This is a genomic window from Arthrobacter sp. AD-310, from assembly GCF_054656615.1.
Genome location: NZ_BAAHNO010000008.1, coordinates 56,467 through 112,654, shown reverse-complemented (window position 1 = coordinate 112,654; position 56,188 = coordinate 56,467). Strand labels below are relative to the sequence as shown.

General features: G+C 66.6%; 50 protein-coding genes, 1 tRNA gene and 1 pseudogene (2 of these 52 running past the window's edge). 18 read left to right on the top strand and 34 right to left on the bottom strand.

Annotation, left to right across the window (positions count from 1 at the left end; translation table 11 throughout):
- The 6 genes from ACYQ1Z_RS05375 to ACYQ1Z_RS05350 all read right to left on the bottom strand — a co-directional run.
- Window positions 1-1,595, bottom strand: partial view of an ABC transporter ATP-binding protein gene (locus ACYQ1Z_RS05375; protein WP_459791469.1) — the 5' portion only. 139 nt of this gene lie to the left of the window's left edge; the window shows 1,595 of its 1,734 coding nt (coding positions 1-1,595); it begins with the start codon at window positions 1,593-1,595; its stop codon lies off the left edge, out of view.
- 151 nt (window positions 1,596-1,746) lie between these two features.
- Window positions 1,747-3,390 carry an MFS transporter gene (locus tag ACYQ1Z_RS05370; RefSeq protein WP_459791468.1) on the bottom strand — a complete coding sequence of 548 codons (1,644 nt, stop codon included), beginning with the start codon at window positions 3,388-3,390 and terminating at the stop codon, window positions 1,747-1,749.
- Between the two features lie 11 nt (window positions 3,391-3,401).
- On the bottom strand, window positions 3,402-3,875 hold the full coding sequence (locus tag ACYQ1Z_RS05365) for a MarR family winged helix-turn-helix transcriptional regulator (RefSeq protein WP_459791467.1): 474 nt from the start codon (window positions 3,873-3,875) through the stop codon (window positions 3,402-3,404).
- A gap of 153 nt (window positions 3,876-4,028) precedes the next feature.
- Window positions 4,029-5,747, bottom strand: coding sequence for a thiamine pyrophosphate-binding protein (locus tag ACYQ1Z_RS05360; RefSeq protein ID WP_459791466.1), 1,719 nt, complete (start codon window positions 5,745-5,747; stop codon window positions 4,029-4,031).
- A gap of 4 nt (window positions 5,748-5,751) precedes the next feature.
- Window positions 5,752-6,816, bottom strand: a complete 1,065-nt coding sequence (gene speB / locus ACYQ1Z_RS05355) for an agmatinase (protein WP_459791465.1) — start codon at window positions 6,814-6,816, stop codon at window positions 5,752-5,754.
- 167 nt (window positions 6,817-6,983) lie between these two features.
- Window positions 6,984-7,559 carry a helix-turn-helix domain-containing protein gene (locus ACYQ1Z_RS05350; protein ID WP_459791464.1) on the bottom strand — a complete coding sequence of 192 codons (576 nt, stop codon included), beginning with the start codon at window positions 7,557-7,559 and terminating at the stop codon, window positions 6,984-6,986.
- 267 nt (window positions 7,560-7,826) lie between these two features.
- Between ACYQ1Z_RS05350 and ACYQ1Z_RS05345 the strand changes: the two genes are divergently transcribed.
- Complete coding sequence (locus ACYQ1Z_RS05345; protein WP_459791463.1) at window positions 7,827-9,347, top strand: sodium:solute symporter family protein; 1,521 nt, start codon at window positions 7,827-7,829, stop codon at window positions 9,345-9,347.
- A gap of 97 nt (window positions 9,348-9,444) precedes the next feature.
- Here the strand turns inward: ACYQ1Z_RS05345 and ACYQ1Z_RS05340 are convergent, their stop codons facing one another.
- On the bottom strand, window positions 9,445-9,672 hold the full coding sequence (locus ACYQ1Z_RS05340; protein ID WP_459791462.1) for a hypothetical protein: 228 nt from the start codon (window positions 9,670-9,672) through the stop codon (window positions 9,445-9,447).
- Window positions 9,673-9,926: 254 nt separating this feature from the next.
- Between ACYQ1Z_RS05340 and ACYQ1Z_RS05335 the strand changes: the two genes are divergently transcribed.
- Window positions 9,927-11,078: a VIT1/CCC1 transporter family protein gene (locus ACYQ1Z_RS05335; protein WP_459791461.1), complete on the top strand. Its 1,152-nt coding sequence runs from the start codon at window positions 9,927-9,929 to the stop codon at window positions 11,076-11,078.
- 12 nt (window positions 11,079-11,090) lie between these two features.
- Window positions 11,091-12,017 carry a matrixin family metalloprotease gene (locus ACYQ1Z_RS05330; protein WP_459791460.1) on the top strand — a complete coding sequence of 309 codons (927 nt, stop codon included), beginning with the start codon at window positions 11,091-11,093 and terminating at the stop codon, window positions 12,015-12,017.
- A gap of 37 nt (window positions 12,018-12,054) precedes the next feature.
- Here ACYQ1Z_RS05330 and ACYQ1Z_RS05325 read toward each other — a convergent pair whose 3' ends face one another.
- Both ACYQ1Z_RS05325 and ACYQ1Z_RS05320 read right to left on the bottom strand, forming a co-directional pair.
- The gene (locus ACYQ1Z_RS05325; RefSeq protein WP_459791459.1) at window positions 12,055-13,176 is read right to left on the bottom strand and encodes an LOG family protein; all 1,122 of its coding nucleotides are present in this window, start codon (window positions 13,174-13,176) and stop codon (window positions 12,055-12,057) included.
- A 137-nt stretch (window positions 13,177-13,313) separates the two neighbouring features.
- Window positions 13,314-14,726, bottom strand: a complete 1,413-nt coding sequence (locus ACYQ1Z_RS05320) for a sugar porter family MFS transporter (RefSeq protein WP_459791458.1) — start codon at window positions 14,724-14,726, stop codon at window positions 13,314-13,316.
- Between the two features lie 281 nt (window positions 14,727-15,007).
- Here ACYQ1Z_RS05320 and ACYQ1Z_RS05315 point away from each other — a divergent pair, with 281 nt between their 5' ends.
- From ACYQ1Z_RS05315 to ACYQ1Z_RS05305, 3 genes are all read left to right on the top strand, one after another.
- Entirely contained in the window at window positions 15,008-15,748 is a 741-nt protein-coding gene (locus ACYQ1Z_RS05315; protein WP_459791457.1) for a GntR family transcriptional regulator, read from the top strand.
- Window positions 15,749-15,765: 17 nt separating this feature from the next.
- Window positions 15,766-16,659, top strand: coding sequence for a 5-deoxy-glucuronate isomerase (gene iolB, locus ACYQ1Z_RS05310; protein WP_459791456.1), 894 nt, complete (start codon window positions 15,766-15,768; stop codon window positions 16,657-16,659).
- A gap of 66 nt (window positions 16,660-16,725) precedes the next feature.
- Complete coding sequence (locus tag ACYQ1Z_RS05305; protein WP_459791455.1) at window positions 16,726-17,745, top strand: LacI family DNA-binding transcriptional regulator; 1,020 nt, start codon at window positions 16,726-16,728, stop codon at window positions 17,743-17,745.
- Here ACYQ1Z_RS05305 and ACYQ1Z_RS05300 read toward each other — a convergent pair.
- Window positions 17,742-18,938: an MFS transporter gene (locus tag ACYQ1Z_RS05300; RefSeq protein ID WP_459791454.1), complete on the bottom strand. Its 1,197-nt coding sequence runs from the start codon at window positions 18,936-18,938 to the stop codon at window positions 17,742-17,744. The two genes, ACYQ1Z_RS05305 and ACYQ1Z_RS05300, sit on opposite strands and share 4 nt — an antisense overlap.
- A 194-nt stretch (window positions 18,939-19,132) precedes the next feature.
- Here ACYQ1Z_RS05300 and ACYQ1Z_RS05295 point away from each other — a divergent pair, with 194 nt between their 5' ends.
- The gene (locus tag ACYQ1Z_RS05295; protein ID WP_459791453.1) at window positions 19,133-19,582 is read left to right on the top strand and encodes a MarR family winged helix-turn-helix transcriptional regulator; all 450 of its coding nucleotides are present in this window, start codon (window positions 19,133-19,135) and stop codon (window positions 19,580-19,582) included.
- A gap of 64 nt (window positions 19,583-19,646) precedes the next feature.
- On the opposite strand, the gene ACYQ1Z_RS05290 is transcribed toward ACYQ1Z_RS05295, so the two are convergent.
- The 9 genes and pseudogenes from ACYQ1Z_RS05290 to ACYQ1Z_RS05250 form a co-directional block, all read right to left on the bottom strand.
- Entirely contained in the window at window positions 19,647-21,086 is a 1,440-nt protein-coding gene (locus tag ACYQ1Z_RS05290; RefSeq protein WP_459791452.1) for a sugar porter family MFS transporter, read from the bottom strand.
- Window positions 21,083-21,958 (bottom strand): sugar phosphate isomerase/epimerase family protein, encoded by an 876-nt coding sequence (locus tag ACYQ1Z_RS05285; protein ID WP_459791451.1) that lies wholly within the window; start codon window positions 21,956-21,958, stop codon window positions 21,083-21,085. Before ACYQ1Z_RS05285 ends, ACYQ1Z_RS05290 begins: the two co-directional genes overlap by 4 nt.
- A gap of 41 nt (window positions 21,959-21,999) precedes the next feature.
- Window positions 22,000-23,012 (bottom strand): annotated as a pseudogene (locus ACYQ1Z_RS05280) (Gfo/Idh/MocA family protein).
- A gap of 27 nt (window positions 23,013-23,039) precedes the next feature.
- Window positions 23,040-23,951 carry a sugar phosphate isomerase/epimerase family protein gene (locus tag ACYQ1Z_RS05275; protein WP_459791450.1) on the bottom strand — a complete coding sequence of 304 codons (912 nt, stop codon included), beginning with the start codon at window positions 23,949-23,951 and terminating at the stop codon, window positions 23,040-23,042.
- A 33-nt stretch (window positions 23,952-23,984) separates the two neighbouring features.
- Window positions 23,985-25,499, bottom strand: coding sequence for a CoA-acylating methylmalonate-semialdehyde dehydrogenase (locus ACYQ1Z_RS05270; RefSeq protein WP_459791449.1), 1,515 nt, complete (start codon window positions 25,497-25,499; stop codon window positions 23,985-23,987).
- A 32-nt stretch (window positions 25,500-25,531) separates the two neighbouring features.
- Entirely contained in the window at window positions 25,532-27,502 is a 1,971-nt protein-coding gene (gene iolD / locus ACYQ1Z_RS05265) for a 3D-(3,5/4)-trihydroxycyclohexane-1,2-dione acylhydrolase (decyclizing) (protein ID WP_459791448.1), read from the bottom strand.
- Between the two features lie 6 nt (window positions 27,503-27,508).
- Complete coding sequence (locus ACYQ1Z_RS05260; RefSeq protein WP_459791447.1) at window positions 27,509-28,444, bottom strand: Cgl0159 family (beta/alpha)8-fold protein; 936 nt, start codon at window positions 28,442-28,444, stop codon at window positions 27,509-27,511.
- Entirely contained in the window at window positions 28,441-29,478 is a 1,038-nt protein-coding gene (gene iolC / locus ACYQ1Z_RS05255; protein WP_459791446.1) for a 5-dehydro-2-deoxygluconokinase, read from the bottom strand. Before iolC ends, ACYQ1Z_RS05260 begins: the two co-directional genes overlap by 4 nt.
- Window positions 29,479-29,658: 180 nt before the next feature.
- A complete protein-coding gene (locus tag ACYQ1Z_RS05250) occupies window positions 29,659-30,063 on the bottom strand; it encodes a tautomerase family protein (protein WP_459791445.1) in 405 nt (134 codons plus the stop codon).
- Window positions 30,064-30,241: 178 nt separating this feature from the next.
- On the opposite strand from ACYQ1Z_RS05250, the gene ACYQ1Z_RS05245 reads away from it, so the two are divergent.
- Together ACYQ1Z_RS05245 and ACYQ1Z_RS05240 are read left to right on the top strand one after the other, a co-directional pair.
- A complete protein-coding gene (locus ACYQ1Z_RS05245; protein WP_459791540.1) occupies window positions 30,242-30,562 on the top strand; it encodes an ArsR/SmtB family transcription factor in 321 nt (106 codons plus the stop codon).
- A 2-nt stretch (window positions 30,563-30,564) separates the two neighbouring features.
- A complete protein-coding gene (locus ACYQ1Z_RS05240; RefSeq protein WP_459791444.1) occupies window positions 30,565-31,047 on the top strand; it encodes an SRPBCC family protein in 483 nt (160 codons plus the stop codon).
- 146 nt (window positions 31,048-31,193) lie between these two features.
- Here the strand turns inward: ACYQ1Z_RS05240 and sucD are convergent, their stop codons facing one another.
- The 5 genes from sucD to ACYQ1Z_RS05215 all read right to left on the bottom strand — a co-directional run bounded on the left by sucD (window position 31,194) and on the right by ACYQ1Z_RS05215 (window position 37,701).
- Window positions 31,194-32,096 (bottom strand): succinate--CoA ligase subunit alpha, encoded by a 903-nt coding sequence (gene sucD, locus ACYQ1Z_RS05235; protein WP_459791443.1) that lies wholly within the window; start codon window positions 32,094-32,096, stop codon window positions 31,194-31,196.
- A gap of 11 nt (window positions 32,097-32,107) precedes the next feature.
- Complete coding sequence (sucC, locus tag ACYQ1Z_RS05230) at window positions 32,108-33,277, bottom strand: ADP-forming succinate--CoA ligase subunit beta (RefSeq protein ID WP_459791442.1); 1,170 nt, start codon at window positions 33,275-33,277, stop codon at window positions 32,108-32,110.
- Between the two features lie 224 nt (window positions 33,278-33,501).
- Window positions 33,502-34,209 carry a hypothetical protein gene (locus ACYQ1Z_RS05225; RefSeq protein ID WP_459791441.1) on the bottom strand — a complete coding sequence of 236 codons (708 nt, stop codon included), beginning with the start codon at window positions 34,207-34,209 and terminating at the stop codon, window positions 33,502-33,504.
- 48 nt (window positions 34,210-34,257) lie between these two features.
- Complete coding sequence (gene pcrA, locus ACYQ1Z_RS05220; RefSeq protein ID WP_459791440.1) at window positions 34,258-36,735, bottom strand: DNA helicase PcrA; 2,478 nt, start codon at window positions 36,733-36,735, stop codon at window positions 34,258-34,260.
- Between the two features lie 135 nt (window positions 36,736-36,870).
- Entirely contained in the window at window positions 36,871-37,701 is an 831-nt protein-coding gene (locus ACYQ1Z_RS05215) for an inositol monophosphatase family protein (RefSeq protein WP_459791439.1), read from the bottom strand.
- Window positions 37,702-37,733: 32 nt separating this feature from the next.
- On the opposite strand from ACYQ1Z_RS05215, the gene ACYQ1Z_RS05210 reads away from it, so the two are divergent.
- From ACYQ1Z_RS05210 to ACYQ1Z_RS05195, 4 genes are all read left to right on the top strand, one after another.
- Entirely contained in the window at window positions 37,734-38,366 is a 633-nt protein-coding gene (locus ACYQ1Z_RS05210) for a hypothetical protein (RefSeq protein WP_459791438.1), read from the top strand.
- 80 nt (window positions 38,367-38,446) lie between these two features.
- A complete protein-coding gene (locus ACYQ1Z_RS05205; protein WP_459791437.1) occupies window positions 38,447-39,286 on the top strand; it encodes a hypothetical protein in 840 nt (279 codons plus the stop codon).
- Window positions 39,287-39,288: 2 nt separating this feature from the next.
- The gene (locus ACYQ1Z_RS05200; protein ID WP_459791436.1) at window positions 39,289-40,755 is read left to right on the top strand and encodes a PGAP1-like alpha/beta domain-containing protein; all 1,467 of its coding nucleotides are present in this window, start codon (window positions 39,289-39,291) and stop codon (window positions 40,753-40,755) included.
- Window position 40,756: 1 nt separating this feature from the next.
- Window positions 40,757-41,167, top strand: a complete 411-nt coding sequence (locus ACYQ1Z_RS05195) for a hypothetical protein (protein WP_459791435.1) — start codon at window positions 40,757-40,759, stop codon at window positions 41,165-41,167.
- Window positions 41,168-41,193: 26 nt separating this feature from the next.
- On the opposite strand, the gene ACYQ1Z_RS05190 is transcribed toward ACYQ1Z_RS05195, so the two are convergent.
- Window positions 41,194-41,958, bottom strand: coding sequence for a DUF998 domain-containing protein (locus ACYQ1Z_RS05190; protein WP_459791434.1), 765 nt, complete (start codon window positions 41,956-41,958; stop codon window positions 41,194-41,196).
- 84 nt (window positions 41,959-42,042) lie between these two features.
- Between ACYQ1Z_RS05190 and ACYQ1Z_RS05185 the strand changes: the two genes are divergently transcribed.
- The 3 genes from ACYQ1Z_RS05185 to ACYQ1Z_RS05175 all read left to right on the top strand — a co-directional run bounded on the left by ACYQ1Z_RS05185 (window position 42,043) and on the right by ACYQ1Z_RS05175 (window position 43,060).
- Window positions 42,043-42,115: transfer RNA gene (locus ACYQ1Z_RS05185), tRNA-Arg, on the top strand.
- Window position 42,116: 1 nt separating this feature from the next.
- Complete coding sequence (locus ACYQ1Z_RS05180; RefSeq protein WP_459791433.1) at window positions 42,117-42,599, top strand: DUF6314 family protein; 483 nt, start codon at window positions 42,117-42,119, stop codon at window positions 42,597-42,599.
- Window positions 42,596-43,060: an NUDIX hydrolase gene (locus tag ACYQ1Z_RS05175; protein ID WP_459791432.1), complete on the top strand. Its 465-nt coding sequence runs from the start codon at window positions 42,596-42,598 to the stop codon at window positions 43,058-43,060. Before ACYQ1Z_RS05180 ends, ACYQ1Z_RS05175 begins: the two co-directional genes overlap by 4 nt.
- Here the strand turns inward: ACYQ1Z_RS05175 and ACYQ1Z_RS05170 are convergent.
- Window positions 43,057-44,970: an ABC transporter ATP-binding protein gene (locus ACYQ1Z_RS05170; RefSeq protein ID WP_459791431.1), complete on the bottom strand. Its 1,914-nt coding sequence runs from the start codon at window positions 44,968-44,970 to the stop codon at window positions 43,057-43,059. The genes ACYQ1Z_RS05175 and ACYQ1Z_RS05170 overlap by 4 nt on opposite strands.
- 45 nt (window positions 44,971-45,015) lie before the next feature.
- Entirely contained in the window at window positions 45,016-46,671 is a 1,656-nt protein-coding gene (locus ACYQ1Z_RS05165) for an ABC-F family ATP-binding cassette domain-containing protein (RefSeq protein ID WP_459791430.1), read from the bottom strand.
- Window positions 46,672-46,913: 242 nt separating this feature from the next.
- Here ACYQ1Z_RS05165 and ACYQ1Z_RS05160 point away from each other — a divergent pair, with 242 nt between their 5' ends.
- Window positions 46,914-47,651, top strand: coding sequence for a hypothetical protein (locus ACYQ1Z_RS05160; protein ID WP_459791429.1), 738 nt, complete (start codon window positions 46,914-46,916; stop codon window positions 47,649-47,651).
- Window positions 47,648-48,385 carry a hypothetical protein gene (locus ACYQ1Z_RS05155; RefSeq protein WP_459791428.1) on the top strand — a complete coding sequence of 246 codons (738 nt, stop codon included), beginning with the start codon at window positions 47,648-47,650 and terminating at the stop codon, window positions 48,383-48,385. The genes ACYQ1Z_RS05160 and ACYQ1Z_RS05155 overlap by 4 nt, the downstream gene beginning before the upstream one ends.
- Window positions 48,386-48,572: 187 nt before the next feature.
- Here the strand turns inward: ACYQ1Z_RS05155 and ACYQ1Z_RS05150 are convergent, their stop codons facing one another.
- The 7 genes from ACYQ1Z_RS05150 to ACYQ1Z_RS05120 form a co-directional block, all read right to left on the bottom strand.
- Window positions 48,573-51,605, bottom strand: coding sequence for an alpha-mannosidase (locus ACYQ1Z_RS05150; RefSeq protein WP_459791427.1), 3,033 nt, complete (start codon window positions 51,603-51,605; stop codon window positions 48,573-48,575).
- A gap of 121 nt (window positions 51,606-51,726) precedes the next feature.
- Entirely contained in the window at window positions 51,727-52,605 is an 879-nt protein-coding gene (fdhD, locus tag ACYQ1Z_RS05145) for a formate dehydrogenase accessory sulfurtransferase FdhD (protein WP_459791426.1), read from the bottom strand.
- A gap of 88 nt (window positions 52,606-52,693) precedes the next feature.
- Window positions 52,694-54,070, bottom strand: coding sequence for a molybdopterin molybdotransferase MoeA (locus ACYQ1Z_RS05140; RefSeq protein WP_459791425.1), 1,377 nt, complete (start codon window positions 54,068-54,070; stop codon window positions 52,694-52,696).
- On the bottom strand, window positions 54,067-54,360 hold the full coding sequence (locus ACYQ1Z_RS05135; protein WP_459791424.1) for a DUF6457 domain-containing protein: 294 nt from the start codon (window positions 54,358-54,360) through the stop codon (window positions 54,067-54,069). Before ACYQ1Z_RS05135 ends, ACYQ1Z_RS05140 begins: the two co-directional genes overlap by 4 nt.
- A 15-nt stretch (window positions 54,361-54,375) precedes the next feature.
- Window positions 54,376-55,035: a molybdenum cofactor guanylyltransferase gene (mobA, locus tag ACYQ1Z_RS05130; protein ID WP_459791423.1), complete on the bottom strand. Its 660-nt coding sequence runs from the start codon at window positions 55,033-55,035 to the stop codon at window positions 54,376-54,378.
- A gap of 62 nt (window positions 55,036-55,097) precedes the next feature.
- Window positions 55,098-55,598, bottom strand: a complete 501-nt coding sequence (locus tag ACYQ1Z_RS05125) for an HNH endonuclease (RefSeq protein WP_459791422.1) — start codon at window positions 55,596-55,598, stop codon at window positions 55,098-55,100.
- A 224-nt stretch (window positions 55,599-55,822) separates the two neighbouring features.
- On the bottom strand, window positions 55,823-56,188 hold the final stretch of the coding sequence (locus tag ACYQ1Z_RS05120; protein ID WP_459791421.1) for an NlpC/P60 family protein. Its footprint extends 396 nt past the window's final position; 366 of the gene's 762 nt are visible here — the last part of the coding sequence; its start codon lies off the right edge, out of view — the gene reads right to left on this strand; the stop codon is at window positions 55,823-55,825.

The following is a 56,188-nucleotide window of genomic DNA, read 5'->3' as shown; positions in this document are numbered from 1 at the left end:
GTGGAGACGCGCTGGGCGACGATGATGACGGTGGCGTCGGCTGTGGTCTGCTTCAATGCAGCGCGCAGCCGGGCATCCGTGGCAACGTCAAGGGCAGAGAAGGAGTCGTCGAAGAGGTATACGCGGGGTTTGGTCACCAGTGCGCGAGCGATGCAGAGACGTTGCCGCTGGCCGCCCGAGACGTTGGTTCCGCCCTGGGCGATCCGGGCGTCCAGGCCGTTCTTTTTGTCCCGGACGAATTCCTCGCCCTGGGCAACCCGCAGGGCTTCCCAGAGTTCCTGGTCCGTGGCTTCGGTCTTGCCGAAGCGCAGGTTGTGCCCGATGGTGCCGGAGAAGAGGTAGGGCCGCTGCGGCACCAGGGCAACGCGCCTGGTGGTCTCGGCGCGGTCGAGCTTGCTGACCGGGACCCCGTCCAGGAGCACCTCCCCCTCGGCGGGGTCGTAGAGCCGCGGCAGGAGGGACAGCAGCGAGGTCTTGCCGGCACCGGTGGACCCGATGATGGCCACGGTCTGGCCGGGCCGGGCGGTGAAACTGATGTTGCTCAGAACGGGTGACTCGGCGCCCGGGTAGGCGAAGGTGACGTTCCGGTACTCGACGAGGCCCGTGAGGGATGCCGGCGCCTGGGGCTGTTCGGGGTCATGGATGGACGGTTCGACGCCGAGCACCTCGCCGATGCGGTCCGCGCAGACCGATGCCCTGGGGATCATCATGGCCATGAAGGTGCCCATCATGACGGCAACGAGGATCTGTAACAGGTATTGCAGGAACGCAGTCAGTGCGCCCACCTGCATCTCGCCCGAGTCCACCCGCTGGCCGCCGAACCACAGTACCGCGGCCGTGGACAGGTGCAGGATCATGCCGATGGCCGGGAACATCAGGACGAACAGGGCGCCGATCTTCAGTGAGACGTCGGTCAGTTCCTGGTTTGCGGCACCGAACCTGCCCGTCTCATACGGTTCCCGGACGAAGGCGCGCACCACCCTGATGCCGATGATCTGTTCCCGCAGGACAGCGTTGATCCGGTCGATCTTCTTCTGCATGCTGCGGAAGAGCGGGAGCAACCGGACCACCAGGTACCCCACCACCACGGTGAGCAGAGGCACGGACACCCACACCAGCCAGGAAAGGTTGAGATCCTCCCGGAGGGCCATGATGATGCCGCCGATGCACATGATGGGTGTGGCCACCATGAAGTTCAGTGCCATCAGCACCAGCATCTGGACCTGCTGGACGTCATTGGTTCCGCGGGTGATCAGGGTAGGGGCACCGAAGCCGTTGACGTCCTTGGCCGAGAAGCTGGTGACCTTGCGGAACACGGCCCGCCGCAGGTCGCGGCCCAGGGCCATGGCGGTCCTGGAACCGAAGTAGACCCCGGCGATTGCCGTTCCGACCTGGACGAAAGCCACCAGCAGCATCACCATGCCGGTGCGCCAGATGAAATCGGTGTCCCCGCGGGAGACACCTTCGTCGATGATCTGCGCGTTCAGGCTGGGCAGGTACAGCGCGGCGATGGTGGACGCCAGCTGGAAAACGACGACCGCCACGAGATACGGCGTGTACGGCCTGGAAAACCTCCGTATGAGGGTGAGGAGCATGCCCGCGGATCCTTAGCAATGAGTTCGTGTTGCGGAAGGCTTAAGTAGTAGCAGCCGGGGCTGACAGCCTTAGCCTTCCTACTCTACGAAACTCCCCACCGGGGACAAACAGCGCCCGGGAAAGATCATCCGGGGGGAGTACTGCGGCACGTCACTTGCCTGCCGTGGCAAGCGCCGTCGTCGTGCTTTCTTCCTTTGCCTGGGGCTGGATGTCCACGGTGCTCTGGATGTCCACGGTACGGCGGAGCGGCTTTTCCTTGATACAGAGCACCGATACCAGTGCCACTACTGCCACGGCGGCGGAAATCAGGAAAACTTCAGCCGTGGCGTCACCGTAGGCGGCCCGCATGATGTCGCGGACGGGCTCCGGCATGTGGGCCAGGTCCATGCTGCTTCCGGCACTGCCGCCCTGGACCGGGATGCCTGCGGCTGCCAGGGCTTGGGTGGCGAGATCGCTGACCCGGTTGGCGAGGACGGCGCCGAGGACTGAGACGCCGACCGCGCCGCCCACCGAGCGGAAGAACGCGACGGAGGCGCTGGCGGTGCCAATGTCCGAGGCACGGACGGTGTTCTGGACGGCAAGGACGAGGTTCTGCATCAGCATGCCCAGGCCCAGGCCCAGGACGGCGGTGAAGATACCGGCGTGCCAGAGTTCGGTGGTGTGGTCCATGGTGCCGGCCAGGCCCAGCCCGCCGATCAGCAGGATGCTGCCGGCGATCAGGTAGCCCTTCCATTTGCCCGTACGGGTAATCAACAGGCCCGAGGCGACCGACCCGGCCAGGTTGCCGGCGATCATCGGCAGGGTGAGGAGGCCCGCCTCCGTGGGCGTGGCGCCGCGGGCAACCTGGAAGTACTGGCCCAGGAAGGTGGAGGACCCGAACATCGCGATGCCCACGGCCACGGAAGCCAGGATGGCGAGCGCCGTGGTGCGCTCGGAGATGATCTTGAGCGGGATGATGGGCTGTTCCACTTTGGACTCCACCAGCACCAGGAGGGCGAGCAGGAGGACTCCCCCGCCCACCATCAGTGCGGACTGCCAGGAGATCCAGTCGTAGTAGGCGGGATTGCCGGCGAACGAAACCCAGATCAGGAGCAGGCTCACGCCCGAGGTCAGCAGGATGGAACCGAGCCAGTCGATCTTCGCCGGCCGGCGGACGTGCTGGATCTTGAGCGTCACCTGGAGCAGGACCAGCGCGACGACGGCGAGCGGCACGCACACGAAGAACGTCCAGCGCCAGCCGAGCGGGCTGTCCACGATGAATCCGCCGAGCAGGGGGCCGCCGGCCGTTCCGACAGCCATGACGGCGCCCATGTAGCCGGAGTACTTGCCGCGGTTCCGGGGCGGGATCATGGTGCCGATGATGGCCTGGGCCAGGGCGGTGAGGCCGCCCATGGCGATGCCCTGGATGACGCGTGCCACCATCAGCAGCGGGATGGTTTCCGACAGCCCTGCCATGACGGACCCGGCCACGAAGACGATGATGCTGAGCTGGACCAAGACCTTTTTGTTGAAGAGGTCGGCCAGCTTGCCCCAGATGGGCGTGGTGGCGGCGTTGGCCAGGAGGGCAGCGGTGATGACCCAGGCGAAGTCGGTCTGGGTGCCGTGCAGGTCGGACATGATTGTGGGCAGGGCGTTGGCCACGATGGTGCTGCTGAGGATCGCGGTGAAGAAGGCGGCCAGCAGTCCGGTGAGGGCCTCCATGATCTGGCGGTGCGACATCTCCGAAGGCGAAGCCTGGGACGCGGCGGTCCGGGCTGCGGCTTCCTCGACAGGCGCGGCGGTTTGGCTTGCCATTAAGTCTGCTCCTACGGGGTGGTTGTTGGGTGTCCGGCCGCCGTTGCCCGGGCTGAGTTCTTCAGTGATTCGGTGAGCCTGCGCAGGGTCGTCGCCGTGTTGCCGGCGTCCTCCTCGCTCCAGTCGCGCAGGTAGTCCTGCAGTACCGCCGTCCGCTGCTCCTCGATGTGGCGGAGCTTTTCCAGACCTGACGGGGTGAGTGCCACCAGCTGGGCCCGCCCGTCGTCGGGGTCCTGCCGGCGGACCACATAGCCCTGTTCCTCAAGCTCGGCAATGTGCCGGCTGAGGACCGGGGCGCTGACGCCCAGCCTTTCGGCAAGCTTGGTGGCGCGGGACTCCCCCTCCCCCACAAACCGGAGGACACCCTGCAGGGCCACCCCGGTGTCCTGGCCGCGCACGTTGGCGGTGGCTATACACCGCACCGCGCGCTGGAGGTCGAAGATCTGGTACACGAGATCGGCTGCCGTGTCCGGCTTTACTGCCATGGCTCCAGGCACTCCTTACTTGTTTGCCTGAAGCAACTATATCGCAATTTGGTTGCTTTGGGAAACTATTGCTGGCCGGGTACGCGAAAGGACCCCAACTCCTTCATGGAGCGGGGGTCCTTTGGGGCCGAGCGGCTGCGATAAGGGGTTCTGTCAGACGTCCAGATGCGTTGGGGCGAACATCTTCAGGAGGGTTTCCACCACGACGACGTTCGGGCCGTCGGCTGCGAATCCCGCCTTGAGCGCGTCCCCCACATTCTCGGGGGCCACTTTGACGGCCGGGACACCGAATGCCTCAGCCAGCTTCACGAAGTCCGGCCGGGCAAGTTCGGTGGCCGTTGCCTTGCCGAAGGCACCCACCATATATTCGCGCAGGATGCCGTAGCCGCCGTCGTCCACGATCAGCCAGGTGACCGGGACGTTGTGCTGCTTGGCGGTGGCAAGCTCAGAGATGGAATACATCGAGGAGCCGTCGCCGGACACAGCGAGTACTCGAGCGGAACCAGCGGGTTTGCCCTGCGTTTCCAAGCCTACGGCGGCGCCGATGGCGGCCGGGAAGCCGAAGCCCAGGCCGCCGGCGCCCTGGGCGGAGTGGAATTGGCCCTCGCGCGCGTCCCAGCAGGACCAGCCCCAGTAGGCGGCGATGGTCATGTCCCAGAAGGTCTGCATGTCCGCGGGCACGGCGTCACGAATATCGGCCATGAACTTCAGTTCCTTGGCCAGATCCTGTGATTCCAGCCGGGCGCGGACCTTTGCCAGGGATTCTTTGACCAGCTGCTCCGGGGACCGGCCGTGCCAATCTGCCGCAGCCTCCCGCCGCTCACCCGACAACGCCTCGTCCAGCGCTGCCAGCGCCTGGCCGGCGTCGGCACGGATGCCCAGGCCGGGACGGTTGGACTCAAGGACGCGGGGCTCGGCGTCCACCTGGATGATCCGGCCGCGGGGCTCGAAGGTGAAGTAGTTGGACGTCACTTCCCCCAGGGATGAGCCGATCACCACCAGCACGTCGGCGTCCTCGAGGAGCTCGGTCATGTACCGGTCCTCGATCCAGGACTGCAGGGACAGCTCGTGGTTCCAGGGGAACGCTCCGTTGCCTCCCGGCGTGCAGATCACCGGGGCCCGCAACTTCTCCGCGATGGAGAGCAGGGACTTCTCTGCATGGCCGCGGCGGGTGCCGCCGCCGGCGATAATGGCCGGGCGCTCGGCGGCTTCGAGCCACTTCACTGCCTCGCGGACCAGTTCCACGCGGGGCGGGTTGTCCGCCGCCTCGGCCAGGGCGTCCTCGACCGGCGGAACCATGATCGGGTCCAGCAGCACGTTCTGCGGGATCTCGATCCACACCGGGCCCTGCGGCGAGGAGATCGCCTCGGTCCATGCGTCCTGGATGGCCGAGGGAATGCCGGACGCGTGCTGGATCAGCCGCTGGCTTTTGGTGACGTTCGCCGCCGACGCCTTTTGGTCATCGAGCTGGTGCAGCATGCCTTTGCGCCGGGCGCCGAGCCCCTCGAGCGGAATCTGGCTGGCCACCACCACCATGGGAACGCCCGTGGCGTACGCCTCCTGCAGGCCGGCCAGCGAGGTCAGCGCTCCCGGACCGGTGGAAAGGAAGAGGACACCGACTTCGCCGGTGGCGCGGGAGTAGCCGTCGGCGGCGAAGGCGCTGTTGTTTTCCACCCGGGAAGACACGAAGTGCAGGTTGCCCCGGCCCATCGCGTCAAAGAGGCCAAGGGCATGCTGGCCGGGGATGCCGAAGACGGTCTTCGCGCCGAGCGCTTCGAGGGTTTCGACGACGAGGTCCCCGCCGTTGCGGGCACCTGTCCCTGGTTTTGCACTGGCATGCAAGGCCGGGCTGCCCGGATCAAAATCGATCACGGCATTACTCCTTGCCGGCCGCTGCGAAGCCCGCGGGCCGGCGGACTTCCTGGCCCAGGGCCTGGGCGGCGTAGCCGGTGGCGGCACCGAAACGGTCGCCGGGGACGGCGTTGTCAGCCATCAGGGTCACCAGCTCGTAGGCCACGTGGCTGGCGGCGACGCCGGTGATTTCGGCATGGTCGTAGGCCGGGGCGACTTCGACGACGTCGGCGCCCACCAGGTTCATGCCGCGGAAGCCGCGGATGATTTCCAGGAGTTCGCGGCTGGTGATGCCGCCCGCCTCAGGGGTTCCGGTGCCCGGCGCGTGGGCCGGGTCCAGGACGTCGATGTCCACGGAGATGTACAGCGGGCGGTTGCCGATCCGGTCGCGGACCTTGGCTACGGTTTCCAGGACGCCCTGGTAGTAGACGTCGGCGGAGGTGACGATGCCGAACCCGAAGCGGTGGTCGTCGTCGAGGTCTTTCTTGCCGTAGAGCGGGCCGCGGGTGCCGATGTGGCTGATGGCTTCGGTGTCGAGGATGCCTTCCTCGACGGCGCGGCGGAACGGGGTGCCGTGGGTGTACTCGGCGCCGAAGTAGGTGTCCCAGGTGTCCAGGTGGGCGTCGAAGTGCAGCATGGCAATGGGTCCGCCGGCGCGCTCGGCGGCGGCGCGCAGCAGGGGCAGTGCGATGGTGTGGTCTCCGCCGAGGGTGACGAGTTTGCTGCCGGCCGCGGTGAGGTCCAGGGCGTTCTGCTGGATGGTCTCGATGGCCTCGTTGATGTTAAAGGGGTTGACGGCCATGTCGCCGGCGTCGGCCACCTGCACGTTCTCGAACGGGCTGGTGTCCCAGGCGGGGTTGTAGGGCCGCAGCAGGCGGCTGGCTTCGCGGACATGGTTGGCCCCGAAGCGGGCGCCGGGACGGTAGGAAACGCCGGAGTCGAAGGGGACGCCCACAACGGTGACGTCGGCCTTGGCCACCTGGTCCAGGCGGGGAAGGCGGGCGTAGGTGGCCGCACCTGCGTAACGGGGAATACGGGATGAGTCGATGGGGCCAAGGTTGCCGTTGGCTTCGATGCGCAGCTCTTCCAAGGGGCCTCTCCTTCAAGGAGTCGTAAATCTGATGTGACTGCCATCATACACCCTGGTTTTCTAATGAGCATCAACTGTTTACAAAGTCAGCACCGGTCCTGCATCCAGGTAGCAGTTAGTGTCGTTATGAGCGCTCACAACGACACTTACTGCTACCTAGTTGGGGGTTAGCGGCTCGCGGCGGGAACCAGTACCCAGAGGACCTCTACCGGCTTGTCCGTGGGATTGACCCAGGTGTGCGGTTCGCGGCCGGGAAAGGTGACCGTGTCCCCGGTTTCGAGGTCGTACTGCTCGTTGGTGAGGATCAGCCGGATGCTGCCCTTGATGACGTGGAGGACATCAACGTCGCAGTCGACGGCGTACAGCTCGGACTCGCCGCGCCCGTGAGGCTCAATGCACGCCTGGATGATCTGGATCCGCCGTTCGGAGCGGGCGGTCAGCAGCCGCTCCACGATGCCCTGGCCGCCCAGTGAGATGCGGGGGCCGTCATTGCGCTTGGTCAGATGCGTTTCCGGAGCGGCAAACAGGTCGCCGATGGAGATGGACAGCACCTGGCAAAGGGTTACCAGCGAGGCGACGGACGGAGAGGTCAGGTCGCGCTCCACCCGGCTGAGGAAGCCCTTGGTCAGTCCCGTCGCGTCGGCCACCTGCTCGATAGTGAGCCGCTGGGACTGCCGGGCTGCCCGGATGCGGGAACCGATGGCAACCGGAACGTTGCTCGGCTCAACTGGCAGTGCCTTCATCTACGAACCTTTCATGGCCGGCTGCCCGGCCCCGCTCTGCAGCAATACTAATGGCCCGCCTCCTCTGTGACGCGCCCATGGCGCGCTCCGGGCTTACCTATTCCGACCTTGACTGTTACTGCCGTCACAGCCTAACCTTTGGAAAACACTTGTTGCCTGTCAGGCAATTATTGAGAGTTTCCTCTCGCCCCCAAGAATTTCAGCAGCGGCTCCGGCCGTCCCCTTCCGGATCGAGCCCTGGCTGCCGAACCGCTCCAAGGAGCCAACATGGACGTAAGCGTCATCAATATCGCCATCGTGGTGGTGTACCTGCTCGCAATGCTGGCCTTCGGCTGGTGGGGCAAGTCCCGCACCAAAAACAACAGCGACTTCCTGGTCGCCGGCCGCCGCCTCGGCCCCTTCCTCTACACCGGAACTATGGCCGCCGTCGTCCTGGGTGGCGCCTCCACGGTCGGCGGCGTGGGACTCGGCTACAAGTTCGGCATCTCGGGGATGTGGCTGGTGGTGGCCATCGGCGCCGGCGTCCTGCTCCTCAGCCTGCTCTTCGCCGGAACCATCCAGAAACTGAAGATCTACACGGTTTCCCAGATGCTGACCCTGCGGTACGGCAGCCGGGCCACCGAAGCGTCGGGCATCGTGATGCTTGCCTACACGCTGATGCTGTGCGCCACGTCCACCGGCGCCTACGCCACCATCTTCGTGGTGCTGTTCGGCTGGGACCGTGCCCTGGCCATCGCCATCGGCGGTGCCATCGTGCTGGTCTACTCCACCATCGGCGGCATGTGGTCCATCACCCTGGCCGACCAGGTCCAGTTCGTCATCAAGACCGTCGGCATCTTCTTCCTGATGCTCCCCTTCACCCTCAGCGCCGCCGGCGGCATCGACGGCATCCGTGCCCGGGTGGACGAAAGCTTCTTCCAGATCGACGGCATCGGCGTCCAGACGATCATCACCTACTTCGTCGTTTACACCCTGGGCCTGCTCATCGGCCAGGACATCTGGCAGCGCGTGTTCACCGCCAAGACCCCGCGTGTTGCCCGCTGGGGCGGCGCGACCGCCGGCATCTACTGCATCCTCTACGGCGTTGCCGGTGCACTCATCGGTATGGCCGCCAGCGTTGCAGTGTCCAACATCGAGATCGCCGCGAAGGACGACGTCTACGCCGAAGTAGCCCAGAACCTGCTTCCCGTCGGCATCGGCGGGCTGGTCCTGGCCGCCGCCGTCGCAGCCATGATGTCCACCGCCTCCGGAGCCCTGATCGCCGCCGCCACCGTGGCCCGCGCCGACGTCCTGCCGTTCGTAGCCAGCTGGTTCGGCAAGGACATCAACACCGATGACTCCGACAACCCCGAGCACGACGTCAAGGCCAACCGGGCCTGGGTCCTGGCCCTCGGCATCATCGCCATCGTGATCGCCATCATCACCAAGGACGTCGTCGCTGCCCTGACCATCGCCTATGACATCCTCGTGGGCGGCCTCCTGGTGGCAATCCTCGGCGGCCTGGTGTGGAAGCGCGGTACGGGACTGGCCGCCGCGGTCTCCATGGCGGCGGGGTCCGTTGTCACACTCGGCACCATGATTGTCCTGGAAATCAACGCCAAGGCACCCTTGGACGGGATCTATGCCAATGAACCCATTTACTACGGCCTGATCGCCTCGGCTGTGGCCTACATCGCGGTTTCGCTCGCCACCCCGCCGACCGACGCGCAGACTATGCGGAACTGGCAGCGCCGCGTATCCGGGCAGGACACCGAAGAAGCACCTGCCGCCGCGGTCACAGCCCCCTGACAGCGGGATTTCGCAGTCCTCGCGCGCGGAACAACAACGGACGACGGCGGCGCCTCCTTTCGCAGTCCAGCGAAGGGAGGCGCCGCCGTCGTCTGTCCTATTCGGCCTCGCGGACCTCGTCAGGGTCCTCCAGGGGAACCACGCGGTCCTCGGCGTCAACGATCACCGGCGGCGCCTGGACGACGGGCTCCTCCTCATCCAGGAACTCGTCCTCCGCGTCCCAGTCGTCCTCGTCTACGGGTGCATCCTCGGCGTAGTCGTAGGCCGGGTCCGCTTCCACGGACTCCAGGTGCGGCATGTCCGGGTGCTGTCCGGTGGTGCTCATGATTCAACCTCCGTGTGTTCGCCTGACGTGCTGTTGTCCCACGGCGCTGGCTGCGCCACACCTTCATCACAACACCGCCGTGCAGGCGGGTCAATAGCTGGCAGGCACCGGACGCAGCGCGCCGGAAGCCGCCCGGAATTGAGGTAAACCGAAACTCCCGGCCTAGGTTTACCGGCCAAAAAACCGCGAAAATCCGCAGTAAGCTGGCAGCTGCAATGGGGCAGCAACCTGCCCCGTCCAGCCCAGGAGTCTCCGTGTCACAGCACGCACAACCGCATTCGGCCCGCCCACACAAAACGCCGTTGAACCAAGCCCATCCACAATCCGGTCCGGCGCCGTCGGACATCAAGAGGTGGCGCCAGTACCTCGCGGACGAACGCGCGGAGGCCGCCGTCTACCGCGATCTTGCCCAAAACCGCCAGGGCGAGGAACGTGACATCCTCCTCGCCCTCGCCGAGGCCGAAGGCCGCCACGAGGCGCACTGGCTTGCGCTGCTGGGGGATAAAGCCGGCAAGCCACGGCCGGCCTCCTTCCGGAGCCGCCTGCTCGGGTTCCTGGCCCGCCACTTCGGCTCCGTGTTTGTGCTGGCCCTGGCGCAGCGGGCCGAGGGCCGCTCCCCCTATGCCAAGGATCCCAACGCCACGCCCGCGATGGCAGCCGACGAGCAGATCCATGAGGAAGTCGTCCGCGGGCTTGCCACCCGCGGCCGCAACAGACTGGCCGGCACGTTCCGCGCTGCCGTTTTCGGTGCAAACGACGGCCTGGTCAGCAACCTGTCCCTGGTGATGGGTATGGCCGCCTCCGGAGTGGCGAGCAGCGTGGTGCTGCTCAGCGGCATTGCCGGACTCCTGGCAGGCGCCATGTCCATGGGCGCCGGTGAGTTCATCTCCGTCCGGTCCCAGCGTGAACTGCTGGCCGCCACCCGCCCCACCCAGGTCACTCTCGCGGCGGCGCCTAAGCTGGACCTCGAGCACAACGAACTGCTCCTGGTTTACCTGGCCCGCGGCATGTCGCACGAGGCCGCCGAGCACCGGGTGGCAGAGCGGATGGGGCTGCTGTCCTGCGACTGCGATCCCAGCCTGTCCCTCCAGCCCGAACTGCCCGGCGACGAGGACCAGCACGAGGCCGTGGGCACCGCCTGGGGCGCCGCGCTGTCCAGCTTCTGTTTCTTCGCCTCCGGCGCCATCATCCCCATCCTGCCGTTCATCTTCGGACTGACCGGCGTGGCCGCCCTCGTCGCGGCCGGTGTGCTGGTCGGCATTTCCCTGCTGGCCACCGGCGGCATCGTGGGCCTGTTGTCCGGTACCTCGCCGCTGACGCGGGGACTGCGCCAGCTCGCCATCGGCCTGGGCGCCGCCGTCGTCACGTACCTGCTGGGGCTGGTCTTCGGCACCGTCGTCGGTTAGTAGAGTGGCCTGATGAACGCTCGGCCGCCCCGGCACACCGGCAGCAAAGACCGCACCGGTCTGGGATACCGGCAGGTGCTGGTTGCTGCCCTGGTGATGGCAGGGGTTTTCGGCGGTGCCATGGCGGTGGCTGATCCGCGGGTCCAGCAGCTGCTCGACGTGCGGATCGGGCCCGGCAACCCGCAGCCCCCGGCGGCCGGCCAGGGCCATGGCCAAGACGGCGGCCCGTCCGGTTCCGCCGGCGCGGAACAGCCGGCCGAAGCCAGCCTGGACACCCCTCCCCCGGGGATCGAAGAGGAAGACGCGCCGCTCGGCGCCCCCGAACCGCCCGCCGTCGGAAGCGACTCGTACCGCTTCCTGGCGGTCAACGGGGACGGCACCCCGGTGGGATACTCGCCGTGCCGGCCGCTCCACTACGTGGTCAACGCAGCCCTTGAACCCGCCGGCGCCGGGCACCTGGTACCCCAGGCCATCGCCACCATCTCCGCCGCCACCGGCATCACCTTCGTCTACGACGGCACCACCGACGAGCAGCCGTCCGCACAACGGCCGCCGTACCAGCCGGACGTTTATGGCGAGCGCTGGGCACCGCTGCTGATCGCCTGGACCACCCCCGAAACCGCTCCCCAGCTGCAGGGCAAAGTCATCGGCACCGGCGGCAGCACCCATTTCAGCTACGACGACGGGCCTAAGACATTCGTGACGGGCGGCCTGGACCTGGACGCGCCGCAGATCGCCAACGAGCTGCTGAACCCGGACGGCCACCTGTACGCCACCGCGGTGGTCCTGCACGAGCTAAGCCACGTGATGGGCCTTGACCACGTTGAGGATCCGCGGCAGCTGATGTTCCCGGAAATCGGCACTCCCGAAGGGTTGTCCGCCGGGGACCTCAATGGACTCTATGAGCTCAGCAAGGCCCAATGCCGGAAGGACCTGTAGCGCAGCCGGGGTGCCGCGGCCCGCGGGGTAACCCGGGTCAGCCCTGCAGGACCGCCACGGCTTCGTCCACTGTGTCCACGAGGAAGATCCGTTCTTCCATCAACCGCCCGGCGGCCATGCTGCGCAGCAGTGGCCACGCCGGGTATTCGTGCTCCCAGTGGTCCCGGCCCACCAGGACCATGGGCGTGATCTTTTCCCGGGCGCCGTAGTAGTTTTCGCAGGCGTCCTGGAAGATCTCCTGCACCGTCCCGGCCGCCCCGGGCAGGAAGACGATGCCGCCCTGGCACAGTTCCAGCAGGATCGCCTCCCGGACTGAGTTGGCGAAGTACTTGGCGATGTGCGTGGCGAAGTAGTTGGGCGGTTCGTGGCCGTAGAACCAGGTGGGGATTCCCAGCGACGGCGTCCCGTCCGGGAAGAGCTCGACGACGGCGGCGGCCACCCGCGCCCAGGCCGACACCGAGGGGCGGAAGCCGGGGACGGCCGCGAGCATGTCCAGCGCAACCTGCAGGCCGCCGTCGTCCGCCTGGCTGAGGTACGCGCCCAGGTTGGCCGCCTCCATGGCGCCGGGTCCCCCGCCGGTAGCGACGGCGTAACCACTGCGCGACAGTTGCCTGCCAAGCGTCGCTGCCTGCGCGTAACCGGTGCTGCCGCGCCCGGCCGCGTGTCCGCCCATCACGCCAACCACCCGTTGCCCCGCCCACGCTCCCCGCATCAGCTCGTCCAGCGCGTCGCCGATGGCATGGTCATGGAGTGCCGACGCCAGTGTGGCATCCACCCGGTGGCGCAGGCCGGGCTGGATGCTCCACTGGTAGATCCGGGCGTCCGGCAGTTCCTCGTACCGTGACCCGGCCAGCCCCGCATAAAGCTCGGCGGGCGTGTAGAGCGAGGACCGGTACGGGTTGAACGGCACCCCCTCCAGCCTGGGGAAGATCAGCGCTCCCCGGCTGCGCAGGCTTGCCTCCATTCCCTCGTCGAAGGTGCAGCCAAGGAAGATGGCGCCTTCAACGTCGAGTCCGGCGAGGGCGGCCGACCTTCCGCGCAGGTCGAGCGATTGCGCGTGCCAGCGACGCAGCCGGACGGCTCCGGCCGCTACCATCCGGTCGAAGCTGTCGAGGTCTTCGACTTCGAGGCTGTGCGGAGCCGGCCCAAGGTTGGTCATGCACCCACCCTAGCCAGCCGGCGTCGTCCGCGTGCTGCTTTCCGTGCCGGCTGCACAACAGGAAGGTGGGGCCAGATCCTGCCCGCCCGGAGGTTCGGGACGGGCGGGACCTGACCCCGCTGGGATGTTGTGGCTGGCTAGACGCGGGCGGGTATGTCGCCGCCGCGGAAGTGGGCTTCCAGGTCCTCCAGGGAGTGGCCCTTCGTTTCAGGCACGCACCTGGCCACGAAGACCAGGGACGCGATGTTCACGAGGACGAACAGGCCAAAGGTTCCGGTGGACCCGAGGGCGTTGACGACGATCGGGAACAGGAAGGAGATGGCTGCGTTGACCGTCCAGAGGACGAACACGGCGATGCCCATGGCGAAGCCGCGGATCGCGAGCGGGAACATTTCGGACAGGAGCAGCCAGACGCAGGTGCCGATGAAGCACTGGACGAAGGCGACGAAGAGCATCATGGCGGCGAGGATGATGTAGCTGGCGAGGTCGGACTGGGGCAGCAGGAACACGATGGCCAGCAGCCCCTGCGAGCCCACAACACCGGAGAACCCGATGACCAGCATTTTCCGCCGGCCGATGAAGCCCAGCAGCCAGATGCCCAGGATGGTCATCAGCACGGAGGTGACGCCGACGCCGATGGTTGCCACCAGGGATGCGCTCACTCCCAGCCCGCTCTTCTCGAGGATGGTGGGGGCGTAGTAGTTCACGGTATTGATGCCGGTGGCCTGCTGCACGGTGGCGAGGCCGATGCCGATCCAGAGCAGCCGGCGCATCCAGGGGTTGTTCTTGAGGTCCTGCCAGGCGTGGCCGCGTTCCTCCTTGGCAGTCCGGGCGGCCTGGGCGATCTCCTCGAATTCGGCTGCAGCTTCCTGCGGGGTGCGGCTCAGGTTGAGGACGCGGCGGCTGTCTTCCAGCCGGCCGCGGATGGCGTACCAGCGCGGGGATTCGGGCAGCAGCAGCATGCCGGCGAGGAGCGCCAGCGCGGGCAGCGAGGCGATGCCCAGCATGGTGCGCCACACTTCGGTGTCGTGGATCAGGGCGTCGAGCAGGGCGTTGATGGCGAAGGCGAGCATCTGGCCGGTGACGATCATGAGTTCATTGATGGTCACCATGCGGCCGCGCAGGCGGGCCGGCGCCATTTCGGCGAGGTACAGGGGGCAGGTGACCGCGGCGGCGCCGACGCCGAGGCCCAGCAGGATGCGGGCGGCGATCATGAAGGGGACGTTTGGGGCGATCGCGCAGCCGATGGCGCCGAAGAGGAAGAGCAGGGCGCAGACCAGCAGCGAGCCGCGGCGGCCCAGCTTGTCCGCCAGTCGCCCGCCCGTCAGGGCGCCGACGGCGGCACCGGGGAACAGCAGGGCGCTCACCACGGTGGCTTCCTCGACGGCGGTCATGTTCAGCGAGTCGTTCATGTACAGCAGGGCGCCGGAGATCACGCCGGTGTCGTAGCCGAAGAGCAGGCCACCAAGGGTGGAGATGACGGTCAGCCGGGCCAGGTATCCGCGGCTTTGGGTGCCGGTGGCGCCCATGGTTTGTTTCTGCAACAGCATTGTTGCCTCTCAGATTCTCTTGGGACCAGGAGCGCTGGTCAGGAATGTGATGCGTGCCACTGACTTTAGAGCGCTCTAACGAGTGTCGTCAAGAAAAAGTACTGATGTCAGAACAAATAACCTCCCGGCGCCTTTCTGGCTTGGATTCCGGCCCGCCTTGACCGGCTCCACGGGCCTGCTACGATCGAATAGGAAGTATGTCCTATCAAGCGAACATATAGCGGCAAAGCGGCCGTTCACGCCCCACCGGGTGGATGCCGCAACCAGAACAGGAACACACCGTGGCGAACAACCTGGGCCTCAGCATCGACCGCTCCTCCCCCGTACCCCTCTACCACCAGGTGGTCCAGGGCATCGAGGCCGCCATCTACAGCGGGGTACTGGAACCGGGGAGCCGGTTGGACAATGAGATCGACCTGGCGGCCCAGCTCAACCTGTCCCGGCCGACCATGCGCAAGGCGATGGATGAACTGGTCCGGTCCGGGCTGCTGGTCCGGAAGCGCGGGGTGGGTACCCAAGTTGTGTCCAGCCAGGTCCGCCGGCCCCTGGAACTGTCCAGCCTCTACGACGACCTCACCAACAACGGCAAAAAGCCCACCACGGAGGTGTTGAGCTTCGCCCACATCGAGGCCGACGACGCCATCCGCGCCACACTCCAGCTGGCCGCAGGCTCCAAGGTCTACCACTTCAGCCGGCTCCGGAAGGTGGGCGGCAAACCGCTGGCCCTGATGGAGAACTGGGTCCGCGACGACATCGCCGCCATGGATGAAGCCATGCTCGCCGCCGAAGGCCTCTACTCGATCCTCCGCCGCGGCGGCGTCAACTTCCGGCTGGCAACCCAGCGGATCGGCGCCATGACGGCCAACGACTACCAGGCAGCCAAGCTGGAAACCAGCGAAGGGTCCGCCCTGGTCACCATGGAGCGCACTGCCGTGGACGATACCGGCCGGCACATTGAAACCGGCCATCACGTGTACCGCGCCGACTCCTACAGCTTCGAAATGACACTCGTACAGCGTTGAAACGCAAGGAGCTCTTTATGACCAACTGGGTCTACCCCCTTGGCACCGCCGCCGACGGCAAATGGGACGTCTCGATCGGAACGTCCGATTCCTCCCTCACCGTCGACGGGTGGGCCCACACCGGACTGAAGGTGGCCACCCTCGCCGCGGGCGCCGACGTCGTTCTTCCCGCCGCGGACGAGGAACGCATCGTCGTGCCGCTCAACGGATCCTTCACCGTGACGGTGGACGGCACGGCGTACCAACTGGGCGGCCGCGCGTCCGTGTTTGCCGGCCCCAGCGACGTCCTCTACTCAGGCACCGGCCGGACCGTGATCGTCAGCTCCGCGGGCGGCGGCCGCGTGGCCGTGGCCACCGCACCCGCCAAGGCGTCCTACCCCACACGGCTGATCCCCGCGGCGCAGACTCCGGTGGAACTGCGCGGGGCCGGCAACTGCTCCCGCCAGGTCCACAACTTCGGCACGCCCGCGGCGCTGGAAGCAGACCGCTTCATCGTCTGCGAGGTCCTGACCCCGGCCGGGAACTGGTCCTCCTATCCCCCGCACAAGCACGACGAGGAAAAAGACGGCGAGACGCACCTCGAGGAGATCTACTACTTCGAAACGCAGGTCGCTGCCGGGTCCGCAGCACCCGGCGACGCCGACGCAATCGGCTACCAGCGCGTCTACGCGTCCGACGAACGCCCCATCGACGTCTCCGCCGAAGTCCGCACCGGCGACGTCGTCCTGGTCCCCTACGGCTGGCACGGCCCCGCCATGGCCGCCCCCGGCTACGACCTCTACTACCTCAACGTCATGGCAGGTCCCGGCCCGGTCCGCGAATGGCTGATCAGCGACGACCCCCACCACGGCTGGGTCCGCCAGACCTGGGAGGCCCAGGACATCGACCCGCGGCTGCCCTTCGGCAGCTGAGCCCGTCCGGGCATGGCCGGGACGCCGGCCCGTGAACGCTGTGGGCAACTGGCATAGTGGGGTCTTGTGAAGCAGACTTCCCCCGCATCCCGGTCCGTGACCATGGAGGACGTGGCACGCGACGCCGGGGTGAGCCGCGCGCTGGTCTCCCTGGTCATGCGGAACTCCCCCAAGGTGTCCCCGGCAAAGCGCACGGCGGTGCTGGAAAGCGCCGCCGCCCTGGGTTACTCTCCGAACCGGCTGGCCAGCCGCCTGGCCAGCCACCGCACCCGGACACTGGGCGTCCTGTTCCTGGACCTGCATAACTCCGTCTTTGCCGATATCTATGACGGCCTGATCGAAGGACTCGAAGGCAGCGGCAACCAGGTCATGGTCGCCGTCGGCTCCGCCGATCCGCGCACGGAACTGGAGGCGGTGCGGAACTTCGTGGACCTGCGCGTGGACGGAATCCTGTTGGCCGGCTACACGGGCTCGACGGCGGAGCTGGCGGCTGCCCTGCGCGGCACGCCTGCCGTCGTGATCACCCGGGAACTGGCGGCCGACGGCGTCGATTCCGTTTTGACCGACGACTTCCGCTCCGGGGCACTCGCCGTGGAGCACCTGCATGGACTGGGACACCGGCGGATCGCGCACGTGGACATCTCCGACTGGCTGCCGTACACCGAGCGCAGGGAAGGCTACCTGCACGCCATGCGGCAGTTCGGCCTGGAACCCATGCTGGTGCACAGTGATATGACCGAGCGGGGCGGGCGGTCGGTCATGGAGAACTTCCTGGCTTCCGGGATTGAGCCACCCACCGCCATCTTCGCGCACAACGACCTCACCGCCATCGGCATCATGGAGGCCCTGGCAGCCCACGGGCTCTCCGTTCCCGGTGACGTCGCGGTGGTGGGCTGCGACAACATCGAGCTGGGAGCTTCGCCGCTGATCGGACTGACCTCGATCGACCAGCACGCCCGCAAGCTTGGCCGGGTGGCCGCGCAGGCGATGCTGGACCGGATCGCGGGCACCGCCGGGCCGGAGGTTACCCGCAAACTGGAGCCGGTCCTGATGGTCCGGCGCTCCTCCGACCCCGCCGCCACCTAGCGGTCGGCCAGTTCCTTCACGGGCTCCGGCTTCTTGGTGCCTTCGTTCCGCCTGGCGCCCGCCGCGGCGAAGGCCATCACCGCAAGACCCGCGAGCGTGATCGCCGCACCGGCCCAGATGGGCGAGGTGTAGCCGAGCCCGGCCGTGATGGTGACGCCGCCCAGCCAGGCACCCAACGCGTTTCCCACGTTGAAGGCACCGATGTTGGCACCAGATGCGAGCGTGGGCGCGCCGGGGGCGTACTTCATTACGCGCATCTGCAGCCCCGGCACGGTGGCGAAGCCGAAGCCACCCATCAGGACCAGCGAGATGACCGTCAGCACGGGATTCGCGGCCGAGACGGCGAACGCCACCAGGACCACAGCCAGGATGGCGAGGACCACCAGGAGGGTCCGGTCCACGTTCCGGTCCGCAGCCTTGCCACCCAGCGTGTTCCCGGCGAAAAGTCCCACGCCAAACAGGATGAGGAGCCACGGAACGGCTGAGGCGGCAAAACCTGAGACGTCCGTGAGGGTGTAGGCGATGTAGGTGAATGCACCGAACATGCCGCCGAAGCCCAGGATGGTCACCAGGATGGACAGCCACACCTGCCCGGAGCGGAAAGCGCGCAGCTCCGATCGGAGGCTTCCGGCCTGTTCCGCTGCGCCCGCCGAGCGGGGTACCAGCGCCAGGATCCCGGCCAGTGCGGCCACGCCAATGGCGGTGATGGCCCAGAACGTGGACCGCCACCCCGCCGCCTGGCCCAGCAGGGTGCCGAAGGGGACGCCCAAGACGTTCGCGGCGGTCAGTCCGGTGAACATCAGAGCAATAGCGCCGGCTTTCCTGCTGGGTGGCACCATCCCTGCCGCCACCACTGCCCCGATGCCGAAGAAGGCGCCATGCGAGAGGGCCGCGATGACGCGGCCCAGCATCATGGGCCAGTAGTCGGCGGCCGTTGCGGACAGCAGGTTGCCCACAATGAAGAGGACCAGGAGTCCGGCGAGCACCGGCTTGCGTTCAAGGCGCGTCACAGCGGCAGTGAGCCCCAGGGCGCCAACCACAACGGCGAGCGCGTAACCGGAAATGAACCATCCGGCGGAGGCTTCGCTTACTCCGAAGTCCGCCGCGACGTCCGGCAGGAGCCCGGCGATGACGAACTCGGTCAGTCCTATGCCGAACCCTCCCAGGGCGAGTGCTATCAGGCCAACAGGCATGGCAATGCTCCTTTGAGCTGTGTGGGTCGTGGCGTACCCGCTGTGGCGGTTGTACGCCGTGGAGAGCGCGCCTAAAATAGTTGCAGGCGCGGGATTTATTGTTGCACACGCAATTATCACGCGCAAGCAACTATATTTGTGTGCACGCTTGTTGCGGCAGCTCCCCGGCTGGCCGCACCTCGAGAGGAGCAACGATGGGCATCAAGGACGACGCCGTTGAAGTCCGCGCGCAAGGTTGGCGCACCCTGGCGGCCTTGCACGGCCTGATCGAAGGCGAACTGGAACGGGCACTGCAGGCGGAGTCGAAACTGTCCGTGGTGGAGTACACCGTTTTGGATGCACTCAGCCGGCAGGACGGCTGGCACATGCGCATGCAGCAGCTGGCCCGGGCAACGGCACTCAGCCCCAGCGCCACCACCCGTTTGGTGAACCGGCTTGAAGACCGGGGCCTGCTGACCAGGATCCTGTGCGACGACGACCGGCGGGGCATCTACACGGAACTCACCCCGAGCGGCAACAGCCTGCTCGCCGAAGCCCGGCCGGTACACGATGCCACACTGGAACGCGCCCTCGGCCAGGCCCAGGACATCCCCGAACTGGCGTCCCTGGTGGACGCCCTGCCCAAGCTGCACGCCCGGGCCTAAGGACGTCGAAGGCTCCCTTGAAGGAGCTTCAAGGGAGCCTTCGACGGCGGCAGCAGCCGTGTGCCTAGCCCGCCGTTGCGGGTGCCCCGGTCTTGGCGCCGGCGATGGTTTTGAAGTGGTGTTCCAGGTCCTCGAGGCTCTTGTCCTTGGTCTCCGGAACGTACTTTGCGGCGAAGGCGATGGCGCCAACGCCGAGTACGGCGAACACAAAGAAGGTATTGGAGAGCCCGATCGCGGCCATCAGCTGCGGGAAGCCGAAGCCCACCAGGAAGTTCACGATCCACAGCACGAAAGCGGACGCGCCCATGCCGAGGCCCCGCATCTTCAGCGGGAAGATCTCGGAGAGCATCAGCCAGGTAACCGGTGAGATCGCTCCCTGCTGGAAAGCCAGGAACGTCACTGTCAGCGACAGGATGACGAAACCGCGGACTGAGCCTTCAGGCAGGATCAGGGAGAAGACGCCGATCAGGAGGAGCGCCGTCGTCGTACCTGCCTGTCCCGTGATGAGCATCCGGCGGCGGCCAACCTTGCCGAGCAGCCAGATACCCACGAAGGTGGCGAGTACGGAGATCACGCCATTGGCGATGTTGGCCGTCAAGGCCGCTTCACGGCCGAAGCCGGACTCGGACAGGATCTGGGTGCCGTAATACATGATGGAGTTCACCCCGGTGATCTGCTGAATCACCGCCAGGCCCAGGCCCACGAAGAAGATGCGGCGGAGCCACGGAATCCCCAGGTCCTTCCAGGAGCCCATCTTGGACTTATAGTCCTCCACGGCCATGGCCTTGACCTCTTCGAATTCGGCCCGGGCCTCTGCCTGCGACCGGATGCGTTGGAGGACGCTGAGCGTCTCGCCGAAGCTGCCCATGGATGCGAGCCAGCGGGGGCTTTCCGGCATGAAGTTCATGCCAATCCACAGCGCGATCGCAGGAAGGGTGGCGATAACCAGCATCCAGCGCCAGATGCCGCCGGACTCTCCGAACGTGTTGCCCAGGTAGGCGTTGAAGATGAAGGCCAGCAGCTGCCCGGTGACGATCATCAGCTCGTTCTGCGTGACAATCCGGCCGCGGCGGGCACTTGGGGAAACTTCCGCAAGGTATACCGGAACTGTCACGGAAGCGCCGCCGACCGCGAGGCCCAGCACGAACCGGGCGGCGATCATCACCTCGGTGTTCGGCGAGAACGTGCACGCGAGCGTGCCGATGAGGAAGATGACTGCCAGGACCATGATCATACGGCGGCGGCCGTTGCGGTCGGCCAGGCGGCCGCCGAACAGGGCGCCGAAGGCCGCGCCGAACAATAGCGACGACGTGACCAACCCTTCAGTGAGCGGCGTGAGCCCCAGGTCCTCCTGCATGTACGGGAGGGCACCGTTGATGACGCCGGTATCGTAGCCGAAGAGCAGGCCCCCAAACGTGGAGATGATGGTGACGGTCCGCAACGCCTTGTGGTGGTTGCCGGGCTTGGCTTCCTTGGCCGCCGGGGTATGCGCGGGGGAACTCATGCACTCACCTTTTGCACGTACTGCTTCATGGTGTCCAGCTGGTAGCGGGACACCTCGTCGGCGTTCTCGTCCTCGGCGAAGACGCTGGAGACCATCACGGTGTCCTCGCGGTCCAGGAAGCCGATCTCTTTCAGGCCGCTGAAGAACTCGTCCCAGTTCACGTCGCCGTCGCCGATCTTCAGGTGCTGGTGGACGCGGACCGGGTTGCCGGGCGGGTTGGTGATGTAGCGCAGGCCGTGCGAGGCGTGGTGGTCCATGGTATCCGCCAGGTGCACCAGGCGCAGCTTGTCCCCCGCGGCGCGCATGATGTCCAGCGGGGCGTTCTTCATGTGGAAACTGTGCGAGGCCACGTAGACCATGCCCACGTTCTTGGAGTTCACGCCGCGGATCACGCGGACGGCGGCGAGGCCTTCCTCCACGAAGTCGTCCGGGTGGGGGTCGATCAGCAGGTCGATGCCTTCACGCTCAATGATCGGCAGCAGTTCCTCCATGGAACGGTAGAACGCCCGCTCGGATTCCTCGGCCTTCTCCGGCCGGCCGGAGAATTCAGTGTTCATCGTACTGACGCCCAGGTCCACGGCGATCTGGATGGCACGTTTCCAGTAACGGACGGCTGCTTCGCGGGCGTCCTCGTCCGGGCCGGACCAGCGGAGCACGGGCAGGATGGATGCGATCTCGATCCCGGCGTCCTTGCAGGCCTTGCCAAGCTGGTCCACCAGTTCATCGTCCGCTTTGGGGTGGTTGTAGAAGGGGATGAAGTCCGCGTGCGGCGTCATCTGCATGTACTTGTAGCCAAGGTCCGCCACCACCCGGGGGAACTCAAGCAGGCTGTGCGAGTGGTGGAAAGGGGTTGGGTCAAGTGCGATTTTCACGTAAACACTCCATTGTGGATCTGGAACGGCTCGGGTGGGGGCTAGTTATAGAGGGCCGGCTTCGGGGCCAGCTTCACGGCCACCTTTTCGCCGTTCTTCTGTGCCTCGACGCCGGCTTCGCAGCAGGCCGCGGTGGCGTAGCCGTCCCAGGCGGAGGGTCCGCCGATTTCACCCTTCAGGGCAGCGTCCACCCAGGACTGGATTTCGACATCGTAGGCCGCACCAAAGCGCTCCTCGAAGCCGGGGGTGACGGTGCCGCCCCAGCGTCCGGCGCTGCGGGTGTAGGGGCCCTTGTCGCCGCCGATGTTGACGATGCCCTCTTCGAAGGATGCCTGCGTGGCAACTTCGTAGCCGAACTTGGCATTGACGTAGATTTCGACGTCGGCCAGGACGCCGGACTCGGTTTCAAGCAGGACGTGCTGCGGGTCGTGCTGGCCGGACGGGGCGTTCTTGGTGGCCTTGCCCAGGCGGACCTGGACGCTGGTTATTTCCTCACCGGTGAAGAAGCGGATGGCGTCGAACTCGTGCACCACGGAGTCGTTAATGAGCATTTCGTTGGTGAAGCCCTCTGGCGTGCTGGGGTTGCGGTGCTGGTGGTGCAGCATCAGCAGCTCGCCCAGTTCGTGGTTGCGGATGATCGATCCGAGGGTTGCGTACTCCGCGTCGAAGCGGCGCATGAAGCCCACCTGGATGCGCTTGCGGCCCAGTGCCACCTCGGCCTGGACAATCTTCCACGAGGACTCTGCATCCGGTGTCAGCGGCTTCTCGCACAAGATCGGGATGTCCTTGGCCAGGGCCTTGAACAGGATGTCCTCGTGCAGGAAACCGGGGGTGGCGATCAGGACGGCATTGACGTCACCGTTGTTCAGGGCCTCTTCGGCGTCAGCCAGGCTACGGCGCCAGGGATACCTTCAATGGCGGCCTGGGCGCGGCCGAGGTCAACGTCGACGACGGCGGCAACTTCGGCGCCATGGATGCGGTGGTGGAGGCGCTGGATGTGGTCGGCGCCCATGCGTCCGGCACCGATGACGGCTACGCGGAGGGTTTCAGTCATTGTCTTGTCCTTCAGGTGGTGGGGAGGTTAGCTGACGGCGGTGCGGGAGCCGCAGGAGAGCAGGTAGTTGCGCGTGCGCTTGGCGATGGGCATGGGCACGTCGAAAGCCACCGGATACATGTCCTGCTCCACGATGCCGAAAATGGGCCGGTTCAGGGCTTCCACCGCTTCAATGACCGCGCGCAGGTCCGGCAGGCCGTTCGGGGGTTCGGTCATGACCCCCGCCAGGTTGGCCGCGGCCCACGTCATGTTTTCCTCGTTGACCTTCTTGAGGATCTCAGGGTTGATCTGCTTCAGGTGCAGGTAACCGATCCGGTCCGGGTAATTCTTGATCAGTTCCAGGCTTGAGGCGCCACAGTATTCGGCGTGGCCGGTATCGAGGCAAAGGTTCAGGTACTGCGGATCGGTTGAGGCCAGCAGGGTTTCAATGTCCTCCTGCGCGCCGACATGGGAGTCTGCGTGGGAGTGGAACTGCTGCTTCAGGCCGAAATCCTCCAGCAGCGTCTTGCCGAGGCGGTTATGGCCGGCGAACAGGTCGTCCCAGGCCTGGGGGGTCAGCGTGCCGCTTTCTACCGCCTCACCCGTGACATCGTCGCGCCACATGGCGGGGATGACCACCATGTGTTCGCCGCCCATCGCCGCAATCAGTTCCGCGACCATACGGGCGGGCTCCCAGGCGGTTTCCCACTGGTCCAGGCCGCGGTGGAAAGCGGTGAACACGGTGCCGGCCGAGATCTGCAGGTCGCGGGCCTTGAGTGCCTCCGCCAGGCGCGTGGGGTCTGTGGGCAGGTAGCCGTAAGGGCCGAGTTCGATCCACTTGTAGCCGGATTCGGCTACCTCGTCGAGGAAGCGTTCCCACGGGGTCTGCTTGGGATCGTCCGGAAACCAGACGCCCCAGGAGTCCGGTGCCGTGCCGATGATCAGCTTGTTCTCAGTCATGACAGCGTTGTCTCTCTTCTCGGGCGGCGGGGATTAGTTGGAGGGGAAGTTGTAGGAGGCGCCGGAGGCGTGGTGGGTTTCGGGCCAGCGGGAGGTGATGACCTTGCCGCGGGTGTAGAAGCTTACGCCTTCGGGGCCGTAGATGTGCTTGTCGCCGAAGAGGGATGCTTTCCAGCCGCCGAAGGAGTGGTAGGCCACCGGGACCGGCAGGGGCACGTTGATGCCGATCATGCCGACGGTCACTGAGCGCTGGAACTTGCGGGCGGCGGCGCCGGAGGAGGTGAAGATGGCGGTGCCGTTGCCGTAGGGGTTGGCGTTGATAAGTTTGATGCCGTCTTCGAGGGTGTCGACGCGGACGACGACGAGGACCGGCCCGAAGATTTCCTCCTGGTAGGCGGTCATTTCGGTGTTGACGTGGTCGACCACCGTGGGGCCGACCCAGAAACCGTCCTCGTGGCCGGGGACCACGAGGTCGCGGCCGTCCACGACCATCGCGGCGCCGGCAGCTTCGGCTTCGGTGACGATCCGGACGATGCGGTCCTTCGATGCCGGAGTGATGACCGGGCCCATTTCAGCGTCCGGGGCGGTGCCGTTGTTGACCTTCACGGCTTCGGCGCGTTCCTGGACTTTGGCGACCAGGGCGTCGGCGGCGTCGCCGACGGCGACGGCGACGGAGATGGCCATGCAGCGTTCGCCGGCTGAACCGAAGGCGGCGGCGGCGAGGTGGTCGGCGGCGTTATCCAGGTCAGCGTCGGGCAGGATGATGGCGTGGTTCTTCGCCCCGCCCAGGGCCTGGACGCGCTTGCCGTGCCTGATCGCGGTCTCGTGGACGTACTGCGCGATCGGGGTGGACCCGACGAAGGAGATGCCGTCCACGTCCGGGTGGGTCAGGAGTCCGTCGACGGTTTCCTTGTCGCCGTGCAGGACCTGGAACACGCCGTCCGGCAGGCCGGCCTCCTTCCAGAGCTTGGCGAGCAGCAGGGACGCGGAGGGGTCGCGCTCGGAGGGCTTGAGGATGAACGCGTTGCCCGTGGCGATAGCCATCGGCGCCATCCACAGGGGCACCATCACCGGGAAGTTGAACGGGGTGATGCCAGCAACGACGCCGAGGGGCTCGCGGAAGGAGAAGACATCGATGCCGGTGGAGACCTGGTCCGAATAGTCCCCCTTGAGCAGGGTGGGGATCCCGCAGGCGTACTCGATGACTTCCAGGCCGCGGCCGATCTCGCCCTTGGCGTCGGAGAGGACCTTGCCGTGCTCGGCGGTGACGAGCTGGGCGAGTTCGTCCACGTGCGCGGCGACCAGTTCACGGAACTTGAACAAAACGGCCGTGCGCTTGGCCAGGGAGATATCGCCCCAGGAATCGGCGGCGGCACGGGCGGCGGCGACGGTCGCGTCCAGGTCCGCGCGGTTCGCCAGGCGCAGTTCGGCGGTCACGGCCCCGGTGGCGGGGTTGTAGACCGGGGTGGTCCGGTCGCCTTCGCCGGCGGTCTCGGCGCCGTTGATGAAGTGGTTGATCACGGCAGTTTCAGTGGTGGTGGCAGTCATGGGACTCTTCCTTGAGTAGTGAAAAAGTGTGGTCAGCCGAGCAGTTTGCGCTGGCGTGACTTGTGGTCGACATAGGTTTGGAAGGCCTGCTTGGTGGAGTCCAACTCGGAGACCTGGGAGACGGGGACGTCCCACCAGGATTCGGAGGACGGTGCATCCAGCAGGGGGTCGGATTCAACGTGGATCAGGATCGGGCCGCTGCCTTCCGGGGCCACCTTGGCGTCACGGATGGCCTGCTCGAGCTCGGCGATCACCTTCTCCCCCGGCTCGATCCGGATGACCTTCACGCCGAGCGATTCGGCGTTCAGGGCCAGGTCCACGGGCAGGGTTTCGCCTTCGTCGAAGCTGTGCGCCTCCTCGTTCAGGGCCCGGTACTGGGTGCCGAACCGCTGGGAACCGAGGGATTCGGAGAGCGAGCCGATGGAGGCGTAGCCGTGGTTCTGGATCAGGACCACGATCAGTTTGATGCGTTCGGCGACGGCGGTGACCAGTTCGGTGTTCATCATCAGGTAGGAACCGTCCCCCACCATCACGACGACGTCCCGCACCGGGGCGCTGTCCGCACCGGCCGCCGTCGTACTTTTCGCTTCGGCGATCGCTGCGCGCTTGACGCCCAGGCCGCCGGGGATTTCGTAGCCCATGCAGGAGTAGGCGTACTCGACGTGGTAGCCGAACGGGTCCTGGACCCGCCACATCTTGTGCAGGTCACCGGGCAGCGACCCGGCCGCGCAGATCACCACGTCGCGGGCGTCCATGGCCCGGTTGGTGGCGCCGATAATCGCATTCTGGCTAACGAGGGGCGCATCCGACTCAGTAAAAGCCGCGTCCACGGTGGCGTCCCAGCGCTGCTTCTCCGCCGTGACGCGTCGCGACAAATCGGCGCCGACCCGGTACCCGCCCAGGGCTGTGTTGAGCTTGGCCAGGGCCTTGCGGGCGTCGGCGACGATTGGCAGGTGCGTGCCGTGCTTGTACGCGTCGATCGGGGCGACGTTGATGTTCACGAACCGCACTTCCGGGTTCTGGAACGCGGTCCGTGACGCGGTGGTGAAGTCCTCGTACCGGGTGCCGATGCCGATGATCAGGTCCGCTTCGGCCGCGATGGCGTTCGCCGCCGTCGTGCCCGTGGAGCCGATGGCGCCGAGGGACTGGGCGTGGTCCCAGGGCAGGACGCCGACGCCGGCCTGCGTGTTCCCGACCGGGATGCCGGTCAGCTCGACAAACTTCGCCAGCTCGTCGTTGGCGTAGGCGTAGAGGACACCGCCGCCGGCGATGATCAGCGGACGCTTGGCTGCCCGGATCGCCTCGACGGCGCGGGCGATGTCGGCGTCGTCGGCGTCGGGACGGCGGATCCGCCACTCCCGCTCGGCCAGGAATTCCTCGGGGACGTCGAAGGCTTCGGCCTGGACGTCCTGCGGCAGCGAAATGGTCACGGCGCCGGTTTCCGCCGGGTCGGTGAGGACGCGCAGGCCGTGGTGGAACGCGGAGAACAGCTGCTCCGGCCGGTTCACCCGGTCGAAGAATTTCGACAGCGGACGGAACGCGTCATTGACGGTGATGTCGTAGGCATAGGGCTGCTCGAGCTGCTGCAGCACGGGGTCCGCGGCGCGGGTGGCGAACGTGTCCGACGGAAGCAGCAGCACCGGCAGCCGGTTGGTGGTCGCCAAAGCGGCGCCGGTCAGCAGGTTCGACGACCCCGGGCCGATCGAGGTGCTGATGGCGTAGGTCTGGCGGCGGCGGGTGTGCCGGGCGTACCCGACGGCCTGGTGGACCTGCGCCTGTTCGTTCCGGCCCTGGTAGTACGGCATGATAGCCGGGTCCAGCTGCTGGTACTGTTTCAACGCCTGGCCAACCCCGGCCACGTTGCCGTGCCCGAAAATCCCGAAGGTGCCCGGGATGAGCCGCTCCCGGTACTCGACGCCGTCGATGGTGTCGACGGTGTACTGCTGGGAAAGGTATTCGACGACGGCCTGTGCCACCGTCATCCTGCGCGTAGTTGTGCCCATGGCTTCTTACTCCGGAAGTTCTGTGGTGTGATGCAGCAGAGAGGCGGCCGCGGCGACGGCGCTGGCGACGTCGCCGTCCTGCGGGTAGAGCAGGGTGCGGCCCACGGTCAGGCCCTGCACGCCCGGCAGGGAGAGCGCGGCTTCCCAGGTGGCGAAGACCTCGTCCTGGGTTCCTTCGGGGTCCCCGCCCAGCAGGACGGTGGGCATGGTGGTCGCAGCCATCACGCGTTCCATTTCGGCCACGACCGGGAGCTTCATCCAGGTGTAGGCGCTGGTGGAGCCCAGGCCCTCGGCGATGGCGACGGACTTGATGACCGCGTTGGTGGACAGGTCGTTGCGGACCCGGCCGTTTTCACGGACGGACAGGAACGGCTCCACCATGGCGATCAGTTTGCGCTCCGCCAGGGAGTCAATCGCCTTGGCGGTTGCCTCGAGGGTGGCCACGGTGTCCGTGTCGCCCAGGCAGATGCGGGTCAGCATCTTCCCGCCGTCCGCGCCCAGGGCTTCGAGTGCGGCGGCGGTGTGGCCGGTGAACCGGTCGTCGAACTCGTTGACCAGCCCGGACAGGCCGCCGCGGTTCATGGAGCCGAACATAAGCTTGCCGTCCAGGGCCCCGAGGAGGAGCAGGTCGTCCATGATGTCCGGGGAGGCCAGGATGCCGTCGACGGCGGGGTTGGCCAAGGCGATCTGCAGCCGGTCTAGCAGTTGGCGGCGGTCCGCCATTGCTACGGGGTCGTTGCCGACGGCGAGGGCGCCCCGGGCCGGGTGGTCGGCCGCGACGATGAAGTTCTGCCGGCCGGACTTGAGTCCCGGGTGGCGGCGGCGGGACTTCGCCGCCCGCGCCACAGCTTCCGGATCTTCGAGCCGGATGGTGCTCAAATGCTCGTACCGCCGCGGGTCGTCATCCACGGCGTGGTTGGAGGCGATAGGAGTGAGGGTCACAGTGCTGCTCCTTCGGTGGCCAGCTGCACGGCGGAGGCAGCCGCTGAACCGGGAAAAGTGCCCGGGACATTGCGTCCGCGTTCGGCCAGCAGCGAGGCGACCTCGTCCGGCGTCGGCATGGCATCAGCGCAGGACAGGCGGGAGGCGACAATGGCGCCGGCGGCATTGGCATAGTCCAGGACCTGCTCCAGCGGCCAACCCGAGAGCAGGCCATGGCAGAACGCCCCGCCGAAGGAATCCCCGGCACCCAGGCCATTGAGGGTTTCCACCGGGACAGGTGCGGACACAACACGTTCAGTGCGGGTCTTGGCCATGACGCCCTCAGCCCCGAGCTTGACGACCGCGATCTCGACGCCGGCCGCCAGCAGCCGGTCCGCCTGCTCATCCGGCGTCCCCTCCCCCACGGCGACGGCACATTCCTTGTCGTTGCCGATCGCGACCGTGGCGTGCGGGAGGACCTTGGCGACCTCGGCCCGGGCTTCCTCCTCGGAGGCCCAGAACATCGGCCGATAATCCAGGTCCAGGATGGTGAACTGCCCCTCCTTCAGAGACGTCCGAGGGCGGGCCTCGTGGGCGGCGATATGGGCGCTGCGGGACGGCTCCTGGCACAGGCCCGTCACCGTGGACCAGAAGATCCCTGCCTCGCGGACGGCGCCCAGGTCCAGCTCGGCGGCGTTGATCTGCAGATCTGGGGCAGTAGGGAACCGGCCGTAGAAGTAGAGCGGGAACTCATCAGTGACCGGCTTGATCGCGCAGAACGTCACTGCGGTCTGCAGGCCGGCGACCGGAGCAACAAAAGAATCGTCAACACCAAACTTCTGTAGTTCACGGTGCAGGTAGATGCCGAACGGGTCGTCCCCGGTGCGGGTGATGACGCCGGTCCGGCGGCCGTGCCGGGCAGCGGCAACAGCAACATTCGACGGCGAACCGCCCAGGTACTTCCCGAAGGAACTGACGTCCTCCAGGCCAACCCCGATGTCGTTCGGGTAGATATCAACGCTGATGCGCCCGATCGTAAGAAGCTCATGGGTCACGGGAATCGTGGACCTTTCTGGTGTGGAACGCTGGACCCTTGAGGATCAGGAGTTCCGGTCTGGCTGGCCGTGGTGGCGGCCACAGGCACTACTTTGCCCCAGATCGAATGTCCTGTCAAAGGTTTGTACTGACATGCTTACAACAGATGTTGACGCGCTCTAATTGCGCACTCCGGGCGGCTACTTTTTCGGCACCGCAAGCTCTCCCGTGACATATTGCGCACGGCCGTAACCGAAGGACCAGTCGCCGGCAGTGTTTTCCACGTAGCCGATGAAGACGTCCTCGCCGGCAATACCAGCGGCCGCAAGCCTGTCCGCCACGGCCGCGAAGAGCCGCTGCTTGGCCTCCTGCGAACGCCCGCCCTGGGTGAAGATCTGGATCATCACCACTCCCCTGGTCCGCTCAAACCCAAGCCCTGCATCCTGGGCGAAAATCTGGCCTTCGGGGTGTTCGGTGAGGATGTGGAAGTAGTCACGCTCTGGAATCCCATACTCTTCCAGGATGGCGTCGTGGATGCCGCGGCTCAGCTGCTGCAATTCCTCGGCCGTGCGGCCCAGGTTCACGTCAATGCGTACAAGTGGCAAGTCGCCTCCTTCAAAACGTTTGTACTGACATACTAACAAAGCAGCAGCGTTCGAAACAAGGGTATTGAAGGCAGTATGGGTCGGGCGTATCCTTAAACAACCGAAAGGTTGATAAAAGAAATGGTTGGATAATGTGGCTGAGACGCACTCCGCCGACGCGGCGCTGAACTTGGCCTTCATGGCCTTGGCAGACCCCGTGCGGCGTAGCATCATTGCCCGGCTCAGCCGGGGTCCGGCCACCGTGAATGAACTGGCGGAACCGTTCGAGATCACCAAACAGGCGGTCTCGAAACATATCCAGGTACTCGAGCAGGCCGAACTGGTGACCAGGACCAGGGATGCCCAACGCCGGCCCGTGCACCTGAATCCGGCGCGGCTGGAGGAACTGACCGCATGGATCGACCAATACCGGCTGGTCCGCGAGGCGCAGTTCCGGAGCCTCGACGCCGTTCTCGCATCACATGCCGCAAACAGCGGCGGCGAAACCATCAAGGAGTGATCATGAGCAATTCCCTAAAACTCAGCGTTCCTGAGGGTGTCCCCTTCATCGATTACGAACGCGAGTTCGATTTCCCGGTAGCGGACGTGTTCCGTGCCCATAAAGAACCGGACCTCATTGTCCAGTGGCTCGGCCCGAGGGGCTACAAGATGGACATCGACCACTACGATTTTCGCACCGGCGGCAGCTACAGCTACCTGCACACCGGCCCCGAGGGGGTGCCGTACGAGTTCAAGGGCATTTTCCATACGGTCCGGGAGAATGAATTCGCCATCCAGACCTTTGAGTTTGGCGGGTACCCGGACGTGGTCAGCCTGGAGTTCATGACTTTTGAGGACCTGGGCGGCGGGCGCACCCGGCTGAAGGGCCATTCGGTCTACCCCTCCCAGGAGGCGCGGGACGGCATGGCCCAGTCGGGGATGGAGGGCGGCTTGAGCGAAGGCTACGAGCGGCTGGACGAGCTGCTCAGCGGCGCCAAGGTCTGAGAGAAGAAAGCACGGCGGACGGTGACCTTCCGCGGGAAGGTACCGTCCCGCGGTCGGACGTTTAAAGCCGAAACGCGGGGTCACTCCCGGCCCATCCCATGCGGGATATTGGGCCGGGAGTGACCCCGCGTTGCTCTTGTGAGCTTTTAGAGGGCTGCGTAGACCTCGCGCAGCAGCTTGGCGGTCTCGGACGGCGTCTTGCCGACCTTCACGCCGGCAGCCTCGAGGGCTTCCTTCTTGGCCTGGGCGGTACCGGCGGAACCGGAGACGATGGCGCCTGCGTGGCCCATGGTCTTGCCTTCCGGGGCAGTGAAGCCGGCCACGTAGCCAACAACCGGCTTGGTGACGTTGGCCTTGATGAAGTCGGCGGCACGCTCTTCGGCGTCGCCGCCGATTTCACCGATCATCACGATTGCCTTGGTTTCGGGGTCAGCCTCGAAAGCAGCCAGGGCGTCGATGTGGGTGGTGCCGATGATGGGGTCGCCGCCGATGCCGATGGCCGTGGAGAAGCCAAGGTCGCGCAGTTCGTACATCATCTGGTAGGTCAGGGTGCCGGACTTGGAAACCAGTCCGATCGGGCCCTTGCCGGTGATGTTGGCCGGGGTGATGCCCACCAGCGCCTCGCCGGGGGTGATGATGCCGGGGCAGTTCGGTCCGATGATGCGGGTGACCTGGTCGCCGTTGGCGTCCACCTTGGACTGGGCCAGTGCCCAGAATTCGGCGGAGTCCTGGACGGGCACGCCTTCGGTGATGACGACGACCAGGCCGATGCCGGCCTCGATGGCTTCGACGACGGCGTTCTTGGTGAATGCCGGCGGAACGAAGACGATGGAGACGTCGGCGCCGGTTTCCGCCATGGCTTCCTTGACGGTGCCGTAGACGTTGATTTCATTCTCGCCGTGCAGGACGGTGGTGCCGGCCTTGCGGGCGTTGACGCCGCCAACGATGTTGGTGCCGGCCTTCAGCATCAGGGCGGTGTGCTTGGTGCCTTCGCCGCCGGTGATGCCCTGGACGATGACCTTGGAGTCCTTGTTGAGGTAGATAGACATAGCGCGTCCCTTTACTTCGCTGCGTTGGCGAGCTCGGCGGCCTTGTCGGCGCCCTCGTCCATGGTGGCGGCCAGGGTAACCAGCGGGTGGTTGGCCTCGTTCAGGATGCGGCGGCCTTCCTCGACGTTGTTGCCGTCGAGGCGGACGACCAGCGGCTTGTTGGCGGTGTGGCCGAGCTCTGCCAGTGCACCCACGATGCCCTTGGCGACGGCGTCGCAGGCGGTGATGCCGCCGAAGACGTTCACGAACACGGACTTGACCTGCTCGTCACCCAGGATGACGTCCAGGCCTGCGGCCATGACCTCGGCGGAGGCTCCACCGCCGATGTCCAGGAAGTTGGCGGGCTTCACGTTGCCGTGGTTCTCGCCGGCGTAGGCAACAACGTCGAGCGTGGACATCACAAGGCCGGCGCCATTGCCGATGATGCCCACTTCGCCGTCCAGCTTGACGTAGTTGAGGTCCTGCGCCTTTGCCTTGGCCTCAAGCGGGTCAGCTGCGTCCTTGTCTTCAAGGAGGGCGTGCTTGGCGTGGCGGAATTCTGCGTTCTCGTCCAGGGACACCTTGCCGTCAAGGGCGATGATGTCGCCGGCACCGGTACGGACCAGCGGGTTGACCTCGACCAGGGTGGCGTCTTCCTTCTTGAAGACGTCCCAGAGCTTGAGGATAACGTCGGCCACCTTGCCGCGCAGTTCCTCAGCGAAACCGGCTTCAGCGACGATTTCGTCGGCCTTGGCCTGGTCGATGCCGACGGCGGGGTCGATGGCGACCTTGGCCAGCGCCTCCGGGCGTTCGACGGCGAGCTGCTCGATTTCCATGCCACCTTCAACCGAGCACATGGCCAGGTAGTTGCGGTTTGCACGGTCCAGCAGGACGGAGAAGTAGAACTCCTCGGCGATGTCGGCACCCTGGGCGATCATCACCTTTTTGACGGTGTGGCCCTTGATGTCCATGCCCAGGATGTTGTTGGCGTATTCCAGTGCTTCATCGGCGGACTTTGCCACCTTCACGCCGCCGGCCTTGCCACGGCCGCCGATCTTGACCTGTGCCTTGACGACGGTCACGCCGCCGATCTTCTCGGCAGCTGCCTTTGCTTCTTCTGGGGTGTACGCCACGATGCCGGCAAGCACGGGTACACCGTGCGCCTCGAACATATCGCGCGCCTGGTATTCAAACAGGTCCACGGTTTAGTGTCCTTCTACGTCGAAGTAGTTTCTGTACAGTCGGACACCATCGAAAAGGACGATGACCGGGCTGCGGATTGCATGCACCGGCGGCTGTCCGGAAACGAGCCACGCGGCGTCATGCTCCATTGGGAACTCTAGTCCTTTGTGGGGACCGGCCCGTCCCAGACTACCTCTTATGTGAGTAACGACACTATTCTATGAGGCGTAGAAAAACCGCGGAATTACGGGGTTTTTACGGCCTCCGCCGGTCCCGGAGAGGTTGCCGGGCCGGCTTCCGGGATGAGCTCGTAACGTTCGGGCGAAACGAAGAAGCCGACGCCGGCGGAGACGTTTCCGCATGCCACGCCGCCGTTGTACGCCGAGCACCGCAGCCCGTTGCGTTCGAGGTTCTGCCCGTCCGCCAGCACCTTCAGCTGCGCCATGGGCCCTGTCCTGCTGCCTTTGGGCCCGTACGTTGCCTCCATTTGTGTGACGCCGGACCGGCACTCCCCGTAGGTGGCCCGGTCGGGCGAGACCAGGGCCACCCCGCCCAGGTATCCCAGGTTCGTTCCGGCGCAGTCGTCGCGCACGTCCCCGGGGACGGGTTTCGGGTACCTGGCGAGTTCGCAGTGGGCTACGGGAACAATGGCCAGTTTGTTGTTGGCAGCATCGCTGAACGTGTTCGTTTCGTACGGCAGGTTCAGGTGTTCCCCACGGGCCGACGTCAGGGAGCATGCCACAGCACGGTCCTCGGTAATAAAGGAAAGGACGTCCGTCCCGGTGGAAAAGCCCTGTGGATCCACGAGCGCTGCCTGTTCCAGCTGTTCCAGGGGCGCCAGCGGTGCCGGGGGCACGTATCCGGGGTCTTCGGTGGTGATGGAGCATCCAGTCACGGCCACCAGGAGAAGGGCGGCGAGCATCCCCAACTTTGTCCGTCGCATGCGCTCCATTATGCCCGGCGCGAAGCACCCGTATGCCCGGCGCAAAGCACCCGCCTGCTAGGCGTCGATCCTGGTCAGGGGTGCGTACCGGAGCAGCAGGCGCTTCTCGCCGACGTCGAACTTCACCTTGGCCACGGTTTTGTCCCCGGCGCCTTCCAGCGCCAGGACGGTTCCGTTGCCGAAGCTCGTGTGGTTGACCTTGTCCCCCACACTGACGGCAATGATCTCCTTCTGCGGCTGCACCCGGCTGCGCGCCACGACGGCGGGAACATCAGCGTCGAAGCCGGCAGCCCCTCGGGCGGTCCCGGCTCCCCAGAAGGACCCGCTGTAGCGGCCCGAATTGATCGATCCGCCGCCGCTCCACGCCTGCTGGCGGCTGGTGCCTTCACGCTTCCATTCCAGCAGTTCGGCGGGAATCTCTTCCAGGAACTGGCTGGCCGGGTTGTACTGGCTTTGGCCCCACATGCTCCTGACCTCGGAGCGGGTGACGTAAAGCCGTTTGCGGGCACGGGTGAGCCCCACATAGGCCAGGCGGCGTTCCTCTGCCAGTTCCTTGGGATCCGTGGCGGAGCGCTGGTGCGGGAACAGTCCGTGCTCCATGCCGGTCAGGAAGACAACCGGGAACTCGAGCCCCTTGGCGGTGTGGAGGGTCATGAGGGTGACCACGCCCAGCCTCTTGGCCTCCGCCACTGCGGCGGCAAGCTCGTCGTCGGTCCCCGACGGGGCGTCCGGGATCTGGTCCGCGTCTGCCACGAGCGAGACCTGCTCGAGGAACGCTTCCAGGGTCCCTTCCGGGTTGTCGCGCTCGTATTCACGGACGACGGCGACGAGTTCCGCCAGGTTCTCCACCCGGCTTTCGTCCTGGGGATCAGTGCTGGACCGCAGTGCCGCGAGGTAGCCGGTCTGTTCCAGGACCGCTTCCAGGGCCGCGGCGGCACCGGAACCGGCTGCCACCTCTGCGAGGTCATCCAGGAGTTTCACGAAGCCGAGGACAGCGTTGACCGAACGGGTGGCCATGCCCGGGGCCTGGTCGGCGCGGCGGGCAGCTGCCATGAACGAGGTCCGCTCACGCTGGGCCAGGGCGGCAACCGCCCCTTCCGCCCGGTCACCAATCCCGCGTTTGGGTTCGTTGAGGACCCTGCGGAGGTTGACGTCGTCGTCCGGGTTGGCCAGGACGCGCAGGTACGCGAGGGCGTCCTTGATTTCCTTGCGTTCGTAGAAGCGGGTGCCGCCCACCACCTTGTAGGGCAGGCCCACGCGGACCAGCACGTCCTCGATGGAACGGGACTGGGCGTTGGTCCGGTAGAAGATGGCGACGTCGCCGGGACGGAGGTTGTCCTCGTCCTGGAGCCGGTCGATCTCCTTGGCGATGAACTGGGCCTCGTCGTGCTCATTTTCACCCACGTAGCCGATGATCTTGTGCCCTTCGCCCTCGGCGGTCCACAGCCTCTTTTCGGGCCGGTTGGGGTTGCGGGAGATCACCGAATTGGCCGCGCTGAGGATGTTCTGCGTGGAGCGGTAGTTCTGTTCCAGCTTGATGGTGCGGGCCTCGGGGTAGTCCTTCTCGAACTCCACGATGTTGCGGATGTCCGCGCCGCGGAAGGCGTAGATGGACTGGTCCGAGTCGCCCACGACGGTGAGTTCGGACGCCCCGGGCCCCTCCCCCACGATTTCGCGGACCAGGGCGTACTGGGCGTGGTTGGTGTCCTGGTATTCGTCCACGAGGACGTGCCGGAACCGCCGCCGGTAGGACTCGGCGAGCGCCGGGAAGGCCCGGAACATAAAGACGGTTTCGGCGATGAGGTCGTCAAAGTCCATCGCGTTCGCCTGCCGCAAGCGTTGCGTGTAGCCCTTGTAGACCTCGGCCACGGCTTGGTCGAAGGGGTCGTTGTAGTTGGCCGACGACGCGTAGGAGTCGGCGTCGATCAGCTCGTTCTTCAGCGCGGAGATCTTGTGCTGGATGGCCTTCGGGGCAAACTTCTTCGGATCCAGGTCCAGGGCCTTGGCCACCTGTGTGACCAGCCGCAGGGAGTCCGCGGAGTCGTAGATCGAAAAGTTCGATTTCAGTCCGACGTTGGCGGCCTCCTGGCGGAGGATCCGGACGCAGGAGGAATGGAACGTGGAGATCCACATGATCTTGGCCCGGCCGCCCACCAGCGCCTCGATGCGCTCCCGCATCTCCGCCGCGGCCTTATTGGTGAACGTGATGGCAAGGATTTCGCCGTGGTGGGCCCGCCCGGTGGCGATCAGGTAGGCGATCCGGTTACTGAGGACCCGGGTCTTGCCGGATCCCGCACCCGCCACGATCAGCAGCGCGGACCCCGCGTGCTTGACTGCTTCCTCCTGCTGCGGGTTGAGCCCCTCCAGGAGCTGGGCGGCGCCGGCTCGCGGTGTGTGGCGCTTCCCGTGCTCCTCCACCCCGCCGCCCGGACCGGCCGCTGTTGCCACGACGTCGGGACGCGTCCGGGTGCGGGCGGTTGCTGCGGGAGCGGCCTTGAACGGTCCGTCAGAGTACGGGTCAAACAACATATCCATGGTGCCTACAAGTCTAGGCGGTGGGACCGACACGCACGTCCGGCCTGTGGATTACGCCACACAGGAAGCGCCGGACGCCGGTGCCCGGACGCTGGTGCCCGGACGCTGGTGGAAGGGGCCGAGGGAACCGGGCCCTCAGGCGACCGAGCCGGACTCGAGGGCGGCACGCAACTCGCGCACCGCCGTCGTGCCTCCTGCCATGAACCACTCCAGCCCGTTCACCCGGACGGTGTCGACGGCGCCGCCCGCGGCCCGGACTATGGCCTTTCCGGGCAGCCAGTCCCATTCCGGGCAGCTGTGCTGGAACCAGCAGCCAAGCTGCCCGTCCGCCACCCTGCCCAGGTCGCAGGAGCCGGAACCGAGCATGCGCAGCGCCGCGGCTGACGTCGCTGCGGCGTGCCAGGGCATGGCACAGAGCGGGTCCATGAGCCAGGTGGGGTGGATGTAGGTGGCCGCGCCCAGCTCCGCGACAGGGACAGCGTTCCGTTCCCCGCTGTTGTCCTGGTAGGCGGTGAGCGGTTCCCCGTTCAAGGCGGCCGGATGCCCCCGGCCACCGATCCACAACTTGTCCTCCTCAGGCTGGAAGATCGCGCCCAGCAACACGTCGGAGCCGTCCTTCAGGGCGATGGCGGAGCACCAGTAGGTGGAGCCGTGGAGGAAGTTGTACGTGCCGTCCACGGGGTCGATCACCCAGGTCCGGCCGCTGGTGCCTTCTACGGACGCGCCTTCCTCACCCAGGATGCCGTCGTCGGGCCGGCACCGCCGCAGCTGTTCCAGGACGTAGGCCTCCGCGGCGTGGTCGGCGGCCGTCACCACATCCGAGATGGAGGTCTTCCGCTGCGACTGGAGCCCGGCCATCCGCATCAGGAGTGCCAGCTGCCCGGCCTCCCGCACCAGCGCCGCTGCCAGCTGGTGGTCGTTGAGCGAGGGGTCGAGTTCAACTGCGGTGTGCCGGCCTATGGTCATGGCTTCAGTGTATGGGGCGGGATAATGGACCCATGGCCAAAACCCCTGCCCAGCGGATCAAGAAGCACGGTGCCAAGGCGGCGGTGCCGGAGCACCACCTGCCACCGGTCATCAACCCCACGACGGCCAGGACGCCGGAGAAGGCCCGCAACAACAGCAACCTCATTGTGATCGCCGGCGTGGTGGCCAGCCTGTTCCTGTTCTGGTACCTGCACCTGCTGACGCTGGACCAGCTCCGCCAGCTGTCCACGGACCTGGCCATGCCTGACTCCTTGATCGGCGGGTTCGATCCCGCCTATGTCGGCCAGCTGCAGGCAGCAATGGATGACGATGCGCGCGGCCAGCTCAACTACGTCCACAAAACCGCGGGGACCCTTTTTCCGCTGATCTTCGCCTTCACCTGGCTGCTCCTGATCGGCACCAACGTTGCGCGGAAAGCACTGCGGTGGGCGCTGTGGGCGCTGCCGCTGCTGTTTGTCGTGGTCCGGCTCTGGGCCAACGTGGCCATCGACGTCATGCTGGCGTCCGACGGGCCCGACGCCGGCCAGGTTGCCTTGGCGTCCGGCCTCACGGTCGCGGGGTGGGCCCTCCTTGTCCTGAGCCTGCTGGCAGGGGCAGCTGCAGTCTTTTTGGGTGCCCGGGAACGGCGGCAAGGGGCCCGATAGAACTCCCCATTCACCTGATCCGCGGTGGCCCGATAGGGTATCCGGGGGCAGGTACTGAACGCCCGCTGCGGACTTTTGGTATGGGGGAATCCTTGGGGGAATCACGGGTGGACAGTGCCCTGAACATCTTCGAGATGACCGGGGTGGCCTGGGCTTTAGCGGTCCACAAAGCAGCCGTGGCAAGCGGTCACGGGCCGGAGGCGGATTTTGCCGCGTACCGGCACTCACTCCTGGCGGGCGGCTTTCCGGCGCTCGATACGGAAGAAGTGGAGCTGGCGGAAGCCGAACTGGGCCGGGCTGGAATAGTTGGCGCGGACGGCGCGGTCAGCCCGCAGTGGGTGCTGGCCGCCCGGATCGCAGCATCCGCCCCGGTGCGGGCCGTCGTGGTGGTCCAGTCGGAGGACACGTCTGTCCACACGGACCTAGCCCTGGCCGGCGGCCGGGGCGTCGGAGTCACATATGCCCGGCGGATCAGGCATACCGAAACCGGCGTCGACGTCATTGAGGTGCGCAACGCCGTCGAAATTTCCTTCTTTGCCGAGGAAGACGCCTGGGCGGCCCTTAGACGGCACCTGCCGGACATTGCTGATGCCCACGGGCCTTCGGAGCTTCCCGCGGATCCGACTGGCTTCTCCGGCGCCGGCACCGCGTACACCATCCACCTGCAAGTGTCGGCCCATCCGCAGGAATCACGCCCCGGCGGTCCGCCTCCCGTGGCAGTGCCCGCTCCGGTGCCACCTGCCTATTGCACTCGTGACATCTGGGTGCTGGCGGACCGCCTGTATTCAGTCAGTAGCGGCCCTGCCGGCGACGGTCCCGCGCTGACTTCGGTTTCGCCGGCCGCCATCAGCCAGGGATTCGTCTGGCGCCTGCTCGGCGCCAGGGAATACCTGGCCAGCGTTGCGGAACGGGAGGCCTGACCATGGCGCTTTACGGGATGGACATTGAGGCCGGCCGCCGCCTCAGCGAGGAACTTGCCCGCGCCAGCGACCGGCTGTCCGCCCTGGGCCGGAGCCTCACCCCGGTGATCCAGGGCTCGCCCTGGAAGGGTGCCGACGCGGAGAGATTCAGCGCCGAATGGGTGGGCCACAGGACCCGGCTGATCGGCACAGCCAATGCACTCGCTGCCGCCTCCATTGCCGTCAAACGGAACGTGGACGAACAGGTTGCGGCGAGCAGCAAGGGTTCGGGCGGGGCCACGGCAGCGCAGGCGCCCCCGTCCTTCGACTCGCTCTTTGACGCCGTTGCCGGCACCGCCGGGGACCTGTGGGACACAGCCGGGAACTTCACCAGTTTTGTACAGGACGCAGCCGGCGACACATGGAACTCGGTCCAGGACCGGGCGCCGTTTCCCATCCGGAACATGATGGACGCGCAGGGGAACGTGTACAGCCGGGCGGGCAACATGCTGGACATGGGCTGGCGCTGGATGACAGCCGGTGAACCGCCATCGATAACCGAGGTGATCTCCAACGGCGCGCTGCTGGCCGCGTCCATGGTGAACCTGAACTCCACTACGTACAGCCTGGGCTTAATCAACCTCAACCTGCTGGACGACGGCCGGCCGGTCGCCGGGGAGCCGACCCCCGTTGAAGTTGGGGACCCCATTGACGTTGCCAGCACCGGACGGAGGCCGACGCCTCTCCCGTCCAGCATCAGCGCGGTCCTCGGCGCCACAGAGGCAGCCTATACAGACCAGGAAGGGCCCGGAACACCGGACACCCGCGTCCGTATCACGGCCGTCTCGAAGCCGGGCGAGCCGCCGGCGTATTTCGTCAGCATTCCCGGCACCACCCGCTGGATGCCGGACGGCGCCGCAAATCCGACCGACCTCACCGGCAATCTTGAGTTGGCCGGCGGCAACCTGTCCACCGCTGCGGAGGCCGTGCGCCTGGCCATGGAACAGGCCGGGATTCCTGAAGGTTCACCGGTGATGCTGTCCGGGCACTCGCAGGGCGGAATGATCGCCGCGGCCCTTGCATCCGACGCCGGCTTTACTGACCGCTTCAACGTCACGAACCTTGTCACGTTCGGTTCGCCCGTGGACTCCACGCCGATCCCGCCTTCCATCGACGTGCTGGCACTGCAGCACGCAGGGGATCCGGTACCGAAGGTGGACCTGGCCGACGCCACATCGTGGCCGGGCGGGATCATTTCCGCCACCCGGGACAACGGGGCAACGGTCGTGGAGCTGCCGAACCCCGGCGGTGACCCCGGATTCGCCGGCATGGAGTACCACCACGCCAACAAGTACGTTGACTCAGTCCGGCAGCACGAGGCCGGAGGACCGATTGCCAGTTACAGTCAGCTGCCGTCAACCCAACGCTTCCTGACCACGGATGCAAGCCAGGTAACCTCCACCGAGTCCAACATTTCGCGAAAGCAGTAGCATGCACCCACTCCGTACCGTTGCCCACACGCTGGCCTTGGCATTGATCGTGCTAGGCCTCTCAGCCTGCCTTCCGCAGGGCCCCTCCATTGCTGACCGGCTAGAAAACGACATGGAGGAAGCGGCGCTGTCCGTTGCAGGAGTTGATTCCGCAAAGGTCGACGTCATCATGAACACGTCGGGAAACTTCATCACCGTGAAGCTGGTTGGGACGAGTTACGACGAGGCCGTCCTCACGGATACCCTCGGCAATGCGCTCCCGCCGATGCTGGCGACAACTCAAGGGCTTGAGTCGGGTTCCTTTGCCGTCAGTATCTTCTCACCGGATGACGCCGTTTCTGCCGGGGCCAGGGCGCTTGGCTACTCAGGGGGAAACTCTTTGGCCAGTTTCCGCGAGTTCTTTGCTGAGTAGCCGAGCCGCATAACCAGTTGGGGGGATCAGCCCCCTGTTCCGGCCCGCAGCCGGGCTGCCTCCTTCCGGCGCCGGCGCACGCGGAGCGCAATGACCAGGCCCGCCGTCGCCATGCCGACCGTCACGGGGTAGCCCATGAGGCGTTCCAGCGTGCCGGGCTCCGGGACGCGCATGCCGGTGAGGCCGCCGGTCACCAGGGCGGCCAGGGACACGATGCCGCACACCAGGATGAACCAGGCCATGGCCGATTTCCGCAGCCACAGGATGCCAAGCACCATCAGCGCCGCGGCACCGGCAATGAAGTACATGACCGCGCCGGCATAGTGCCAGCCGGAGCCGACATCCTCGGGCACCAGGCCGACAATGACGGTCCCTGCCCCTGCAGTTCCGGTGAGCAGGCGCACCCAGATGGCGGCCAGCCACGGCTTCCGGCGGCCTGGCTCAACCCGGAATCCGGCCCTCGCCGCCACACAGAGCAGCCCGGAGCTGAGCAGCACCGCACCCAGCAGCATCCCCAGCCCCTGCACCACGAACGAGGCGTTCATCAGCCAGTTCAACGGGGAGCACACCTCGCGTCCGTCATAGACTCCGCAGTAAAGGGCCCCGAGGTCGCTGATGTAGCCGGTCCGGAGATCATAGGGCCGGGGGCCCGCCCAGGCTCCGATCACCGCGGCTTCGGCAGCGAAATACTGCAGGACGCTCAACACGGACCACGCCCCGACGTATTGCCGGGTGGACGCCGTGTCCGGGATAAAAGCCACCGCGGGGGTAGCGGACGGGGCTGCGCTCATGCCTTGAGCGTAGTACGGCCCGGCACCTTGTATGCTGGTATGCGTGCCCGTTTGGACGGCCCTTGGCGGTCCTGCCGGATGCAAGCCCTCGTAGCTCAGTGGATAGAGCACGGCTCTCCTAAAGCCGGTGTCGTTGGTTCGATTCCAATCGAGGGCACTTGAGTTCTCCGTCCGCGCAGTTCGACCTCCGTGCCTACCTGCTGGGCCCGGCCGGGCAGGATCCCTTCCCGGTACCCGGCCAGTGGACCGTTGAGCGTGACCTCCTGGACCGGAGGGACGGCACCCGCGGAACCTTTTCCGGCGTCGTACTTTTTGTTCCGGACGACGACGGCGGCCTGGCCCTGCGCGAGGAAGGCACCATGCGCTGGCCTGCTTTCACCGGCCCCGCCTCGCGCGAATACCTGCTGAGGCCCTCCGGACACGCCGACGCCCTGGACGTGTTCTTCCCGGACGGACGGCCCTTCCACCGGATGAGCTTCTCCCCCGCCGCCAACGAGGACAACCACTGGTGCGATCCGGACACCTACCGGGTGACCTACGTCCTGGAGGGAGCGGACCGGTTCAGCTACAGCTGGGACGTGACCGGGCCGCGCAAGGACCTCCTGCTGGCGTCGCGGCTGGTGCGGGTCGGTGTGGCGTGAAGGCGCGCATCGTGGTGTCCGCGGTCTGTGTGTTTGACGCCACCGGACGGCTGCTGACCGTCCGCAAGCGCGGCACCAGCATGTTCATGCATCCCGGCGGCAAGCCGGAACCCGGTGAAACCGCCGTCCAGGCTGCCGCCCGCGAACTTGCGGAAGAGGTGGGCATCATCCTCGCGCCGGAGGACCTGGAACTGATGGGGGTCTGGATCGCGGACGCCGCCAACGAAGCCGCCACGGACATCGAAGCCACGGTATTCATGGCGCCGGGCACCTGGGAGGCGCAGCCGTCCGCCGAGATCGCCGAGATCCGGTGGCTCGACCTTGAGGAGCTGTCCCGGAGCACTGCCTTCCCACCGGATCTTGCCCCGCTCCTGACGGACCATATCCTTCCCGAGCTGGACGCCGCGCGTGGCGCCCGGGCAGCCGGAACGCACCCGGCCGCTCCCCAGCCCAAAGCCTAAAGCTCCGGAACAGCCTCCCGCGCCACAGCCGTGGCCTCGGCGAACTGCGTGCGGTACAGCTCGGCGTAGCGTCCCTCCGCGGCCAGCAGGTCAGTGTGGGTTCCACGCTCCACGATCCGCCCGTCCTCCACCACCAGGATGGCGTCGGCGGCGCGGATGGTGGACAGCCGGTGGGCAATCACGACGGCGGTCCGCCCCTGCAGCGCGACGCCCAGGGCCGCCTGCACGGCGGCCTCGTTCGTGGAGTCCAGTGCCGCCGTGGCCTCGTCCAGGATGACCACGCGGGGCCGGGCGATGAGCAGCCGGGCGATGGTGAGCCGCTGGCGTTCCCCGCCGGAGAGCCGGTAGCCGCGCTCCCCCACTACCGTTTCGAGGCCATCGGGCAGCGAACGGACCATGGTCTCCAGCCGTGCCTGCCGGATGACGTCCCACATCTCGTCCTCGCTGGCGCCCGGGCGCGCGAGGCGGAGGTTGGAGGCAATGGTTTCGTGGAAGAGATGGCCGTCCTGGGTGACCATGCCGAGCGTGTCCCGCAGCGAGTCGAAGGTGGCATCCCGCAGGTCCAGGCCGGTGCGGGGGGTGCTGCCGCCCAGCCGGATTGCGCCGGAGTCCACGTCGTACAGCCGTGCCAGCAACTGGGCGATGGTGGATTTTCCGGCGCCCGAGGACCCCACCAGGGCCACCGTCTGGCCCGGCTCCACCCGGAAGCTGATCCCGTGCAGCACCTCCTCGCCGCCGCGGGTGTCCAGCGTGGCCACCTCCTCGAGCGACGCGAGCGAGACCTTGTCCGCGGAGGGGTAGGCGAAGCGGACGTCGTCGAACTCCACGGACACCGGGCCGGCGGGGACGGCCACCGCATCCGGCTTCTGCTCGATCAATGGCTTGAGGTCCAGGATTTCAAAGACCCGTTCGAAGCTCACCAGGGCGGTCATGATCTCAACCCGCGCGTTGGACAGGGCGGTGAGCGGCGCGTAGAGGCGGGTGAGCAGCAGCGCCAGGACCACCACGTCGCCGGCCGCGAGTTGCCCGGTGATGGCCAGCCAGCCGCCCAGTCCGTACACCAGGGCCAGCGCGAGCGCCGACACCAGGGTCAGCGCCGTCACGAACGTGAACTGCAGCATGGCTGTCCGAATGCCGATGTCCCTTACACGGCCTGCCCGGACGGCGAATTCACGGGACTCCTCTGCCGGCCGGCCGAAGAGCTTCACCAGCGTCGCACCAGGCGCGGAGAAGCGCTCAGTCATTTGGGTGCCCATGGCCGCGTTGTGTGCTGCCGCCTCCCGCCGCAGGTCGGCCACCTTTGAACCCATGCGCCGGGCGGGGATGAGGAACACGGGCAGCAGGACCATGGCGAGCACCGTCACCTGCCAGGACGTGCCCAGCATGACCACCAGCGTGAGGGCCAGGGCAACCACGTTGCTGACCACGCCGGACAATGTGCCGGCGAAGGCTGCTTGCGCGCCGATCACGTCATTGTTCAGGCGGCTGACCAGGGCGCCGGTCCGGGTTCGGGTGAAGAAGGCGATGGGCATTTTCTGGACGTGGTCGAACACGCGGGTGCGCAGGTCCAGGATCACGCCTTCGCCGATGTTCGAGGAGAGCCACCGGTTCAGCAGCCCCAGGCCCGCCTCGGCAACAGCGACGACGGCAATCAGCACGGCCAGTCGGATCACTTCCGCTTCGCCGGCGCGGGCCACAATGGCATCCACCACCTGCCCGGCCAGCACCGGGGTGGCTACGGCGAGGAACGCCATGGCGATGGACAGCGCAACGAACGCCAGCAGCTTGCCGCTGTGGGGACGGGCGAACCCGAGGACCCGTTTCAGGGTGTCTTTCGAGAACGGCTTGGAGCCGCTTTTTGCCCTGGTGATGGTGTGAAGGGAGCCCCAGGCAACCCGGTCCATGCTCATTGATACTGCTCCGTGCTCAGGGGACTGCCCACGCAGGTGTCCGGTTCAGATGCTGCTTCCGATGTGCCGCTCAGTGACCGCGCCACTGTCCAGTTCCCAACGTACATCCAGGCGGACGTTCTCCAGCAGCCTGCGGTCGTGCGTCACCAGGAGCAGGGCACCCTCGTAGCTGTCCAGCGCCTCTTCGAGCTGTTCGATGGCCGGCAGGTCGAGGTGGTTGGTGGGCTCGTCCAGGACCAGCAGGTTCACCCCCCGCGCCTGCAGCAGTGCCAGCGCGGCACGTGTCCGTTCACCGGGCGACAGTGAGTCGACGCGCCTGCCCGTGTGGTCCGCCTTGAGGCCAAACTTGGCAAGGAGGGTGCGGACTTCGGCGGGGGTCATGTCCGCCAGGACGGATCCGACGGCGTCTGCCAGGGGCAGGTGCCCGGCCAACAGCCCGCGTGCCTGGTCAATTTCGCCGACGGCTACGGAGGCGCCCATGGATGCGCTGCCGCTGTCCGGTTCCGTCACGCCCAGCAGCAGCCGCAGCAGGGTGGACTTCCCGGCTCCGTTGGGACCGGTGATGCCGATCCGCTCCCCCGCGTTGAGCTGCAGGTTGACCGGGCCCAGGGTGAAGTCCCCCTGCCGCACGGTCGCGTCGCGGAGAGTCGCCACCACGCCACTGGACCGGGGCGCCTGGCCAATGGAGAACTGGAGCTGCCATTCCTTCCGCGGCTCTTCCACAACGTCCAGCCGGGCTATGCGGGACTCCATTTGCCGCACTTTTTGGGCCTGCTTTTCGGAAGACTCGGTGTTGGCTGCCCGGCGGATCTTGTCGTTGTCCGGGCTCTTCTTCATGGCATTCCGGACGCCCTGCGAACTCCACTCCCGCTGCGTGCGTGCACGGGCAACGAGGTCCGCCTTGGTGGCTGCGAACTCTTCATACCGTTCGCGGGCATGCCGGCGCGCAACGGCCCGCTCTTCCAGGTAGGCGTCGTATCCGCCGTCGTACACCGCAACCGTGTTTTGTGCCTGGTCCAGTTCCACCACGCTGGTGACGCAGCGCGCCAGGAACTCACGGTCATGGCTGACCAGGACCACGCCGCCGCGCAGTCCCCTGACGAAGTCCTCCAGCCTGGCCAGGCCGGCCAGGTCCAAATCGTTGGTCGGCTCGTCCAGGAGCACCAGGTCGAAGCGGCTCAGCAGCAGCGCCGCGAGCGCGGCCCGGGCCGCCTGGCCGCCGGAGAGCGCCGTCATCGGGGCGTTCGGCCCGGCGTCCAGGCCAAGGTCAGCAAGGACGCCGGGGATGCGGTCATCAAGGTCGGCCGCCCCCGAAGCCATCCAGCGGTCAAAGGCCCGGGCGTAGGCGTCGTCGGCCCCCGGCGCGCCTGAGCCCAGTGCTTCCGCCGTGGTTTCCATGTCTGTCGTCGCCTGCGCACATCCGGTGCGGCGGGCGATGTAACCCGCGACGGTCTCACCCGGGACCCTCTCGTGTTCCTGGGGAAGCCAGCCGATAAACGCGTCCCCGGGAGCGACGCTCACGGAACCTTCCTGCGGTTCGTCGACGCCGGCGAGGAGCCGCAGCAGGGTGGTCTTGCCGGCGCCATTGGGGCCCACCACACCGACGACGTCACCCGGCGCCACGGTGAGCGAAAGCCTAGCGAAGAGCTGGCGGTGATCGTGGCCGCCGCCGAGGTCCTTGGCAACAAGGGTCGCTGTCATCGTCAGTCCTTTCGCCGGTGCCTGCGGACCGGTTCCTGCCAAGGCCCTGCAGGCATGCCGGGTCCATCACGGACATGCGTCCCGGCCGCAGGACATGAAAGAACCCGCTGGTCCGGACTTGGGGGGTGTACGGACCAGCGGGCTCGACCATCAAGCATAGTCGAATCCGGTCCCCCGGTAAAATCGGCGGACGGGCGGCACGCTAAAATCAACAGGACCGTCCGTTCTGCAGAGAGCACTCCATGACCCTTTCCGCCAAGGCGTTCCAGCGCTGGCTGCAAGGCGTTGCCCCAGACGCCAGCACCGCAGACGTCTGCAGGGTCTCGGGCATCAAGCGGACCACCCTTGCCCAGCAGTTGGTCCGCGGCAAGGTCTCCGTAAGTACCGTGGTCAGCATCAGCCGGGCGTACAACATCAACCCCCTCACCGCCCTCGCCGGCTTTGATGGGTTCCAGGAACTCGCCGGCCCGCTCCAGCAACCGACGCGCTGCGAGCTCGTCAGCCAGGTCTCGACGCCGGACCTGCTCCGTGCAGCGCTGGCCCGACCCGCCCTGCATGCCTCAGGGGGCCGCGGCACCGGTTTCGCCGCGCTCGGTCCGCCACCCCATGCCACCTCGGTGAAGAATTGGGTGGATGCGATCGACGACGGCGAAGTCCGGCACCGGGTCTCCGCCGCCACCGGCGTGGCCCCGCAAAACTACTCTGCCCAGCTGACCGCCAACCGGCTCTCTCCCGAACTGGCCCTGGCAACATCCTCTGCGGCCGGCGTGGGCCCGGCAGGCGGACTGGTTGCCACCGGCCTGATCACCGAGGAGGAGGCCGGGTGGGCCCCCGGGGCCCGGCAGGCTGCACTGGACAGCCTGTCCGATGGTGAACTCATCACCCTGGCCGGGGACAGGATGCAGGCACTCGGGAAAGTCCTTCGCCGGCAGGAACAAGACCAAGCGCAGACCGAAAAGATCTGGGAGAACCTCGGATGATCGCAATCCTCCAATGGACAACGCTCGCCGTGTGCGGCGTCGTCGCCATTGCCCGTATACCCAGTGCCCTGCGCGGGGAAAACAGGTCGCTTTTCTACATATTCACGCTGATGACCCTGGCCATCCTCCTGAGCATCGAGGCGCCGTACGTCGCAATCGACCAGGCCCTGGGCGGAGTCAACCTGGCCAACCTGCTGCTCCGGTTCGTCATCTTCGGCGCCATTTTCATCCTGGGCGTCCGGATCACCAGGGGTTTCAGCGCAGAAGGCGCCTACCGGCTCATCACCGGGAAGGCGGGCATGGTTGTCCTTGTGCTGATCTCCGCATTGATGGTGGCGGTCTTTTTCCTGATGGACACCGCCGGGTCATCGGCGGGACTCAAAGGCCCGGCCGAGCTGGATTCCCGCAACGCGGTCCTGGTGGAGTACTACGGTGCCGCGGGCCGCGCCTACCCCGCCTTCGTCAGCGTGGCCCTGATTCCGGCCATGATCCGGGCGGCCGCGGGCACGCTGCCGGCACTGATCCGCCTGGCCGCGGGACTGCTGGCCCTGGGCGGTATCGCCATCACTGTCTCCCTGCTGTTCCCGGCGTTTCCACCCTCCTGGGAGGCGGTGAAGTTCGTGGTGAACTACACCGCCGTGCTCTGTTTTGTCATCGGGCTGGCCCTCATCTGGGCGGCGCGGGTCAGGGGCGGCCGGAGCGCCCCAGCCAAAAGGACATATACCGAAAAGTAACCTTCAGCGACTTTCACAATTTCATTAGAATGTGAAATAATCATGAATGTGTGAAGGCAGGGCACGGCGCGTTTACGAACGGGGATAAATTCTTGAACGCCGCCCGCCTTGGGGGCCTTCGCACACATTGGGGGGATGAGTGGTGGCGGCCGTTGGGGACCGCCCCCACTCAGCCTATTTAACGGCCCTATTTCCTCGGGAACCTCAGGGTGACCAGCTGGAACGGGCGCAGCCGCAGCCCGGCGCCCGCTCCGCCAGGCTCCACGCCCGGTGCCGGGACGTCGCGCTCCAGGAGGTCCACCGCCCGGGCCTCCCCCGCAGGGAAGTTGGCGGTGATCCGCCCCGCCGAGCGCCGGCCCAGCGATTCGTACAGCCGGACCACCACGTCGCCGGAGCCGTCTTCGGCCAGCTTGACGGCTTCGACCACCAGGGCGGGGTTTGTCAGCGAGAACAGCGGCTCCACGGGTGAATTTCCCCGGACAAGGCGCGGCGCCAGGTTCGTGCGGTACCCCTCCTCAACAGCGTCCGCGATCTCGGCGCCGGGACGAATGGTGACGGTCAGTTCGTGAGCCCCCCGGTCCGCCTGTGGGTCCGGGAATTTCGGCGCCCGCAGCAGGGACAGGCGCACCGTGGTGGTGGTGCCGCCGTCGGACTCCCTCACGGCCCGTGAGACGTCATGGCCGTAGGTCGAGGCGTTGGACACCGCCACGCCGTATCCCGGCTCACCCACATGGATCCAGCGGTGGGCGCAAATTTCGAACTTCGCCGCCTCCCATGACGTGTTGGTGTGGGTGGGCCGGAAAACGTGGCCGAACTGCGTCTCGGCGGCGGACCGTTCCGCGCGGACGTCCAGCGCAAACCCGAGCTTAAGCAGCTTCTCGCGTTCCTGCCAGTCCACCGAGGTGGTGATGGACAGCGAGGGGCTTCCTGGCTCGAGGGTGATGCGCTGGGTCACCGGGGATGCCCCGGCCAACCTCTCCACCACCACGACGGCGGCACCACGGTCCTCTTCCAGCCGCAGGCATTCCGCCGCGTCCAGGGCGGTGACATTGCGCCGGTAGAACTCGTCGATATCCCAGGCGTCCCATTCGTTGGGGGTGTCCCGGTGCAGTTCCAGCAGGTTGCCCCGCTGGCCGGGTGCGATCGCTTCCCGGCCGCTGGCCTGGTCCGTCAGAGAGACCAAAAGCCCGTCCGCGTCCAGCACGGCCCGGATGATGCCATTGTCCAGCACGTACCCGCCCGCCTCCGCAGTGGCCCGGACGGAGCCCGGACGGGCGGCCGGTTCTGCCGCCCCCAGTGCGGGGACACCGTCCCGGGCGTGCGGCGCGGCGTTCAGGAGGAACTGCCGCTCCCCGGTGCCAAGCAGTGTTGAGGCGGCCTGGCCAATGAGCGCTTCAAGTCCGGCTTCGATGGCCTGGTAGTTGCGCTCGGCGTCCTGGTGGACCCAGGCGATGGAGCTGCCGGGAAGGATGTCATGGAACTGCTGCAGCAGCACCAGGTGCCACAGCCGCTTGAGCTCGGCAGCCGGGTACTCGAAAGCCCCCTCGGTGCGGACCGCGGCGGTGGCGCACCAGAGTTCCGCCTCCCGCAGCAGGTGTTCGCTGCGCCGGTTGCCCTTTTTGGTCCGGGCCTGGCTGGTGTAGGTCCCGCGGTGCAGCTCCAGGTACATTTCGCCGACCCAGACGGGCAGGGCAGGGTACTCGTCCTCTGCCTGCCGGAAGAAGCTCTCCGCAGATCCGAGGCGGACCTTCGGGGAGCCTTCGAGGTCGGCCGTCCGTGCTGCCGCGGCGAGCATCTCCCGCGTGGGCCCACCGCCGCCGTCGCCGTAGCCGAAAGGCACGAGTGACACCGTCCCATGGCCGTGGTCCCGGTAGTTCCGTTCAGCATGGGCAAGTTCGCGGCCGCTGAGTTCGGCGTTGTACGTATCCACGGGCGGGAAGTGGGTGAACAGCCGTGTCCCGTCGATGCCCTCCCAGTTGAACGTATGGTGCGGCATCTTGTTGGTCTGGTTCCAGGAAATCTTCTGCGTCAGGAACCACCGGCTCCCGGCGGACTTCACAATCTGCGGCAGCGCTGCCGAGTATCCGAAGGAATCCGGAAGCCAGGCCTCGCGGCATTCGACTCCGAACTCTGCCAGGAAGAAGCTCTTGCCCTCCACAAACTGCCGCGCCATGGCCTCGCCGCCGGGCATATTGGTGTCCGATTCGACCCACATGCCGCCCACGGGCACGAACTGTCCGGAACACACCTTTTCCCGGATACGGCTGAACAGTTCCGGGTAGAACTGCTTGATCCAGGAAAGCTGCTGCGCGGACGAGCAGGAGAAGACGAAGCCCAGGTTCTCGTCCATCAGGGCCACCACGTTGGAGAACGTCCGCGCGCATTTGCGCATGGTCTCCCGGACCGGCCACAGCCAGGCGGAATCGATGTGGGCGTGGCCGGTGGCGACCAGCTGGTGCGCGGAGGCGTAGGCCGGCCTGGCCAGGACTTCGGCGACGGCTTCGCGTCCAGCCGCGGCCGTTCCGGCGACGTCGTCCGGGTCCATGACGTCCATCATCCGCTCAAGTGCCCGCAGGATTTCGTGCCGGCGGGGCAGCTCCACCGGCAGCTGCTCCATCAGCCCGGCCAGGGTCCAGATGTCCTGCTTGAGCTCCCACACGTTCCGGTTCAGCTCGGCGATGGCGATGGTCCCCAGCCGGTAGTGGGGGGTGGTTCCGGCGGTGGACTTGTCACCATAGGGCGTGGCACCGAAGGACCAGTCCTGCGCCAGATCCGGGTTTGCGGCTGCCTCGACGTAGAAGTCAACGGCCATGCCGCCGCCCAGGAGTTTCAGGGGGATGTACTGGTTCCGCGGGGAAACGGCCTTGATGATGGTGCCGTCGGGGCGCCAGGCGATGCCCTCACACTGGAACCCCGGAGTCTGGACGGTAAAGCCCAGGTCCACCACCACCTCCACGGTGGTGTCCGGTTCCGTGCCCCACGATTCGGGGACTTCCCCCTGGAGGCGAAGCCACTTGGTGCTCCAGGGCCTTCCCCACGCGGCACCGTGTTCCTGCGGCTGGAACTCCTGGCGCATGGCTTCGAGGGCAGGGACGGGTTCGTCCGGCACGTCCCAGCTGCTCAGGGCAAGCGGAAGGGTCCGGGTGTAAACGGCAGGATTGATGCGCTCCCGCACAAATCTTTCCAGGCGGACTTCCGTGATCCGGCGGTCGTCGTGCAATGTGTGCCTTCTGTTGAGTGCGAAAACTGGACAATCGTGTCCATTCGATGGACAAATCTACCCGCTGGTAACGACTTATCCAATAGCTCAGGAAAATTCGCGGAACCGCTTTCGGACTTTCCTAGACAGCCGGCGCCTGGGCCACCGGCCTGCCGATCCGGGCGTCGCCGGCATAGATGTTCAGGCTGGTTCCGCGGCTGAATCCTGCCAGGGTGAGTCCGCTGGCGTCGGCGAGTTCCACGGCAAGGCTGGAAGGCGCACTGACCGCGGCCAGCACGGGAATGCCTGCCAGGGCCGCTTTCTGCACCAGCTCGAAGGATGCCCGGCCGGAGACCTGGAGTACTGTTCCGCGCAGCGGGAGGAGGCCTTCGCGCAGGGCCCATCCCACTACCTTGTCCACGGCGTTGTGGCGTCCCACGTCCTCCCGGAGGCACAGCAGCCGCGCGCCGCCGTCGTCCTCGATCTTGAAGAGTCCGGCCGCGTGCACTCCCCCGGTGTCATCAAACAGACGCTGGGACTTCCGAAGCAGGCCCGGCAGGGACGCCAGGACCTCGGCGTCCACCGTGATGGGATCCGACGCCGGGCTGTAATGCGAGGATTTGCGGACCGCCTCGATCGAGTCCGTCCCGCAGATGCCGCAGGAACTGGACGTGTAGACGTTGCGGCCGGTTTCGGGGAGGACGACGTCCGGGCGCAGCTGGGCTTCCACGACATTGAACGTCTGGACCCCATCCTCGTCCTCGCCGGCACAGAACCGCAGCGAAACCAGCTGGTCAGCGCTCCAGATGACGCCCTCAGACACCAGGAAACCGGCCACCAGGTCGAAGTCGTCCCCAGGAGTCCGCATGGTGACCGAAAAGGACATGCGGCCCAGCCGGATCTCCAGGGGTTCCTCGACGGCCAGAACGTCCTCCCGGTGCCGTACCGGAAACTCCAGGGCCTTGGGTGAGCCATCCAGCAGATACTTGTGCACCTTGCGGCGCTGGGTCACGCGTCCCATATTCCACCTTGCCTGTCCATATCTCCATCATGGCACCGCGGCGGCCCCGTCCTGCCCAGTGCGGCAGGTTTGGCCGGAGGCAAAGCGCTCACCCCAGGAGGGCGCTCCAGTCCACGGGGCCCGCCGGCGCCGGTTTTGCCGGCCGGGCGCTCCGGCCGCCGCCGCGGAGCTTTGCCTTGGCCGGCGTTTCCGCGGGCGCGGGGATCGGCGGGCCCCACGGCAGGGCAAAGGCCGGCACCAGCTCCCCGAGTTGCACGCCATGCGGGGGCACCACCATCACCCCGTCAGCGGTTGCCAGGCCGCGCATCATTCCAGGCCCGGTGTGCTGGGCGGGTGATGCCATGCCGAAGAGGAGCCGGAACGGCATCAGCCGGGTCCGTCCGGGGTCAGGTTCGATCACAGTGCCCGAGGGGACTTCCTGTACCCGGGGCATGGTGCCATGCCCCAATGCGGCCAGCAGTGGAGCGCCGATGGTGCTCAGCGCCATCATCGCGGCAAGCGGGTTGCCAGGCAGGCCCAGGACGAACCGGCCGTCGGGCAGTTCTGCCAGGACCGCAGGATGGCCGGGCCGCATGCCCACGCCATCGATGACCAGCCGCCCTCCCAGTTCAGCCACCGCCCTGCGAAGGTGGTCCGTGCCGGAGCGGCCGGTCCCTCCCGTGGTAATAACGACGTCGGCAGGCAGCTCGGGTGCGCCGGGCACCTCCGGGACATCATCTTCGAGGGCGGCGAGCCATTCCGGGTAGGAGTCGCCGATCTTCTGCAGTCCTCCGGGTATACCGCCGAGCATGCTGACCACTGCCGGAAGTTGGGGTCCGAACGTATCGCGCACCTGGCCGGGAACGGGCAGCCCCCGGGCCACCACTTCGGAACCGGTCAGCAGGAGCCGTACCAGGGGCTTGCCCTGCACACGGAGTTCGTCGTAGCCGGCCAATGCTGCCAGCGCCAGGTGGGCCGGGTTCAGCCCGGCACCGGCTTTGACGAGGACGTCCCCCTGGGCCGCTTCCTCGCCGGCTTTCCTGATGTGCTGGCCGGTGCGCGGCTCCCCCGGACGGGCGGTGCCGCCGGTTAACAGGACGGGCAGGCCGTCGTCGTCCGTTCCCAGCACCGCAGCTTCGCTGCGAAGGATGGCCTTGCCCCCGGGCGGGATGAGGCCGCCGGTGACGATAGGGCTCGCCTGGTGCGGGGCAAGCCGGGTCCCGGGTTCAACAATGATCCAGGGCCCGGTCCCATTGACCGCCCATCCGTCCATGGCGGAAGAGGCATAGTGGGGCATATCCTGCAGCGCCACAATGTCCTGGTCCAGGATGCGGCCGAGGGCGAGCTCCAATGCCACCGGCGCCGCAGGGATCGGGGTGGCCGCATCAAATGCCGCCTGCCGGGCTTCCTCCCAGGTGTGCGCCAGGCGGTGCTGCTCTTCGTGCCCTTCCGGTCCGCCGGAGTCTGCCGTGGTTTCCCCGGTCATTCGCCGGGAGTCCCCGCCGCTTCAGCATCGTAGTCGGAGGCCAGGGAACGGGCCACGGCCAGGGCCGAGTCCATGGAGGCGGTATCGGTGGCCCGCCCGGCGCCGGAGGCAAGGCCCGCCGCGTAACCGGCAATAAAGGTGGTGAGCGGGGCAGCCGGACGGACCACGGAGTGCGCGGCTACTCCGGCCAGCGAAAGGATGGCGTTGATGTCCACCTGGACATCCTCGAGTTCATACGCCTGGAGCAGGGACCTGCACCATTCCTCCAGCGTTTCGTCCTGGCTCTTCATGAACTGCCTCCCAAGTTAGCTGCGGCTGCGCCGCTGCTGGCTCGAATGCTGGTCACCGGCGGCAACCCCCAGCGCGGCGGCATCGTCCCACGTGTCCACGTCTGCTGTGGACGCGGCAGGAACCATGACAAGCTGCACGTCCAGACTAGCAAGGAGCGCGCGCACCGAAGCGTTGACCAGGTTTCCGTTGCCCTCGAGTTTCTGCACGGCGCTTCTTAACCCACTCGTGCGATAAAAGCCGACGAGTGGCTGGATCCGACCCTCCGGGCTGCCGTCGTCCGCGCTGGCCAGGAGCGCTTCCGGTTTGTCCGCCTCCGCGGCCAGGGCAAGGGACAAGGTCCTGACAGCGTCCGCTACCAGCGGCATGTCGCAGGCCAGCACCAGGGTATAACCGCTGCCGGCCCCGCCCTCCGACAGGGCCTCGAGTCCGGCGGCAATCGCTGCTGCGGGTCCGGCGAATTCGGGCTGCTCGCGGCAGGTCGCCACCCCGTCCGGCAGGGGCCCGGAATCGGGCCCCACGACCACCACCTTGCGCGCTCCTGCAGCGGCGGACAGGGACCGTTGGAGCAGCGTTGAACCGCCGAACACCAGATGCTGTTTGGGCACGCCCCCCAGGCGTGACGAACGTCCTCCCGCCAGGATCAGGGCGTCAAACTCCGGCACTTCGACTTTCACGGTTCCAGCCTAGCCACCAGCCGGCTCTGCCGCGCACCCCCGCAAGATCACACCGAAGGGAATCAGGCTGCGCGTTCAGGGAGCAGGAACGGGTCCCATGCCGGGGTCGGCTTTTCCAGTTCCTTGATCTGCCACATGGTGCCGTGCGGCGGTTCGGGGACGAACCGCAGCTTCCAGCCCATTTCCGCGGGAGTGTGATCACCCTTGACGTTGTTGCAGCGGAGGCAGGCTGCCACGAGGTTCTCCCAGGAATCGGCCCCGCCGCGTGATTTTGGGTGGACATGGTCGATTGTGTGCGCGGCTTTCCCGCAGTAAGCACATTTGTGCCCGTCCCGCCGCAGGACACCGCGCCGGCTGACAGCGGTTGCCTGGTTGTACCTCGGCCGGATGTAGCGGTTGAGAAGGATCACCGAAGGCCGGCCCAATATCTCCTGCGGGCCCACCACGGGGTCGTCCCCTTCGGCCACCACGCTTGCCTTGCCCGTGAGCACAAGCACCAGCGCCCGGCGGAAAGTCACAACCGCCAGCGGTTCATATCCAGCATTCAGAACGAGAGTGCGCATGCACGTACCTCTTCACGGCCGCACCCGTCAGGGGCACGAGGGCCGGCTGCCCTCGGCATGTTCGGGCTATGGATCGACACCACAAGAGTAAACAAAGAAGTGCGCTATCAGCTAATTTCGCTGCAAAACGAGTTGGTCCCTTTTAAAGGGCAAGGACCCCTGCCGCGTGGGCAGGGGTCCTTGAACGGAGTCCGGTCGGCGAAGCGTTCCGGGCGGCGCCGCTATTAGCTGACGCGGATGAAGACCGGGCCGGAGCCAACGTTGGCGCTGAACACAACGGTCTGGTTGCCGTTGTAGCCGCCGTGGACGGCCTGGCCGTTGCCCGCGTAGACAGCGATGTGCGCTACGCCGGCGCCGCCGTCGGCGTAGTAGATCAGGTCGCCGGGCTGCGCTTCGGCAGCGCTGACCGTGCGGCCGAGGGACAGGTAGCCGGCAGGCCAGTCGTGGAAGTTGATTCCGACGGCGGCCAGCGAGTTGGTGACCAGCATGGTGCAGTCCTGCATAACGCCCAGCTGGGCGTAGGCGGCGGACAGGATGGCCGCACCCTTGCCGCTTGCGGAAGCGGCCGGCGCGGCGGGGGCAGAGGCGGC

What these genes read in the sequence shown, in the direction of transcription:
- ACYQ1Z_RS05245 (WP_459791540.1), top strand. Translation starts at nt 30,242, where the DNA reads ATGGCCTTGGCAGACCCCGTGCGGCGTAGCATCATTGCCCGGCTCAGC.
- ACYQ1Z_RS05195 (WP_459791435.1), top strand. Translation starts at nt 40,757, where the DNA reads ATGCACCCACTCCGTACCGTTGCCCACACGCTGGCCTTGGCATTGATC.
- ACYQ1Z_RS05295 (WP_459791453.1), top strand. Translation starts at nt 19,133, where the DNA reads ATGGGCATCAAGGACGACGCCGTTGAAGTCCGCGCGCAAGGTTGGCGC.
- ACYQ1Z_RS05210 (WP_459791438.1), top strand. Translation starts at nt 37,734, where the DNA reads ATGGCCAAAACCCCTGCCCAGCGGATCAAGAAGCACGGTGCCAAGGCG.
- ACYQ1Z_RS05275 (WP_459791450.1), bottom strand. Translation starts at nt 23,951, where the DNA reads ATGACTGAGAACAAGCTGATCATCGGCACGGCACCGGACTCCTGGGGC.
- ACYQ1Z_RS05140 (WP_459791425.1), bottom strand. Translation starts at nt 54,070, where the DNA reads ATGACCGGGGAAACCACGGCAGACTCCGGCGGACCGGAAGGGCACGAA.
- iolD (WP_459791448.1), bottom strand. Translation starts at nt 27,502, where the DNA reads ATGGGCACAACTACGCGCAGGATGACGGTGGCACAGGCCGTCGTCGAA.
- ACYQ1Z_RS05270 (WP_459791449.1), bottom strand. Translation starts at nt 25,499, where the DNA reads ATGACTGCCACCACCACTGAAACTGCCGTGATCAACCACTTCATCAAC.
- ACYQ1Z_RS05225 (WP_459791441.1), bottom strand. Translation starts at nt 34,209, where the DNA reads ATGGAGCGCATGCGACGGACAAAGTTGGGGATGCTCGCCGCCCTTCTC.
- ACYQ1Z_RS05370 (WP_459791468.1), bottom strand. Translation starts at nt 3,390, where the DNA reads ATGGCAAGCCAAACCGCCGCGCCTGTCGAGGAAGCCGCAGCCCGGACC.
- ACYQ1Z_RS05365 (WP_459791467.1), bottom strand. Translation starts at nt 3,875, where the DNA reads ATGGCAGTAAAGCCGGACACGGCAGCCGATCTCGTGTACCAGATCTTC.
- ACYQ1Z_RS05300 (WP_459791454.1), bottom strand. Translation starts at nt 18,938, where the DNA reads ATGCCTGTTGGCCTGATAGCACTCGCCCTGGGAGGGTTCGGCATAGGA.
- ACYQ1Z_RS05320 (WP_459791458.1), bottom strand. Translation starts at nt 14,726, where the DNA reads ATGCTGTTGCAGAAACAAACCATGGGCGCCACCGGCACCCAAAGCCGC.
- pcrA (WP_459791440.1), bottom strand. Translation starts at nt 36,735, where the DNA reads ATGGATATGTTGTTTGACCCGTACTCTGACGGACCGTTCAAGGCCGCT.
- ACYQ1Z_RS05325 (WP_459791459.1), bottom strand. Translation starts at nt 13,176, where the DNA reads ATGACCAACCTTGGGCCGGCTCCGCACAGCCTCGAAGTCGAAGACCTC.
- ACYQ1Z_RS05215 (WP_459791439.1), bottom strand. Translation starts at nt 37,701, where the DNA reads ATGACCATAGGCCGGCACACCGCAGTTGAACTCGACCCCTCGCTCAAC.
- iolB (WP_459791456.1), top strand. Translation starts at nt 15,766, where the DNA reads ATGACCAACTGGGTCTACCCCCTTGGCACCGCCGCCGACGGCAAATGG.
- ACYQ1Z_RS05190 (WP_459791434.1), bottom strand. Translation starts at nt 41,958, where the DNA reads ATGAGCGCAGCCCCGTCCGCTACCCCCGCGGTGGCTTTTATCCCGGAC.
- ACYQ1Z_RS05200 (WP_459791436.1), top strand. Translation starts at nt 39,289, where the DNA reads ATGGCGCTTTACGGGATGGACATTGAGGCCGGCCGCCGCCTCAGCGAG.
- ACYQ1Z_RS05350 (WP_459791464.1), bottom strand. Translation starts at nt 7,559, where the DNA reads ATGAAGGCACTGCCAGTTGAGCCGAGCAACGTTCCGGTTGCCATCGGT.
- ACYQ1Z_RS05345 (WP_459791463.1), top strand. Translation starts at nt 7,827, where the DNA reads ATGGACGTAAGCGTCATCAATATCGCCATCGTGGTGGTGTACCTGCTC.
- ACYQ1Z_RS05330 (WP_459791460.1), top strand. Translation starts at nt 11,091, where the DNA reads ATGAACGCTCGGCCGCCCCGGCACACCGGCAGCAAAGACCGCACCGGT.
- ACYQ1Z_RS05240 (WP_459791444.1), top strand. Translation starts at nt 30,565, where the DNA reads ATGAGCAATTCCCTAAAACTCAGCGTTCCTGAGGGTGTCCCCTTCATC.
- ACYQ1Z_RS05170 (WP_459791431.1), bottom strand. Translation starts at nt 44,970, where the DNA reads ATGAGCATGGACCGGGTTGCCTGGGGCTCCCTTCACACCATCACCAGG.
- ACYQ1Z_RS05340 (WP_459791462.1), bottom strand. Translation starts at nt 9,672, where the DNA reads ATGAGCACCACCGGACAGCACCCGGACATGCCGCACCTGGAGTCCGTG.
- sucD (WP_459791443.1), bottom strand. Translation starts at nt 32,096, where the DNA reads ATGTCTATCTACCTCAACAAGGACTCCAAGGTCATCGTCCAGGGCATC.
- fdhD (WP_459791426.1), bottom strand. Translation starts at nt 52,605, where the DNA reads ATGGGACGCGTGACCCAGCGCCGCAAGGTGCACAAGTATCTGCTGGAT.
- ACYQ1Z_RS05155 (WP_459791428.1), top strand. Translation starts at nt 47,648, where the DNA reads ATGATCGCAATCCTCCAATGGACAACGCTCGCCGTGTGCGGCGTCGTC.
- ACYQ1Z_RS05160 (WP_459791429.1), top strand. Translation starts at nt 46,914, where the DNA reads ATGACCCTTTCCGCCAAGGCGTTCCAGCGCTGGCTGCAAGGCGTTGCC.
- ACYQ1Z_RS05165 (WP_459791430.1), bottom strand. Translation starts at nt 46,671, where the DNA reads ATGACAGCGACCCTTGTTGCCAAGGACCTCGGCGGCGGCCACGATCAC.
- ACYQ1Z_RS05125 (WP_459791422.1), bottom strand. Translation starts at nt 55,598, where the DNA reads ATGCGCACTCTCGTTCTGAATGCTGGATATGAACCGCTGGCGGTTGTG.
- ACYQ1Z_RS05205 (WP_459791437.1), top strand. Translation starts at nt 38,447, where the DNA reads ATGGGGGAATCCTTGGGGGAATCACGGGTGGACAGTGCCCTGAACATC.
- ACYQ1Z_RS05135 (WP_459791424.1), bottom strand. Translation starts at nt 54,360, where the DNA reads ATGAAGAGCCAGGACGAAACGCTGGAGGAATGGTGCAGGTCCCTGCTC.
- ACYQ1Z_RS05290 (WP_459791452.1), bottom strand. Translation starts at nt 21,086, where the DNA reads ATGAGTTCCCCCGCGCATACCCCGGCGGCCAAGGAAGCCAAGCCCGGC.